Source organism: Aeromonas sp. 604443 (assembly GCF_049170315.1).
Classification (GTDB): domain Bacteria; phylum Pseudomonadota; class Gammaproteobacteria; order Enterobacterales; family Aeromonadaceae; genus Aeromonas; species Aeromonas veronii_A.
Genome location: NZ_JAAKMI010000010.1, coordinates 1 through 56,840, shown reverse-complemented (window position 1 = coordinate 56,840; position 56,840 = coordinate 1). Strand labels below are relative to the sequence as shown.

Annotated in this window: 53 protein-coding genes, 4 tRNA genes and 1 rRNA gene (1 of these 58 running past the window's edge); 35 read left to right on the top strand and 23 right to left on the bottom strand. The window is 58.6% G+C overall.

All coding sequences use genetic code 11. The annotated features are described in order from the left end of the window. The 6 genes from plsY to G5380_RS14185 form a co-directional block, all read left to right on the top strand. A protein-coding gene (gene plsY, locus G5380_RS14210) for a glycerol-3-phosphate 1-O-acyltransferase PlsY (protein ID WP_270905373.1) crosses the window boundary here: on the top strand, positions 1–421 show its 3' portion. It extends 242 nt beyond the left edge of the window; only the last 421 of its 663 coding nucleotides appear in the window; the start codon falls outside the window, past its left edge; it ends in the stop codon at positions 419–421. A 47-nt stretch (positions 422–468) separates the two neighbouring features. After that, a tRNA-Phe gene (locus tag G5380_RS14205) sits at positions 469–544 on the top strand. A 52-nt stretch (positions 545–596) separates the two neighbouring features. Further along, positions 597–672, top strand: a tRNA-Thr gene (locus G5380_RS14200). A 3-nt stretch (positions 673–675) separates the two neighbouring features. Continuing rightward, positions 676–751, top strand: a tRNA-Phe gene (locus G5380_RS14195). Between the two features lie 8 nt (positions 752–759). Then, positions 760–835, top strand: a tRNA-Asn gene (locus tag G5380_RS14190). Between the two features lie 106 nt (positions 836–941). Next, entirely contained in the window at positions 942–2,114 is a 1,173-nt protein-coding gene (locus tag G5380_RS14185) for a CD0519/CD1768 family membrane protein (protein WP_103252346.1), read from the top strand. A gap of 76 nt (positions 2,115–2,190) precedes the next feature. Here G5380_RS14185 and G5380_RS14180 read toward each other — a convergent pair whose 3' ends face one another. After that, positions 2,191–2,883 (bottom strand): B3/4 domain-containing protein, encoded by a 693-nt coding sequence (locus G5380_RS14180; RefSeq protein ID WP_158113363.1) that lies wholly within the window; start codon positions 2,881–2,883, stop codon positions 2,191–2,193. 442 nt (positions 2,884–3,325) lie between these two features. On the opposite strand from G5380_RS14180, the gene G5380_RS14175 reads away from it, so the two are divergent. Next, positions 3,326–3,781 carry a hypothetical protein gene (locus G5380_RS14175; RefSeq protein WP_421352843.1) on the top strand — a complete coding sequence of 152 codons (456 nt, stop codon included), beginning with the start codon at positions 3,326–3,328 and terminating at the stop codon, positions 3,779–3,781. A gap of 102 nt (positions 3,782–3,883) precedes the next feature. Here the strand turns inward: G5380_RS14175 and G5380_RS14170 are convergent, their stop codons facing one another. From G5380_RS14170 to argC, 6 genes are all read right to left on the bottom strand, one after another. Further along, complete coding sequence (locus G5380_RS14170; RefSeq protein ID WP_376897413.1) at positions 3,884–4,903, bottom strand: hypothetical protein; 1,020 nt, start codon at positions 4,901–4,903, stop codon at positions 3,884–3,886. A 305-nt stretch (positions 4,904–5,208) separates the two neighbouring features. Next, positions 5,209–6,594, bottom strand: coding sequence for an argininosuccinate lyase (gene argH / locus G5380_RS14165; protein WP_421352842.1), 1,386 nt, complete (start codon positions 6,592–6,594; stop codon positions 5,209–5,211). Between the two features lie 210 nt (positions 6,595–6,804). Next, entirely contained in the window at positions 6,805–8,040 is a 1,236-nt protein-coding gene (locus tag G5380_RS14160) for an argininosuccinate synthase (protein ID WP_042053571.1), read from the bottom strand. 68 nt (positions 8,041–8,108) lie between these two features. Beyond that, on the bottom strand, positions 8,109–9,020 hold the full coding sequence (locus G5380_RS14155) for an ornithine carbamoyltransferase (RefSeq protein ID WP_421352841.1): 912 nt from the start codon (positions 9,018–9,020) through the stop codon (positions 8,109–8,111). 25 nt (positions 9,021–9,045) lie between these two features. Next, a complete protein-coding gene (gene argB / locus G5380_RS14150; protein ID WP_005336097.1) occupies positions 9,046–9,825 on the bottom strand; it encodes an acetylglutamate kinase in 780 nt (259 codons plus the stop codon). 22 nt (positions 9,826–9,847) lie between these two features. After that, the gene (gene argC, locus G5380_RS14145) at positions 9,848–10,855 is read right to left on the bottom strand and encodes an N-acetyl-gamma-glutamyl-phosphate reductase (protein ID WP_106844180.1); all 1,008 of its coding nucleotides are present in this window, start codon (positions 10,853–10,855) and stop codon (positions 9,848–9,850) included. A 271-nt stretch (positions 10,856–11,126) separates the two neighbouring features. Between argC and argE the strand changes: the two genes are divergently transcribed. The 7 genes from argE to G5380_RS14110 all read left to right on the top strand — a co-directional run bounded on the left by argE (position 11,127) and on the right by G5380_RS14110 (position 18,849). Then, entirely contained in the window at positions 11,127–12,272 is a 1,146-nt protein-coding gene (gene argE, locus G5380_RS14140) for an acetylornithine deacetylase (RefSeq protein WP_021231252.1), read from the top strand. Between the two features lie 231 nt (positions 12,273–12,503). Continuing rightward, positions 12,504–15,137, top strand: coding sequence for a phosphoenolpyruvate carboxylase (gene ppc, locus G5380_RS14135; protein WP_069554237.1), 2,634 nt, complete (start codon positions 12,504–12,506; stop codon positions 15,135–15,137). Between the two features lie 351 nt (positions 15,138–15,488). After that, on the top strand, positions 15,489–15,953 hold the full coding sequence (gene ybaK, locus G5380_RS14130; RefSeq protein WP_139463594.1) for a Cys-tRNA(Pro) deacylase: 465 nt from the start codon (positions 15,489–15,491) through the stop codon (positions 15,951–15,953). Positions 15,954–16,100: 147 nt separating this feature from the next. Further along, positions 16,101–16,994: a hypothetical protein gene (locus G5380_RS14125; RefSeq protein WP_421209416.1), complete on the top strand. Its 894-nt coding sequence runs from the start codon at positions 16,101–16,103 to the stop codon at positions 16,992–16,994. Positions 16,995–17,061: 67 nt separating this feature from the next. Further along, a complete protein-coding gene (locus tag G5380_RS14120; protein ID WP_421352840.1) occupies positions 17,062–17,217 on the top strand; it encodes a hypothetical protein in 156 nt (51 codons plus the stop codon). Then, on the top strand, positions 17,202–17,852 hold the full coding sequence (locus G5380_RS14115; protein WP_421352839.1) for a substrate-binding periplasmic protein: 651 nt from the start codon (positions 17,202–17,204) through the stop codon (positions 17,850–17,852). The genes G5380_RS14120 and G5380_RS14115 overlap by 16 nt, the downstream gene beginning before the upstream one ends. A 112-nt stretch (positions 17,853–17,964) precedes the next feature. After that, positions 17,965–18,849: a hypothetical protein gene (locus tag G5380_RS14110; RefSeq protein ID WP_421209414.1), complete on the top strand. Its 885-nt coding sequence runs from the start codon at positions 17,965–17,967 to the stop codon at positions 18,847–18,849. Here the strand turns inward: G5380_RS14110 and G5380_RS14105 are convergent. Continuing rightward, a complete protein-coding gene (locus tag G5380_RS14105) occupies positions 18,843–19,727 on the bottom strand; it encodes a LysR family transcriptional regulator (RefSeq protein ID WP_216952181.1) in 885 nt (294 codons plus the stop codon). The two genes, G5380_RS14110 and G5380_RS14105, sit on opposite strands and share 7 nt — an antisense overlap. 134 nt (positions 19,728–19,861) lie before the next feature. Between G5380_RS14105 and G5380_RS14100 the strand changes: the two genes are divergently transcribed. From G5380_RS14100 to dhaR, 5 genes are all read left to right on the top strand, one after another. Further along, positions 19,862–20,263 (top strand): CidA/LrgA family protein, encoded by a 402-nt coding sequence (locus G5380_RS14100; protein WP_113740422.1) that lies wholly within the window; start codon positions 19,862–19,864, stop codon positions 20,261–20,263. Then, positions 20,256–20,945 (top strand): LrgB family protein, encoded by a 690-nt coding sequence (locus G5380_RS14095; RefSeq protein WP_042081343.1) that lies wholly within the window; start codon positions 20,256–20,258, stop codon positions 20,943–20,945. The genes G5380_RS14100 and G5380_RS14095 overlap by 8 nt, the downstream gene beginning before the upstream one ends. Positions 20,946–21,019: 74 nt before the next feature. Continuing rightward, positions 21,020–21,919, top strand: coding sequence for a hypothetical protein (locus G5380_RS14090; protein WP_421209412.1), 900 nt, complete (start codon positions 21,020–21,022; stop codon positions 21,917–21,919). Positions 21,920–22,196: 277 nt separating this feature from the next. After that, positions 22,197–23,057 carry a patatin-like phospholipase family protein gene (locus tag G5380_RS14085; protein WP_421209410.1) on the top strand — a complete coding sequence of 287 codons (861 nt, stop codon included), beginning with the start codon at positions 22,197–22,199 and terminating at the stop codon, positions 23,055–23,057. 110 nt (positions 23,058–23,167) lie between these two features. Continuing rightward, positions 23,168–25,069, top strand: a complete 1,902-nt coding sequence (gene dhaR / locus G5380_RS14080) for a dihydroxyacetone kinase operon transcriptional regulator DhaR (RefSeq protein WP_279464228.1) — start codon at positions 23,168–23,170, stop codon at positions 25,067–25,069. 90 nt (positions 25,070–25,159) lie between these two features. On the opposite strand, the gene G5380_RS14075 is transcribed toward dhaR, so the two are convergent. The 8 genes from G5380_RS14075 to G5380_RS14040 all read right to left on the bottom strand — a co-directional run bounded on the left by G5380_RS14075 (position 25,160) and on the right by G5380_RS14040 (position 32,839). Further along, complete coding sequence (locus G5380_RS14075) at positions 25,160–26,242, bottom strand: glycerol dehydrogenase (protein WP_421352838.1); 1,083 nt, start codon at positions 26,240–26,242, stop codon at positions 25,160–25,162. 125 nt (positions 26,243–26,367) lie between these two features. Next, positions 26,368–27,084 carry a dihydroxyacetone kinase phosphoryl donor subunit DhaM gene (gene dhaM / locus G5380_RS14070; protein ID WP_421352837.1) on the bottom strand — a complete coding sequence of 239 codons (717 nt, stop codon included), beginning with the start codon at positions 27,082–27,084 and terminating at the stop codon, positions 26,368–26,370. 1 nt (position 27,085) lies between these two features. Then, positions 27,086–27,715 (bottom strand): dihydroxyacetone kinase subunit DhaL, encoded by a 630-nt coding sequence (gene dhaL / locus G5380_RS14065; RefSeq protein WP_021231630.1) that lies wholly within the window; start codon positions 27,713–27,715, stop codon positions 27,086–27,088. 9 nt (positions 27,716–27,724) lie between these two features. Beyond that, entirely contained in the window at positions 27,725–28,795 is a 1,071-nt protein-coding gene (gene dhaK / locus G5380_RS14060; RefSeq protein ID WP_421352836.1) for a dihydroxyacetone kinase subunit DhaK, read from the bottom strand. A 238-nt stretch (positions 28,796–29,033) separates the two neighbouring features. Further along, positions 29,034–30,392, bottom strand: coding sequence for an NCS2 family permease (locus G5380_RS14055; protein WP_206829893.1), 1,359 nt, complete (start codon positions 30,390–30,392; stop codon positions 29,034–29,036). Positions 30,393–30,697: 305 nt separating this feature from the next. Beyond that, positions 30,698–30,910 carry a transcription antiterminator/RNA stability regulator CspE gene (cspE, locus tag G5380_RS14050; RefSeq protein ID WP_005316548.1) on the bottom strand — a complete coding sequence of 71 codons (213 nt, stop codon included), beginning with the start codon at positions 30,908–30,910 and terminating at the stop codon, positions 30,698–30,700. A 595-nt stretch (positions 30,911–31,505) separates the two neighbouring features. Beyond that, positions 31,506–31,790 (bottom strand): DUF3811 domain-containing protein, encoded by a 285-nt coding sequence (gene yjbD / locus G5380_RS14045; protein WP_005340165.1) that lies wholly within the window; start codon positions 31,788–31,790, stop codon positions 31,506–31,508. Positions 31,791–31,936: 146 nt separating this feature from the next. Further along, positions 31,937–32,839, bottom strand: coding sequence for a cation diffusion facilitator family transporter (locus tag G5380_RS14040; protein ID WP_421332965.1), 903 nt, complete (start codon positions 32,837–32,839; stop codon positions 31,937–31,939). Positions 32,840–33,303: 464 nt separating this feature from the next. Here G5380_RS14040 and G5380_RS14035 point away from each other — a divergent pair, with 464 nt between their 5' ends. Further along, positions 33,304–33,426 carry a hypothetical protein gene (locus tag G5380_RS14035; protein WP_005306071.1) on the top strand — a complete coding sequence of 41 codons (123 nt, stop codon included), beginning with the start codon at positions 33,304–33,306 and terminating at the stop codon, positions 33,424–33,426. 72 nt (positions 33,427–33,498) lie between these two features. Here G5380_RS14035 and G5380_RS14030 read toward each other — a convergent pair whose 3' ends face one another. Further along, positions 33,499–34,242 (bottom strand): substrate-binding periplasmic protein, encoded by a 744-nt coding sequence (locus G5380_RS14030; protein WP_421332975.1) that lies wholly within the window; start codon positions 34,240–34,242, stop codon positions 33,499–33,501. A 149-nt stretch (positions 34,243–34,391) separates the two neighbouring features. Continuing rightward, complete coding sequence (locus G5380_RS14025; protein ID WP_005340181.1) at positions 34,392–34,979, bottom strand: single-stranded DNA-binding protein; 588 nt, start codon at positions 34,977–34,979, stop codon at positions 34,392–34,394. 426 nt (positions 34,980–35,405) lie between these two features. On the opposite strand from G5380_RS14025, the gene G5380_RS14020 reads away from it, so the two are divergent. The 9 genes from G5380_RS14020 (at position 35,406) to G5380_RS13980 (ending at position 45,091) form a co-directional block, all read left to right on the top strand. Next, entirely contained in the window at positions 35,406–36,053 is a 648-nt protein-coding gene (locus tag G5380_RS14020) for a LuxR C-terminal-related transcriptional regulator (protein WP_158113813.1), read from the top strand. Next, positions 36,053–36,496 (top strand): curli production assembly/transport protein CsgE, encoded by a 444-nt coding sequence (locus G5380_RS14015; RefSeq protein WP_201952785.1) that lies wholly within the window; start codon positions 36,053–36,055, stop codon positions 36,494–36,496. Before G5380_RS14020 ends, G5380_RS14015 begins: the two co-directional genes overlap by 1 nt. Positions 36,497–36,507: 11 nt before the next feature. Continuing rightward, complete coding sequence (locus G5380_RS14010) at positions 36,508–36,909, top strand: curli assembly protein CsgF (RefSeq protein ID WP_270905357.1); 402 nt, start codon at positions 36,508–36,510, stop codon at positions 36,907–36,909. Between the two features lie 7 nt (positions 36,910–36,916). Continuing rightward, positions 36,917–37,756, top strand: a complete 840-nt coding sequence (locus tag G5380_RS14005; RefSeq protein ID WP_005355003.1) for a CsgG/HfaB family protein — start codon at positions 36,917–36,919, stop codon at positions 37,754–37,756. A gap of 186 nt (positions 37,757–37,942) precedes the next feature. Then, a complete protein-coding gene (locus tag G5380_RS14000; protein WP_201952781.1) occupies positions 37,943–38,464 on the top strand; it encodes a curlin in 522 nt (173 codons plus the stop codon). Between the two features lie 34 nt (positions 38,465–38,498). Next, positions 38,499–39,950, top strand: coding sequence for a curlin (locus tag G5380_RS13995; protein WP_421352835.1), 1,452 nt, complete (start codon positions 38,499–38,501; stop codon positions 39,948–39,950). Positions 39,951–40,060: 110 nt separating this feature from the next. Continuing rightward, positions 40,061–40,375, top strand: a complete 315-nt coding sequence (gene csgH, locus G5380_RS13990; RefSeq protein ID WP_407959568.1) for a curli-like amyloid fiber formation chaperone CsgH — start codon at positions 40,061–40,063, stop codon at positions 40,373–40,375. A gap of 89 nt (positions 40,376–40,464) precedes the next feature. Continuing rightward, the gene (gene uvrA, locus G5380_RS13985; protein ID WP_204384470.1) at positions 40,465–43,293 is read left to right on the top strand and encodes an excinuclease ABC subunit UvrA; all 2,829 of its coding nucleotides are present in this window, start codon (positions 40,465–40,467) and stop codon (positions 43,291–43,293) included. A 121-nt stretch (positions 43,294–43,414) separates the two neighbouring features. Further along, entirely contained in the window at positions 43,415–45,091 is a 1,677-nt protein-coding gene (locus tag G5380_RS13980) for a sensor domain-containing diguanylate cyclase (protein ID WP_421332968.1), read from the top strand. Here the strand turns inward: G5380_RS13980 and G5380_RS13975 are convergent. Then, positions 45,088–45,219 (bottom strand): hypothetical protein, encoded by a 132-nt coding sequence (locus G5380_RS13975; protein ID WP_421236032.1) that lies wholly within the window; start codon positions 45,217–45,219, stop codon positions 45,088–45,090. The genes G5380_RS13980 and G5380_RS13975 overlap by 4 nt on opposite strands. A 330-nt stretch (positions 45,220–45,549) precedes the next feature. On the opposite strand from G5380_RS13975, the gene G5380_RS13970 reads away from it, so the two are divergent. From G5380_RS13970 to G5380_RS13960, 3 genes are all read left to right on the top strand, one after another. Continuing rightward, positions 45,550–46,146: an OmpW family outer membrane protein gene (locus tag G5380_RS13970; protein ID WP_005340187.1), complete on the top strand. Its 597-nt coding sequence runs from the start codon at positions 45,550–45,552 to the stop codon at positions 46,144–46,146. A 222-nt stretch (positions 46,147–46,368) separates the two neighbouring features. Then, on the top strand, positions 46,369–48,348 hold the full coding sequence (locus tag G5380_RS13965) for a HAMP domain-containing methyl-accepting chemotaxis protein (protein ID WP_421352834.1): 1,980 nt from the start codon (positions 46,369–46,371) through the stop codon (positions 48,346–48,348). An 8-nt stretch (positions 48,349–48,356) separates the two neighbouring features. Continuing rightward, complete coding sequence (locus tag G5380_RS13960; protein WP_421352833.1) at positions 48,357–49,844, top strand: ABC transporter substrate-binding protein; 1,488 nt, start codon at positions 48,357–48,359, stop codon at positions 49,842–49,844. 73 nt (positions 49,845–49,917) lie between these two features. Here G5380_RS13960 and G5380_RS13955 read toward each other — a convergent pair whose 3' ends face one another. After that, on the bottom strand, positions 49,918–50,718 hold the full coding sequence (locus G5380_RS13955; protein ID WP_421209389.1) for a GNAT family N-acetyltransferase: 801 nt from the start codon (positions 50,716–50,718) through the stop codon (positions 49,918–49,920). A gap of 329 nt (positions 50,719–51,047) precedes the next feature. Here G5380_RS13955 and metF point away from each other — a divergent pair, with 329 nt between their 5' ends. Then, positions 51,048–51,938 carry a methylenetetrahydrofolate reductase gene (metF, locus tag G5380_RS13950; RefSeq protein ID WP_421352832.1) on the top strand — a complete coding sequence of 297 codons (891 nt, stop codon included), beginning with the start codon at positions 51,048–51,050 and terminating at the stop codon, positions 51,936–51,938. Positions 51,939–52,007: 69 nt separating this feature from the next. Here the strand turns inward: metF and G5380_RS13945 are convergent, their stop codons facing one another. Both G5380_RS13945 and G5380_RS13940 read right to left on the bottom strand, forming a co-directional pair. Next, positions 52,008–53,072, bottom strand: coding sequence for a DUF3103 family protein (locus tag G5380_RS13945; RefSeq protein ID WP_219295629.1), 1,065 nt, complete (start codon positions 53,070–53,072; stop codon positions 52,008–52,010). A 122-nt stretch (positions 53,073–53,194) separates the two neighbouring features. Continuing rightward, positions 53,195–54,370, bottom strand: coding sequence for a benzoate/H(+) symporter BenE family transporter (locus G5380_RS13940; protein WP_421209385.1), 1,176 nt, complete (start codon positions 54,368–54,370; stop codon positions 53,195–53,197). A 119-nt stretch (positions 54,371–54,489) separates the two neighbouring features. On the opposite strand from G5380_RS13940, the gene G5380_RS13935 reads away from it, so the two are divergent. Beyond that, positions 54,490–55,059, top strand: a complete 570-nt coding sequence (locus G5380_RS13935; protein WP_043822550.1) for a helix-turn-helix domain-containing protein — start codon at positions 54,490–54,492, stop codon at positions 55,057–55,059. A 16-nt stretch (positions 55,060–55,075) separates the two neighbouring features. Here G5380_RS13935 and G5380_RS13930 read toward each other — a convergent pair whose 3' ends face one another. After that, positions 55,076–56,272 (bottom strand): NnrS family protein, encoded by a 1,197-nt coding sequence (locus G5380_RS13930; protein ID WP_421352831.1) that lies wholly within the window; start codon positions 56,270–56,272, stop codon positions 55,076–55,078. Between the two features lie 503 nt (positions 56,273–56,775). On the opposite strand from G5380_RS13930, the gene G5380_RS13925 reads away from it, so the two are divergent. After that, positions 56,776–56,840 (top strand): 16S ribosomal RNA (locus G5380_RS13925); the annotation flags it as partial.

The window sequence follows — 56,840 nt, the reverse complement described above, 5'->3', positions numbered from 1 at the left end:
CTACCTCGGCTTTATCGGGGTCGCCGCCTGTCTCGGCCATATGTACCCCCTCTTCTTTCATTTTCGTGGTGGCAAGGGGGTAGCGACGGCGCTCGGTACCATGCTGCCCATCGGCTTCACCATGGGGGGCGCCGTGATTGGCACCTGGCTGCTGGTGCTGCTGGTGAGCGGCTACTCCTCGCTGGCCTCCATCATTACCGTGCTGCTGACGCCGCTCTTTACCTACCTGCTCAAACCCGAATATACCCTGCCAGTCTCGCTGCTCTCCTGCCTTATCCTGCTCCGCCATCACGAGAACATCTCCCGCCTGCTCAAGGGGGAAGAACCCAGAGTCTGGGGGCGAAAACGCGCGGCCTGTGCCGAGGAAGTGGCAGAAATGGACGATGTTGCGCAAAAAAGAGACGAACGAGACAAAAAGTGAAATTTCCCGTTGACCATCCGCCTTAAAATCCGTTTAATAGCGCCCACGCCCAGATAGCTCAGTCGGTAGAGCAGGGGATTGAAAATCCCCGTGTCGGCGGTTCGATTCCGTCTCTGGGCACCAAAATTTGGTGCCATGAAATAAAAATTTGTTCATGCACAATGGTTTAAAGTGTGCCGGCTTAGCTCAGTAGGTAGAGCAACTGACTTGTAATCAGTAGGTCACCAGTTCGATTCCGGTAGCCGGCACCATTTGCCCAGATAGCTCAGTCGGTAGAGCAGGGGATTGAAAATCCCCGTGTCGGCGGTTCGATTCCGTCTCTGGGCACCACGAATAATTCCTCCTTAGCTCAGTCGGTAGAGCGACGGACTGTTAATCCGCAGGTCGCTGGTTCGAGCCCAGCAGGAGGAGCCAAACCGAAAAGCCCTTGTCGCAAGACAAGGGCTTTTTTTCATTGGTTCAACACCGCTCTTTTACCATAACAACAATCACACACGCACAGAATGACGGCAGGATAGATATGGAAAATCAAGTAGTTATAGACTCAAAGGGGCGACTGGCCACCATCCGCGAGTGGCTTGAGCCCGTGCTGGTGCTGCTGATCCTGGGCAGCCTGTTTGGCTACCTCGGCAGCCAGATGGGCCTCTCCGCCATGGTCAACACCCTGTTCAATACCGCCCACCAGCTGCTGCTCAATACCGTGCTCTTTATCATGGGGATCACCGTACTTTCCGGCGCCCTCAGCCAGCTGCTGAGCGAATTCGGGGTGATCCGACTGCTGGAGGTGCTGCTGGCACCCCTGATGAAACCGGTGTTTCGTCTGCCCGGTCGCACCGCATTGGCGGCGCTGATGACCTTCTTCTCCGACAACCCGGCGGTGATCAGCCTCGCCAAGGACAGCCGCTTTCGCAAGGGCTTCACCCCCTGGCAGCTAGTGTCGCTCACCAACTTCGGCACAGCCTTTGGCATGGGGCTGATCGTGGTGACCTTTATGGCCACCTTGCAGCTGCCGGGCGGTGAATCCACTGCAAGCGCGGCGCTCATCGGGCTGCTCGGCGCTCTGGTAGGCTCGGTGGTCTCTACCCGATTGATGCAACGGATGATCCGCCCGCTGGTGGGCGAGGTGCTGGACGATGAGCCGACTGTTGCCAAGGGGCACAAGGTCGGGGTGACCAAAGAGGCGGCTCCCGGCTGGCTGCGGATCCTCAACTCTCTGCTCGATGGCGGCAAATCCGGTGTGGAGCTGGGGATGGCGGTGATCCCGGGTGTGCTCATCATCAGTACCTTCGTCATGCTGCTCACCTTCGGCCCCGGCGACAAGGGCTATACCGGCGAAGCCTTCCAGGGGGTAGCCCTGCTGCCGGTGCTGGCTGCCAAGGCTGGCTGGCTGTTTGACCTGCTGTTTGGCTTCCAGCAGCCGGAGCTGGTCGCTTTCCCCGCCACCTCGCTCGGTGCGGTCGGTGCCGCCATGTCGCTGGTGCCCCCCTTTATCGCCAAAGGGTGGATCACCGGTAACGAGGTCGCGGTGTTTACCGCCATGGGGATGTGCTGGAGTGGCTTCCTGAGCACCCACACCGCCATGCTGGATGCTCTCGGTTATCGCCACCTCACCTCCCGCGCCATCGTCGCCCACACCATCGGCGGCCTGTGCGCCGGGGTAGCCGCTCACCAGCTTTATATGCTGCTGGGCTGAGCAGGGTGAAAAGAGAGAGGGGCGCTGTGGCGCCCCTCTCTGTATCTATCGGTGACGAGTTGGCTCGTCCTTCGGTTTACTCAACATAGCCGAGCAGGCTCTGTGCGATCACCGCTTCCGGCATCATCTCCCGCAGCCCGGCGATCAGTTTTTCCCCCGCCTCATGCAGCGCAGCCAGCGGCATCTCGGTCAGGCTCTCCAGAATGAACCACATCTGGCCCGAATCGACACTGAGTCGAGTACGCACACCCTGCCGCCAGTTCCAGCGCCGACAGGTGACCCCCTTGTCATCCCGCCAGACCACCTCGCCGGGTTCCGGAGATTCGTGTGCGGGTTCGCCCCCCTTCATGGTATCGAACTGCTCGCTGCCATCGGCTACCACCAGTCGCGGTAGTCCCTCATAGGTGAGCAGGTTTTCGCCCCCCACCGGAATGGCGTAGCGGATACTGATGGCGTTGTAGAGATCGACTACGGGATCGATGGCGGGCAGGTTGCCATCGCGGGCGACCCGCTTTCTCAGAGCCTCGGCGGAACAGGGAGTCCGCTGCGGCTTGGCGCCAAATTTTCTGAACAGCTCGCCCCAGGCGGCGAGATGCGCCTCTGCCCAGGGCACATCGGCGGTCAGCATGGCGGTGCAGGCTTCATCAAGGGCGCGCGCCCCCACGTTCGGGTCGACCACGGCGGCGGCCTGCACCGTGATGCTCAAAGCGCGAAAGCCGGGAGCCAGCTGGTTGACTTCGGGGGAGATATAGGGGGTGATCAGGGACATAGCGACTCCATAAACGAAAGAGGCTGGGAGAAGGCGGCTGCCGGCCAGCATAGCGGCAACGGCAAATCCGGTTTGAGAGCCATCATGCGCGAACATGTTAGATAAGAAAATTTACATGATCTTAATGCCCATAAGTTTAATGAATGAAAAATGACGTGATCAAGGGGATGGCGGGCATGTAGCGGTATATAGCGAAGAGGAGCCCTGCCGTCTCCGGTTTGCTGCGGTAATGCCCCTTTGCCGCCTGGAACTGCAGCGGCAGCCGCTGGCCGCCCGGCTCTCTTGTGATGACCTCAGTTGCAATGCCCAAGCACGAGGCGGTCACCCAAATTGCTAGGTTGTTCAATGAGTTGGCTATGGTTGGCGTTTTTTCATCGTTCTGGCCCCGCTTATGCATTCCTCTTGGCAACACCATCAAGGGTCGTTGTCGCGGAGAGATATCATGATCAGCAACCAGCTTCCCCTTGCCTCGATCGCCCTCAAGCTGGGCAGTCAGCTGCTTGTCAGCAGTAGCAAACCCCAGCCCGTGCAGCCTGCCGAACAGGAGGCTCGCCTTGCCCCGACCATCCAGAGTCTGTTCCAGCGACTCGGTATCAAGGATGCCGACAACGAGCAGAACCGCTCGGCCATCAACCACTTTATGGGTGAGCTGATGCAGACTCTGGGGCTGGAGAATGGCGGCCAATCCCTCCCTACCGCCATCGATAGCGCCCGTAGCCAGTTGGCCAATGGTACCCAGAGCACCCGCCTCGATGCGCTGCAAAGCGAGCTCGATACCCTCAAGGATTCCCTCGGTGCCAGCAATCTCAACCTCGACCAGCTGCTCGGTGCCTTTAAACAGACCCTGCCCAATGGCAAGGGGGAGGGAGTGGGCAAACTGCTCAATGCCAGCGCGTGAACGGCGGTGAGCAATAAAAAACGGCAACCGAGGTTGCCGTTTTTTATTGCAATTAGTTACTCATAATAATTGATTACAGTTCAATTTTTACGACGAAAATATTTATGAGACAATAAAATAACATAGGGTTATTAGCAATAGTGTATATAGTGATATAATATATGCTCGATAGTCTTTAAATATATTTCTTGGTGGGAAGTTATATAATGAAAAGGCTGTCACTAATAAAAAGGTGAAAATACCAGTTGATAAAACCACTATAGGCGCCGTTTTCGAATCTGTATTAAATGCAGACATAGCTATTGTTATAATGAAAGTGATAACAGCACAAAAGAAGCTGAGATGTTCAATGTTTTTCTTTGACTGTATTTCTAACTCTGCCTTTATAGTTTCTCTTATTTCTCTCTCAAGTTGTTTTGTTTTCGCTTCGGTGAATTTTCGATCTTTTAATCGCTCTCTATACATAACAGAGATATTGTTAAACTCGGGAGTGTTTTTATATGGTTGGAAACTAATTATATAGTCAAGCTGTTTTTCAGCGTTTAAATAATCGGAGCTTTCTAGTGTCTCTCTGAACTTAGATATCTCAAGATTATAAGTGCCTTTTTTCAACTCTCTGAAATCATTTCCCCATGCTTCTATACATTTTCTGTAAAAATGAATACCTTCAAAAAAAGTTTTGTTATCTCTAATGAAAATATGTGCTGCGGTATGAAGAAACTCTATGTTAAAAGGATACTTTTTGGTATATGCAGTTGCAATCCATTCAAGGTTGTCAGATTCGTCTGTAATACCCCATAGTAGTTCTATCCTGACAAATTCCAATGGCTCTACTTGTGATGGAGAGCAGTCGGGTATTTTGTCATCGATTAGAGAAATGAAATGGGATGCTTGTTCATACTTGCTGATTTTAGAGAAAAAATCCCACCATTTTCTAGTTTGCTTTATTGGCCATGTAACTCTATTGTAAGACCCTATTAAAATAATCTTATCAAGTAGTTTTTTGAACAGATTCTCAATGTCAGCGTGTTTGTTTTCTGATAATGCCTCTAATATGTCATTTTGACACTCTAATATGTCACTGTGTAGTTCAGATACTTCTTCTTTTGAAGTTAGAGTCATAAATATATTTCCGTAAAGTTTCTCTGTGGTGTAGAAATATTCTTAATGTTCTTTTTGGTTATTATATCAAGGAGGTGTTTCTGTTAATAGTGGCGGGGTTTGACAACGTGCACAAGTTCAGAAATAAAATTGCAAATTGGTTGATGTTTTGACTAAAGCTAGTGAGTGGGCTGTTAATGGTTATGGGTGAATAATGTCGCCTTAGTGTTGCGGGTCAAGTTCGAGCCGTTTTTATTTTCACGAAAATAAAAACGGCAACCGAGGTTGCCGTTTTTATTTCTATTTCGGATGACTATTACCGTGGCTTAACCCACCCGTTTGGCCAGCCACAGCTCTGCGGCAGTGAGGGCTGCCTCAACCTGCTCGCGGGCGACGCCGCCTTTGGCGACCCGCTTGGCCAGGGTCGCTTCCAGTTCCAGATTGGGGTAGACGTCGAACTCGATCACCGGGCTGAAACGCTGGAATTCACCGATGGAGAGCTCCTCCAGCGGTTTGCCCACGCTGATGGCAAAGACCACGGTTTCGCCGACGATATGGTGCGCTTCACGGAACGGAATCCCCTTGGCAACCAGATAGTCCGCCAGCTCGGTGGCGTTGGCGTAGCCGCCTTGCGCCGCCGCCATGGTGCGTTCGCCGTTGACCTTCAGATCGATCAGCACCAGCGCCGCCATATCGAGGCAGTCGTGCCAGGTGTCGAGGGCATCGAACAGCCCCTCCTTGTCTTCCTGCATGTCCTTGTTGTAGGCCAGCGGCAGCGCCTTGAGGCTCATCAGCATGCCCATCTGGGCGCCGACCACCCGGCCGGTCTTGCCACGGATCAGCTCCAGCGCATCCGGGTTCTTCTTCTGCGGCATCAGCGACGAGCCGGAAGTGACCGCATCGGAGAGCTCGACAAAGCCCGCCTCGCCGGTGTTGTAGAAGATAAGGTCTTCGGCAAAGCGCGACAGGTGGGTCATGGAGAGGGACGCCACGTGCATCAGCTCCACTACGTGATCCCGATCGGAGACCGAATCCAGACTGTTGCGGGTGGCGCCACCAAAGCCCATGTCGAGCGCCAGCGCTTCGCGGTCGATGGCATAGGCAGTGCCCGCCAGCGCGCCGCAGCCGAGCGGGCTGGTGTCGAGCCGCTTGAGGGCATCCTGTAGCCGGGAGTAGTCCCGCTCCAGCATCTCCACATAGGCCAGCGCCCAGTGAGCGAAGGTGACCGGTTGGGCCCGCTGCAGGTGGGTGTAACCGGGCAGCACCGCGGCCTGATTGGCACGGGCGGAGGCGACCAGTCCCTGCTGCAGGGCGGTGATGGAGCCGAGCAGCAGCTCACCCTGCGCCTTGCACCAGAGTTTCAGGTCGGTGGCGACCTGATCGTTGCGCGAGCGGCCGGTGTGCAGCTTCTTGCCAAGATCGCCGACGGCGGCAATCAGCTGGCTCTCGACCCAGGAGTGGATATCTTCGGCATCCGAATTGAGGATCTGCTGGGGATCCTGCTGCACCGAGGCGAGCAGTACCTCCATCGCCTGCTGCAGTTTGCCCTGCTCGTCACTGGTCAATACGCCCACCTTGACCAGCGCTTTGGCCCAGGCCATGGAGCCCTGAATATCCTGCTCCGCCAGCCGGTAATCGAACCGCAGCGAATCGTTGAACTGCTTGAACCGGCTATCGGCTCCCTGACTGAAGCGTCCACCCCAAAGTGCCATACTGCTCTCCTTGAATGCGTTGTCGACGGCGCCCTGGCCGCCGAGCTTGAAATCGTGCCCTGTTTTTCTGCGAGCCTGTTATCTCACAGAAGCGGCCGGGGCGCTGCCGCTCTTGTCACACCCGCCGATGATGGGTCAGGGGTTATGCCCTCTGCCTATAGAAGAGGGGGCCATGCCCCCTCAACGGAATCAACGGGTTATCGCGCTTGCTTAGCCGTGGGTGTGATCGCCACCGATAGCCTGATGTTGCTCCTTCATGGCGCGGATCCGGCTGGCCAGGGTGTAGAGACGGATAAAGCCTTCGGCATGGCTCTGGTCATACACTTCATCGGCGCCGAAGGTGGCGAAATCTTCGGAGTAGAGGCTGTTCGGCGACTTCTTCTGCACCGCGGTGACCTGACCCTTGTACATCTTCAGCACCACTTCACCGTCCAGATCTTCGGCGATGGCGTTGGCCGAGGCGAGGATCGCCTTGCACAGCGGGGTGAACCAGCGACCGTCATAGACCAGATGGGAGAACTCGGCACCCAGCTTCTCCCGCCAGGCGCGGGTCGGGCGATCCAGTACCAGCTCTTCCACCGCGCGCAGCGCGGCGACCATCACGGTACCGCCCGGGGTTTCGTAGCAGCCGCGGGACTTCATCCCCACCATCCGGTTTTCGGTGATGTCGATGCGGCCCACGCCGTGCTTGCCGGCACGCTCGTTCAGGGTCATCAGGATCTGGTGCGGGCTGAGCGGCTGGTCGTCAACGGCCACCACTTCACCCTGCGCCACGGTCAGCTTGACGTACTCCGGCTGGTCCGGTGCCTGCTCGGCCGGTACGGTCCACTGCCAGACCGCTTCGGAGGGCTCGTTCCAGGTGCTCTCCAGCTCGCCACCCTCGGTGGAGATGTGCCAGGCGTTGGCATCGCGGCTGTAGATCTTCTTCAGGGTCGCCTTGCAGGGGATGTTGCGGGTCTCCAGATAGGAGAGCAGATCTTCCCGGGAGCGCATGTCCCAGATCCGCCACGGGGCGATCACTTTCAGCTGGGGCGCCAGCGCGGCAACCGCACCTTCGAAACGCACCTGATCGTTACCCTTGCCGGTGCAGCCGTGGGAGATGGCATCGGCCCCTTCCGCCAGCGCCGCCTCGACCATCGCCTTGGCGATCACCGGACGGGCCATGGAGGTGCCCAGCAGATAGGTGCCCTCATAGACGGCGCCGGTCTTCAGGGTCGGATAGACGTACTCTTTGACGAACTCTTCCCGCAGATCCTTGATGATGCACTTGGTGGCACCGGAGGTGATGGCCTTCTGCTCGATCCCTTCCAGATCGTCGCGCTCCTGGCCCACGTCGGCCACGAAGGCGATGATTTCGGCGTCATAGTGCTCTTTGAGCCAGGGGATGATGGCCGAGGTATCCAGTCCACCCGAGTAAGCCAGTACGATCTTGTTGATTCCGCTCATGTTACTTCTCTCCGTGATGATTCGATGATGATTCAATAAAAGGGTCGTGATTCAGGTTGAGTGCCGCGTTACTTGCCGCCGAGAAGGGTCAGCAACACGGCGTTCTGGATATGCATCCGGTTTTCGGCCTCGTCCATGATGAGGGAGGCGGGGCCATCCATCACCTGCGAGGTGATCTCCAGCTCCCGGTGCGCCGGTTGGCAGTGCAGCACATGCTGGATGCCGGTGCGGTCGAGCAGGGCCTGATTGATCTGGTAAGGCATAAAGAGGTCTTTGACCTGCTCCATCGGGGTGTTGTCGCCCATGGAAACCCAGGTGTCGGTGTAGGCCACGTCGAACCCTTCGATATCTGCCACGTCATCGCTGATGTGGATGGTCGCCCCCGACTTGGCCGACAGAGCCTGCGCCTGCAGGAAGATCTGGGTATCCGGGCCGTGGCCTTTCGGGCAGATCAGGGTGACGTCGGTGCCCAGGGTCGCCCCCAGCAGCAGCAGAGAGTGGCTGACGTTGTTGCCATCACCGAGGTAGGCAAGCTTCACCTTCGACAGGTCGTCGTAGTGCTCGGCAATGGTCATAAAGTCGGCCAGCCCCTGACAGGGGTGGTAGAGGTTGCACAGGCTGTTCACTACTGGCACTGTGCCGTGCTCCGCCAGCTCGACCAGGGTCTGGTGATCGAACACCCGAGCGACGATGGCATCACACCAGCGGGACAGGTTGGCGGCGAAATCCTTCACCGACTCCCGCTTGCCCAGCGCGCCGTTCTGCTGATCCAGATAGACGCTGTGGCCGCCCAGTTTGGCGATGCCGATGTCGAAGGTGACCCGGGTGCGCAGGGAGGGTTTCTCGAACAGGGTGACCACGCTCTTGCCGGCCAGCGCCTGGCTGTACTGCTTTGGGTCGGCCTTGACCGCTTGGCCCAGCGCAATCAGCGCTTCAATCTGGGCTTTGTTCAGATCACTGTCTTTCAGAAGATGTTGCATCGGATGTTCCTTGTTCCGGTGGAGATCAAATAGCTACCTGGGTGCCGACCGCGCCGCCAGCCAGCAGCTTGAGCAGCTGATCCGGGTAGCGCCAGCTGGCGACACAGACCGGCTTGCCGAGGGTCTCGGCGGCGTGCAGGGCCGCTTCTACCTTGACCGCCATACCATCGCGGATCACCCCTTTCTCCATCAGATCCAGCGCGGTCAGCTTGTCGAGCTGGGGCACCAGCTTGCCCTTGCCATCGAGGATGCCGCTCACATCGGAGAGCATCACCAGATCGGCACCGAGCGCCTCGGCAATGGCGGTGGCCGCCTGATCCGCGTTGACGTTCATCAGCTGCCCCTCGGCAGTGATACCGATGGAGCTCACTACCGGCAAGAAGCCCTGACCGAGGATGCCCGCCACCAGTGCCGGGTTGCCCGGCTTGCACTCGCCGACCGCGCCGAGATCCGGGTCAAGCTGGGTCACCTGACACAGGCCGCCATCTGCCAGACAGAGCCCCACCGCCGGAATGCCGGTGGCGATCGCCTTGGCCATCATCTGCTTGTTGGCGGTCCCTGCCAGCGCACCGGCAATAAAGGGGATCTGCTCGAACGGGGTTACCCGCAGGCCATTCTTCTTGGTGGAGGTGAGACCCAGCCCCTTGAGCAGGTCATCCACCAGACAGCCACCGCCGTGCACCAGCACCAGCGGACGGTGCTGATCGTCGAGAAAAGTTTTGAGGGTGGCGAACAGGGCGGTCAGCGCCTCGTCGTTCTCGATAAGGGCACCGCCCAGCTTGATTACCAACGTCTGTTTGTCCATGTTCGAGATCCTTCCTAAGTCCTTAAATCAGGCCGGTGGCCGGTTCAAAACCAAATTTGATATTTATGCACTGCATGGCTTGCGAGGCGGCGCCCTTGAGCAGGTTGTCGATGGCCGAGACCACCACCAGCATGTTGCCCTGCTGTTGCCAGGCGATGTCGCAGTAAGGGGTGCCCGCTACGCCACGGATGGAGGGCATCTGGCCGGTGAGGCGCACCAGCGGCTTGCTTTCGTAAGCCTTGAGGAAGGCCTGATCCACCTGGGTGGGAGTCACGCCGTCCGCCAGCTGCACATAGATGGTGGCCAGGATGCCGCGCACATAGTTGCCGAGGTGGGGCTGGAACAGCACCTCCTTGCCGAGGTGGTGGCTGATCTCCGGCTGGTGTCTGTGATTGAAGGTGCCGTAGGGATTGAGGCTCACTTCGCAGAAGCTGGTGTTGATGGCTGCCTTGCGCCCGGCGCCGGAAACCCCGGAGACAGCGTTGATGATGGGCTGCCACCCCTTGGCAATCAGGCCATCTTGCTGCAGCGGCTTGAGGGCGCACAGCGATGCGGTCGGGTAGCAACCCGGCACCGCAATCAGCTGGGCGGTGGCGATGGCATCGGCATTCCACTCCGCCAGGCCATAGACGGCCTGATCCAGCCACTGCTCGCTGTCGTGGGTGAAGCCGTAGAAGCTGTCGTAAAAGCCCTGATCCTTGACCCGGAAGGCGCCGGAGAGATCGAACACCGGCAGCCCCTTGGCGAGAAACTTGGGGGCGAGCTCGGCGCTCACCTCGTGGGCGGTGGCCAACAGCACCAGATCGGCCTGGGTCAGGATCCGGGTCATGCCGTCGTCGTCCAGCGGCAGCAGCGGCTGATCGAGGGCACCGACCCACTGGGGATGCAGGGAAGAGAAGCGCTTGTGGGCATCCTGACTGCCGGCGGAGACATAGAGGCCGAACAGTTTGAGTTGTGGATGGTTCTGTACCAGTGCGGCCAGTTCGGCTCCCGCGTAGCCACTGGCACCGACGATAACGGTGTTAAGCATGTTGAATATTCCAAGTCAGAGTTCGAGATTCACAGCATGACGCTGCAGTGCACAAGGGTGTTCGATCGCCCCTTTGCACAAGTGCGGAGGGGCAATTCAGGCGGGTGTGTGTCGTCGGTTATAGATCAGGTGACAGAACATTAACTTTCCCTTACAACTAGAAGCCTTTGTTGATGAGCCAGATATTCAGGTAAAATTACAGAATATTCATGCACTCACTTTGCATTTGTATTTTCTAACAGAAACATTCCGGGGACGCAAGGAGGAGCTGATGGCCAATCTGGATTTTTTTTCACTTTATAAGAATATTATTGCGATTCCCTCTATCAGCAGCACGGATCCCAAGTGGGATCAGAGCAATGAGGCGGTGATCCGGCTGCTGGCCGACTGGTTCGGTCAGCTCGGTTTTCAGTGCGAGGTAACGGCGCTCCCCGACCTGCCGGGCAAGTTCAATCTGGTGGCGACGATCGGTCAGGGGGAGGGCGGTCTGCTGCTGGCGGGTCACACAGATACGGTGCCGTTCGATGAGGGGGGGTGGAGCAAGGATCCCTTCAAGGTGACGGAAGAGGGCAACCGCCTCTATGGTCTCGGTACCATCGATATGAAGGGCTTCTTCGCCTTTATCGTCGAGGCGCTCAAAGAGATCGACCTCACCAAGCTGACCAAGCCGCTGCGCATTCTCGCTACCGCCGATGAAGAGACCACCATGGCGGGGGCCCGCGCCATCGCAGCGGCAGCCGAACTCAAACCAGACTACGCGGTGATTGGCGAGCCGACCGGGCTGGTGCCGGTGGTGGCCCACAAGGGGCATATGTCGGAGGCGATCCGCATTACCGGCAAGAGCGGTCACAGCTCGGATCCCGCCAACGGTGTCAACGCCATGGAGATCATGCACAAGGCGATGGGGCAGGTGCTGCGCTTGCAGCAGGATCTGAAAGATCGCTACGCCGACCACCGCTTTGCCGTGCCGCAGCCAACCCTGAACCTGGGTTACATTCAGGGGGGTGACAGCCCGAACCGCATCTGCGGCTGCTGCGAGCTGCATATCGACCTGCGACCCACCCCGCAGGTGGGGCCGGATGAGCTGATGGGGATGCTCAAAGAGGCACTGTCGCCCATCGAGATCCACCAGCCGGGCTGCCTGCATCTGCAACATCTGCATGAACCCATTCCCGCCTACGCCTGCGCCGACGACGCTGTGCTGGTGCGCGAAGCGGAGAAGGCGAGCGGTCGCGCCGCCGAGTCAGTCAATTACTGCACCGAGGCGCCGTTTATCCAGCAGCTTGGCTGCGAGACCATAGTGATGGGGCCCGGCCATATCACCCAGGCGCACCAGCCGGATGAGTATCTCGACCTCTCCTTCGTCAAGCCGACCACCGCAGTGTTGCAACACCTGATCAGACGTTTTTGCCTGTAGCGGCGGCGGTGAAAGGGGCGTAAAAACTGTAAGTAAGTTACATAACAAGCCGGTTGTGGAGTGGTGATGGAAATACATGTTCTGAATCGGCCTGTTATTTGACCTTGCGCAGACAATCTGGGTAGATTGTCACCCTAAGATGACGGAGCATATGTTGTAATCGCACAACAATAAGTGAGGTCGTCTAGCACCCCGGATGGGTGTCAGGCACCAACAAGATAAGGATGTGGAATGAACGAAAAGTACGCCGCACTACGCGCCAACGTAGGTATGCTGGGTCAGCTGCTGGGTAAATCCATCAAGGATCATCAGGGTCAGGCCTTTCTCGACAAGATCGAAACCATTCGCCAATTGGCCAAGTCCTCCCGCAAGGGCAATGAATCAGACCGGGAACGTCTGCTCGATACCCTGCGCACCCTGAGCGATGACGAACTGCTGCCGGTGGCTCGCGCCTTCAGCCAGTTCCTCAATCTGGCCAACGTGGCGGAACAGTTCCACACCATCTCCCGTCGCTGCGAAGAGCAGGTCTGCACCCCGGATCCGCTGGAGCAGATGTTCGACAAGCTGAAAGCATCCAACCTGTCGCAGGAAGCCATCATCCAGGCCGTGCGCGAGCTGGATATCGATCTGGTGCTGACCGCTCACCCCACCGAGGTGACCCGTCGCACCCTGATCCACAAGCACGTACAGCTCAACGACTGCCTCGAGGCGCTGGAGCTCTCCGACCTGCTGCCCCGCGAGCGGGACAAGATCCTCAATCGCATCGAGCAGCTCATCAATCAGGCGTGGCACACCAACGAGATCCGCGAACAGCGCCCGACACCGGTCGACGAGGCCAAGTGGGGCTTCGCCGTGGTGGAGAACAGCCTGTGGCCCGCCATTCCCGAATTCATGCGCAATCTGGACGAGCGTCTGCAACACCATCTGGGTGTGCGGCTGCCGCTGGATGCCGCGCCGGTCAAGTTCACCTCCTGGATGGGCGGTGACCGTGACGGCAACCCCTTCGTCACCGCCAAGGTGACTGCCGAAGTGCTGGAGCTGGGCCGCTGGATGGCGGTGAGCCTGTTCTACAAAGACATCAAGGAGCTCACCTCCGAGCTCTCCATGTCTGACTGTACCGACGCCGTGCGCGCTCGCGTTGGCGATCACCCCGAGCCCTACCGTGCGCTGGTGCGCGAGCTGCGTGAAGCGCTGCGCGAGACCAAGGAGCACCTCACCGCCAAGGTGCAGGGCCAGGCGAGCGAGAGCCAGGATCTGGTCAAGACCACCGCCCAGCTGCGCGAGCCGCTGGAGCTCTGCTACCACTCATTGCACGCCTGCGGCATGGGCAACATCGCCGATGGCATGCTGCTGGATGTGCTGCGCAAGGTCGCCTGTTTCGGCATCCATCTGGTCAAGCTCGATATCCGTCAGGATGGCGAGCGTCACGGGCTGGTCTTCTCCGAGCTGACCCGCTATCTGGGTCTGGGGGATTACGCCGAGTGGAGCGAAGATGACAAGCAGGCCTTCCTGCTCAACGAACTGAACTCCCGCCGCCCGCTCATTCCCCACGACTGGGAACCGAGCGCCGAGGTGCGCGAGACGCTGGATACCTGTCAGGTTATCGCCGAGCACGACCCCGATGCGTTCGGTATCTACATCATCTCCATGGCCGGTGCGCCGTCCGACGTGCTGTCGGTGCAACTGCTGCTCAAAGAGGCGGGCTGCAAGTTCCGCATGCCGGTCGCCCCGCTGTTTGAAACCCAGGATGACCTGATGGCAGGCACCGCCGTGATGGAGCGTCTGCTCTCGGTGGACTGGTATCGCGGCTACATTCAGGGCCGTCAGTACGTGATGATCGGCTACTCCGACTCTGCCAAGGATGCGGGCATGATGGCCGCCGGCTGGGCCCAGTACGCCGCCATGGAATCCCTTGTGGGTCTGGCCGAAGCCAACAATATCCGCCTCACCCTGTTCCATGGCCGTGGCGGTACCGTCGGTCGTGGTGGTGCCCCTGCCCATCAGGCCATCCTCTCCCAGCCGCCGGGATCCCTGCGCGGCGGTCTGCGTACCACCGAACAGGGGGAGATGATCCGCTTCAAGTTCGGTCTGCCGAAAGTGGCGATCAAGAGTCTGGAGCTCTACACCAGCGCCGTGCTGGAAGGGAACCTGCTGCCGCCGCCCAAGCCGAAAGAGTGCTGGCGCGAGGTGATGGAACAGCTGGCCGCCGACTCCTGCGAGCACTACCGCAGTATCGTGCGCGGTCATCCGGACTTCGTCCCTTACTTCCGTGCCGCCACCCCGGAGATGGAGCTCGGCAAGCTGCCGCTCGGCTCCCGTCCTTCCAAGCGCAAGCCCAACGGCGGCGTCGAGAGCCTGCGCGCCATTCCGTGGATCTTCGCCTGGACCCAGAACCGCCTGATGCTGCCGGCTTGGCTCGGTGCCCACAAGGCGCTGCAGCAGGCCATCGACGGCGGCAAGCTGGCGGTGTTGGAAGAGATGAGCGCCCAGTGGCCCTTCTTCCGCACTCGCCTCGAGATGCTGGAGATGGTGTTCCTCAAGGCGGACGTCTGGCTTGCCGAGTACTACGACACCCGTCTGGTGCCGCAGGAGCTGTGGGGCCTTGGCAAACAGCTGCGTCAGGAGCTCGCCGAATCCATCGAGGTGGTGCTGAAACTGAGCCCGCGCGGGGATCTGCTGGAGGATCAGCCCTGGATCAAGGAGTCCATCAAGCTGCGCAACCCCTACACAGACCCGCTCAACGTGCTGCAAGCCGAGCTGCTCAACCGCTCCCGCAACCACCCGGAGACCCTGCACCCCGAGCTGGACAAGGCGCTGATGGTCACCATCGCCGGTATTGCCGCAGGTATGCGCAACACCGGTTGATCGCCAGCCCAAGCCAGCAGGCTTCAGCAATATCCATCAAGCCAAAGGGCGCCGACACGGCGCCCTTTGTTTTTTGTTGCCCAGCAGAATTCGGCTCGATGGGAACCCCACCCATGTTTTGGACTGTATTTTGTAGGGTGCAGCAAGCGCAGCGCATTGTACGGCTCGGAAATGATTTTATCCCTGACTCGTCCTGTGTTTAATTCGGCAAGCAGCACAATTCACCTTGTTCATTGCTCTCTACTCATTACCGGTGATGGGTACAGATTTCCCCTCCGGCTTGCATCCCTCGCCATGCAGGCGCAGACTGTTTGGCCTTGTTTTTATGCGATTCGATTCAAGGCAACCATCATGACTCCTGCCATCAACCTGCTGAAGAAGCTCAAGATTCCCCACAAGCTCTACCCCTACGAGTGCGACGCCCACGACGATTTCGGCAAGCATGCCGCGACCCAGCTCGGGTTGCCGGAGGCGCAGGTGTTCAAGACTCTGGTTGCCCATCACGACAAGCAGGCGGTGGTGGCCATCGTTCCCTCATCCGGCATGTGCAGTCTGAAACAGCTGGCCAAGGCGACCGGTCTCAAGAAGGTGGAGATGATGAAACCGGCGGAAGCGGAGAAGCTGACCGGCTACAAGGTGGGTGGCATCAGCCCGCTGGCCCAGAAGAAATTGTTGCCCACTGTGCTCGACGAGTCGGCGCTGCAGTTTGACGAGATCCTGGTGAGCGGCGGCAAGCGCGGCCTCTCGGTCGGCGTGGCGCCGCAGGATATGCTGACGCTGATGAAGTGGATCGCCGCACCTATCGGCGAAGAGTAGTGCCGGGCAAGGTGTGAACCCGCTATCCGGGCCTGTGGTGGCCCGGATTGTCCTACCTGTGATCGGACGCGCAAGCCGTGATTGCCCCGTGCTCAACGGGGAGTGTGCCAGTCTATACTGGGTGAACCCCGTTGTATGAGTTCAGCCATGATGTACCGACTTCTGTTGCTTTGTCTCTGTTTATCCTTCCCCTCTGCCTTGCTGGCTGCCACCCGTTTTACCCTGCTCAGTCCTGAAAACAGTCAGGACATGCGGATGCGTTATTACCGTGAGGTGATGCAGCTGGCGCTAGAGAAAACTCGCTCCGAATATGGTGACTACGAGTTGCTGGACTCCCTGCCGATGAACAAGGCGCGGATGCGGATCGAGGTGCAGGAGCAGGGCAAAAACGCCCTCTTTATTCTCGACAGCTGGCCTTATCAGGGGGAGGCGGTGGCGGATCAGGTGGCATTGATCCCGTTCCCGATCGATATGGGGATCCTCGGCTATCGGGTCTGTTTTGTCGGCTCGGATCGTGCTGCCGAGCTGGCGCGGGTGAACACCCTGGATCAGTTGCGCCACTTCACTCAAGGGGTGGGCACCGGCTGGCAGGATGCGGTGATCCTGCGCAACGGCGGGCTGACGGTACATGAGGTGGATAACTACGAGTCGCTGTTTCGTATGGTGGCACGAGGGCGCATCGATCTCTTCTGTCGTGGGGCCAACGAGATCCTGCCGGAGTGGCAATCTCATCAGGGCAAGGTGGCCGGTTTGACGGTCGATCGCCATCTGGCCCTTTTCTATCCGCTGATCCACGTGTTCTACAGCAATGCCCGCTACGTTCAGGAGCGCGAGCGCCTTGAGCGCGGTCTGCAACTGGCCTGGCAGGATGGTTCGCTCAAACGGCTCTGGCGCCATCACTTCCAACCCTCGCTGGTGTTTGCCAATCTGGGGGCTCGCCAGATTGTCCGGCTCGGCAATCCGCAGTTACCCAAGGACGGTTTTGACTATCGCCCCTACCTTTACAACCCGCTGACGGATGATTTCGGTTCACAACCCTGAGCCGGGTTATCAGGTGCGCAGCTCTGATTGAGTAAGGGAGAGATCATTGCCGCAAAGGAGATGGCCCATGCACGCATCTGCCCTCTCCTTGCTCTTCATCGCGTTGCTGCTGCCTGCCACCGGCGGTGCAGCCCCGGTCTTTACGCTGCGTACCTGCCTCGAAAACAGTGACTCCTACCCCTGGCTGCTGCAATCGGGGGAGGGGTTGTGCAGTATCACCTAAAGGCGGTTGCTACCGCCCTCAATGCCGAGATCGTGCTGACGCCGCTGCCGTGGAAGCGCTGCCTCTCTCGGGTGAGCAGTGGCCAGATGGATGCGGTCATCAAGATGAGCTATAGCGTCGAGCGGGCGACCAGGGTGGGGGTCTATCCCATGCGTGAGGGTAAACCTGACCCCGCCAAGCGGCTGCTGACCGAGAGTTACAGTCTCTACCAGCTCAAGGGTGGCAAAAGCCAGTGGGATGGCTCCACCCTCAGGGTCAAGGGCGTAGTGGCGGCCCAGTCCGGATTTTCCATCGTCGACTTGTTGCAGGCTGCGGGAGCCGAGGTGGATGACTCCAGCCGTGACCCGCTGATCATGTTGAAAAAGCTGGTGATGGATCGGGCGCAGGCGACCGCCATCCAGACCGAGGTGGCCGACAGTATTCTGGTGGCTCATCCCGAGTTGCAGGCCCGCATCGAGCGGCTGTCGCCGGTGCTGGTGGAGAAGCCCTACTATCTGGTCTTCTCTAACCGCTTCTATCAGGCCCATCCCCGACAAAGCCGGCAGGTGTGGGATGCTATCGAGCAGGTGCGCGACTCTGCTGCCTATCAGCGTTATGCAACATCGCTCAGAAGCACACCTCCGGTGGGGGAGTAGGCTGATGGATGCGACTGGCCGAAAAGGGGAGGAGAGCGCGGGGTGGTGGCAGGGCCGAGCAGCCACGCTCAGGGGCTACACTGAAAGAACCCCTTCAGCCAAGGCGCGGTTTATGTCACCCCTGCATCTGCTGGCTGCCGCTCTGCTCTGCGTGTTGTCGCTGACCGGACAGGCGGCCACCCGGTTTACCCATATCAGCCCAGAGAGCGAGCGGGATCCGCGTACCACTTATGATCGGGAGCTGCTGCGGCTCGCCCTCGACAAGACCCGCGACCAGTTTGGCGACTATTTGCTGGAGCCTGCGCCGCCCATGACCAAGGCGCGCGAGCGGCTCAGCATGCAGCTCGACAACTATCCCAACCTCTTTGTAATGGACAGCTACAGCAGCACCCGCGAGGATCTGGGGCTCGCCTATGTCCGTTTTCCCATCCATCTGGGCATCGTCAGCTACCGCATCTGTTTTGTCAGCCCGCAGCAAAAGGCGGCGGTGAGCAAAGTGACCGACCTCAAGGGGCTGCGCCAGTTCACCTTCGGTCAGGGCAAGGGGTGGCTGGATGTGGATATCCTGCGCTACGCCGGGATGGAGGTGGTGGAGGTGGAGGGGTACGAAAAGCTGTTCAAAATGGTGGCGCGGGGCCGCTTCGATCTCTTCTGCCGCGGGGTGAGCGAGCTGCGCAGCGAGCAGCTGACCCACAAGGAGATGACGGATCTGTTGGTGGACGATGCGCTGTTGATCTACTACCCGCTGCCTCGGGTCTTCTACACCAATCCCAACAATCGCGAGGCGCTGCAGCGGGTCGAACGGGGGTTGCAGCTGGCGTGGCAGGATGGCTCGCTACAGGCGCTGTGGCGCAAGAGCTTTGGCCCGGCCATCGCCTTTGCCAAGTTCTCCCAGCGCCGAATGTTGCGACTGGATAATCCCTTCCTCGACGGGATCAGCTTCGATTACCGCCCCTACTTCTACAATCCGCAGACCGATCGCTTCGGCGATTACTGAGGTGCCTGCCGCTGGCGGCAGAGGGCCAACCAAGCCTCGGCGGTGCGCGACAGATAGCGCTCGCTCGGCCAGATCACCCCGAGTCGCCAGCTCAATTCGGGCTCCAGCGGCCGCAGCACCAGACCATCCGGGGTCAGCCGGTGGCAGACCGGCTCCGGCAAGAAGGCGACCCCCATGCCGCTGCGTACCATGGCGGTGAGAAAATCCCACTGGCTGCTGCGCGCCGCCACCTGCGGCACAAAGCCCGCCTCCTGACATGCCTGCTCCAACCGCTCGCTCAGGGTAAACGCCTGGGTATAGAGCAGGAAGGGCTCCTCCTGCAGGGACTCCAGCCGCAGCGGCGTCTCGCCATGCCAGCGGGGTTGATCAGGCAGCACTACCCGGATCGGGTATTGATCCAGCTCCAGCGCGCTGAGGGCGCCCCCCTCTTTGGTCGGCAGCATGGTGATGGCGAGATCCAGCTCCCCCTCCAGCACCGCCTGTTCGATGCGACGGCCGCCGTACTCCACCAGGGTCAGCTCCACCTTGGGATAGCGGGTGCGGTAGGCGCGGATCAGATCCGCATAGACGTGACCCACCATGGGGGGAATGCCGAGGGTGAGGCGACCATGTTGCAGGCTCTGCAGATCCGCCAGTTCGGCCTCCAGCTGCTGCATCTCAGCCAAGATGGTCTGGGCACGGTTGAACAGCACCTGGCCGCTGTCGGTCAGGGTGAAGCGGCGCCCTTCCCGATTGAGCAGGGGTTGGCCCAGCTCCTCCTCGATATTGCGGATCATCTTGCTGATGGTGGGCTGGGTGACGAACAGCTTTTCAGAGGCGCGGGTGAAGCTTTTTTCCCGTACCAGTTCGACAAAATAGCGCAGGGCGCGAATATCCATGGACTCTCTCGACTCGTGTTGGCGGTTACGGGATTAAGTATGCCTATGTGGCATGAATTCGATAATTTTAATTCATTTCTGGCAGGTTTTGCTCAACTCTATACTGTGAGCCGGTTCACAGAAAGACGATGATCATGAAAGCCCTCTGCTTGCGCTGGTTACAGACTCCCTTCCAGATTGTGTTGCTGGCAGCCATCTGGCTGCTGGCCGATACCGCGGTGCGTACCCTCCATCTGCCGCTGCCTGCCAACCTCACCGGCATGCTGTTGCTGCTGGTCTGCATCCTGCTCGGGGTGGTCAAGGCCGAGTGGTTCAGCGCGGGGGCTCGCTGGCTGCTGGCCGAGATGCTGCTCTTCTTCGTGCCCGCCGTGGTGGCGGTGGTCAACTATCAGGATCTGCTGCTGCAAGAGGGGTGGCGCATCATGGTGGTGCTGCTGGTGAGCACCACGCTAGTGCTCGGCACCACGGCGCTGGTGGTGGACCGGGTCTACCGCCTCGAACTGAAACTGGCCCGCCGGAGTCGCCGTCATGTCTGATACCCTGCTCGGGCTGATCTGCTTCGCTCTTACCCTGCTCTTCTACTACGCCAGCAAATGGCTCTACGGCAAAAAGCGCATCCTGCCGCTGATGCCGCTGCTGCTGGCGCCGACCCTGCTGGTGGCCGTGGTGCTGCTGTTCCACATCCCCTATCAGGATTACATGGCGGAATCCCACTGGCTGCTCTGGCTGCTGGGCCCAGCCACCGTTGCCTTCGCCGTGCCGGTCTACGAGAACCGCCAGCTCATTCGCCGCCACTGGCTATCGCTGTCGGTGGGGGTGGTCGCCTCGGTCATCATGGCGGTGGGGAGTACCGTGCTGCTGGCCCGCTGGCTGGATCTCTCTGACATGTTGCAACGCAGTCTGGCGATGCGTTCCATCACCACGCCATTTGCGGTGGAGGCGACCCGCGCCATCGGCGGTCAGAGCGATCTCACCGCGCTGTTTGTGGTGCTGACCGGGGTGATTGGTATGGCGGTGGGGGAGAGCGTGCTGACCGTGCTGGCCATTCGCAGTCGCCTCGGCAAGGGGGCGGGTTTTGGCGCCTCGGCCCACGGTGCCGGTACTGCCAGGGCTTATCAGATGGGTAATGAGGAGGGAGTGGTCTCCAGTATGGTGATGATGATCGCCGGCATGGTGACCGTGCTGCTGGCGCCCCTGCTGGGCCAGCTGTTCTGGTAGGCCGGACTTCCCTTTAGAAGGCGGCTCGTCCCGGCGCTACACTCTAGTGAGCCTGTATTTCCGGGATGAGCAGTATGACCTTTCATCGCCTCGCTTCCTGCTTGCTGCTGTGCAGTCTTTCCCTCCTTGCCAGTCCCCTAAGGGCGAGCGACGTCATCACTCATATCAGCCCCGAGAGCGATCGGGACTTGCGTACCCTCTATTTTCGCGATCTGTTGCAGCTGGCGCTGGAGAAGACCCGCGACAGCTTCGGTGGCTACGAGCTGCGGACCGCGCCGCCGATGAACCGTATCCGGATGCGACAGATTGTGCAGACTCAGCAATACCCCAATCTGTTTGTGGCCGACAGTCTGCGCCCGGCCGCAGAGAGCGGAGCGCTGGATTACGTTCGTTTTCCGGTGGAGCTGGGCATCCTCGGTTATCGCATCTGCTTTGTCAGTCCGCAGCAGGCCGATGCGGTGGCAAGGGTCAATACCCTGGCCGAGCTGCAGCAATTTCTACACGGGCAGGGGCGTGGCTGGCAGGATGCGGAGATCCTGCGTCAGGCCGGTTTCAAGGTACAGGAGATCGATGGTTACGAGCGGCTGTTCAAGCTGGTGGCTCGCGGTCGCATCGACCTCTTCTGCCGCGGTGCCAACGAGCTCTTTATCGAGCAGGAGCAGCACAGTGATCTGCCCGGTCTCACCGTGGATCGGCGAGTGGCGCTGCACTATCCCTTCCTCCACCTCTTCTACACCCACAAGGATAATCAGGCCGCCATCCGCCGCCTCTCGGTCGGGCTCAAGCTGGCGTGGCGGGATGGCTCGTTGCAACAGCTCTGGCTGCGCCACTTCAAACCTTCCCTCGATCAGGCGCAGCTCCCCAGACGCCTGTTGTTCGAGTTGGCCAATCCGCGCCTTGATAAGGTGGACTTTGATTATCGGGCCTACCACTACAACCCCGTCGACGGGACGTTCGGGCCCGGGCTGCCTTGATCCTGATGGTGCTGTTACCGGATAAAGGGCCGTCTCTGCTGATGTGTTAAATCATGCCAAAAAGGCATGTTTTTTATTATTTAAATTCATTTTTTGAAGGTTGGTGCGCTGCATATACTGGGGGTCGCTTCACGGTTCAGGTTTGCTCCTGCCCGCTTCTGGTTTGTGCGAGTGAGTCTGAATCGTCCTGCTGCGGCGTCTTGATGTTCTGCATGAAGGCGTCCATCACTGGGCCGGGATCGATCCCGGCAGGTATTACAGCTGACGGAGCCTTGTTATGTTTAATCCCCACCCTTGCGCCCTGATTGTCGAAGGGGGCGCGATGCGCGGCATCTTTGCCAGCGGCGTGCTCGATGCGTTTGTCGAAAGTCACCACTATCCGTTCGATTTCGTCATGGGCGTCTCGGCCGGTGCCACCAATCTGGTCTCCTACCTGAGCGAGCAGCCGCGCCGCAGTCACCACATCATCACCGAGCTGGCTTGCAGCTCCCGGTTTCTCGATCCCCTGCGTTTCGTCAAAGGGGGCGATCTGGTGGATATCGGCTGGCTGTGGCAGGCCAGTCGCCATCGCTTCCCGCTGGATCTCGACACCTTCTGTGCCCGCGACATTCCCTTCTATGCGGTGGCGACCGATGTGGCGAGCGGCAAGGCCATCTATCTGCCGGTGCGTCCCGACAATATGGATGAGGTGCTGACCGCCACCTGCGCCCTGCCGGTGGTGCAGCACGATACCCCCTGTGTCGATGGTCGCCCGATGGCCGATGGCGGCATCAGCGACTCCATTCCGGTGATCGAGGCCTATCGGCGCGGTGCACGTCGGATGACGGTGGTGCTGTCGGAACCCTGGGGCTATCGCAAGAAGCCGGCCCGTTTCTGCTGGATGGTCAAAGCCTTGCTGAAAACCCAGCCTGCACTGGCGCAAGCCATGCTGGAGCGGGATCGCGCCTACAACCGGGCGCTCGATTTCATCGCCAATCCCCCTGCCGATTGCGACATCGAGGTGATCGCGCCACCGACCGATTTCATGGTCTCCCGTTTTACCCAGGATCCGGTCAAGCTGGAGTCTGGCTATCTGCAGGGTTACTGGCAGGGGCGCCAGAGCCTGCTGCGGGCAGTCAGGACTGTACGTGCCGCTTAGCGGCAACCTAGTGTCTTTAAACGTTGCCACCCTCTGAGGCAGGTCACTGAATCGGGGGCGCTGGCGTGGTTAAATGGTCGGCTCACATCTTGCCGGATATTGCTGTGACCATGCCATCTGACCTTCAGCCGCTGCTCGCTTGGCCTGACTATCTGCAGGCATCCTGGCTGCGCTGCGCCCACCAGACCAGCGCCACCCTCTGGCATCCGCCCCACAGCGCCAAGGGGCAGACCTTGCAGAGCCTGCGCCAACGCAAGCGCGACTTGCTCACCACCGGCGAGATGGCCCTCGAGGATCTCTACGAATTTATGGAGGGGCGCCCTTGCGCCCTGCTGCTCACCGACGAGAGTGGCTGCCTGCTGGCCCAGACCGGCCACCCCGACACCCTGCGCGAGCTGGCGGCGCTAGGGTTTGGCCCCGGTGCCTTCTTCAGCGAGGGGCGCATCGGCACCAATGCCATCAATCTGGCGGCGCTGGAGGGAGTGCCGCTCTGCGTCAGCGGCCCCCAGCACTTCAACCAGACCCTGCACCCGTGGCACAGCTGCGCCAGCCCGGTCTACAACAGCAATGGCCGTCAGGTCGCCATCATCGCTCTGATCTGCAAGGTGGAGGAGGCGAGCGCCGGCGATCTGGCGCTCACCGTCAGCGCCGGGCGCGAGCTGGCCCATCTGCTGCAGATGGAGACCCTGATGCAGGAGTCCCAGCACCACCTGAGCGAGCTTTACGCCCTGCTCGACGGCATGGATGACGGTGTGCTGGCCTGGGATCCGCAGGGTCGGCTGCGCTACCTCAACGCGCTGGCGGCCCACCGGCTGCGGCTCGATCCGGCGCTCTGTCTCGGCCAGCCGCTGGAGCAGCACCTGTTGTTGCCCCAGCGGTTGCAGTTGGCCATCAAGGGGCAGACGCCACTCAGCCATGTGGAGGTGACGCTGGAGCGGCTTGGCGCTCAGGAGGGGGAGTTTATCAATGCGCTGGTAAGCCTCAAGCCGCTGCCGGGGCCGGAGGGGGTCAGCTTTATCGCCCTGCTGCACCCGGTCGATCGGCTGCGGGCCATTCATCAGCTGCGCCAGACGGTGCCCGAGCTGTCGGCGCTGGTGGGGGAATCGAGCGCCATGCGCAAGCTGCTGCGCTACGCCCGGCAGGCGGCCCAGAGTCAGGGGCCGATCCTGCTGCGCGGCGAGGAGGAGGTGGGCAAGGCCCAGCTGGCGGAGGCGATCCACTTTGGCAGCGAACGGGCCGCCGGGCCGCTTATTACCCTCAACTGCAAGGCGCTGCCGAGCGAGCGGATGGCGCTGGAGCTGATGGGTTCCGACGAGGCGGGGCAGGAGCGGGCAGGCAAGTTCGAGCTGGCCCACGGTGGCACGCTCGTGCTGGAGCAGGTGGAGTGCCTCTCTGCCCCCATGCAGGCGGCGCTGCTGCAACTGCTCAAGACCGGCCGCATCCAGCGCTTCGATTCGGCCCGCATCTTGCCGCTCAAGGTGCGGATCATCGCCACCAGCAGCGCCCCGCTGGAGCAGCTGGTGCAGGAGGGGCTGTTTGGCCGCCAGCTGCTCTATGCCTTGCAGGCGTGCGAGCTGTGGCTGCCGGGATTGCGGGAGCGTGCGGCCGATCTGCCGGGCCTGATCAGCCAGCAGCTAGGGGCGCAGGGGCGGGAACCGGTGCGCCAGTTCAGCCCCGCAGCCCTCGACTGCCTGCTCGCCTATCCCTGGCCCGGCAATCTGGGGGAGCTGCGCAGCGCCGTTGAGCATGCCCTGCTTCACGCCGGTCAGGGGCCGATCCCGCCCGAGGCACTGCCCGCCGCCATTCGCCACGGCTATCAGCGGGTGGCAGACGAGGTGGTGGGGCAACCGCTGCTCACCCTGGCGGAGCTGGAGCGGCAAGCTATCCTGCGCTGCGCTCACGCCTGCAAGGGGCAGGTTAGCCAGATGGCCCAACATCTGGGTATCAGCCGCACTACCCTGTGGCGGCGGCTCAAGCTGCTCGAAATTGATCCCGCTGACTATCACGGCTGACGGCGAGCCGTCGCCAACCGGCCCGCAGAAAACGAAACGGCCCCGCAGATGCGGGGCCGTTTTTATATAGCAATGTCAGTCGTGGCGCTGCTACAGCCCCAACTGGTGGGCGGTGACGATGGCCGCCAGCACATCCTCGGCAGTGACCTTGAATGGCATGTTGTGGATGGTCTCGCCCTCGGCGGTGGAGGCTTTGGCCACCTCCATCAGGCGCGCCATATCCAGCTCCTTGACCCCCATCATATGCAGGTTGGTGGGCAGGCCCACCGAGCGGCAGAAGCCCAGCACGGTTTCGATCTCCGCCATCGGCGCGTTCTCCAGCACCAGCTGCACCAGGGTACCGAACGCCACTTTTTCACCGTGATAGAGGTGGTGACACTCGGCGAGCTGGGTCAGGCCGTTATGGATGGCGTGGGCGGCGGCCAGCCCGCTGCTCTCGAAGCCGATACCGCTCAGATAGGTGTTGGCCTCGATGATGTTCTCCACCGCCTTGGTGCAGAGCCCCTGTTCCACCGCCAGCTTGGCCTTGTAACCATCGGCCAGCAGAGTCTTGTAGCAGAGCTCGGCGATGGCCTGCGCCGCCAGCGTGGAGGCGCCACCGGCCATGGTCTGGCAACCGGAAACCTTGTTGGCGCGCGCCTCGAAGTAGGTGGAGAGCGCATCCCCCATGCCGGAGACCAGCAGCCGCACCGGAGCGCGGGAGACCACGCCGGTATCCATGATGACCATGTTGGGGTTGGTCGGGATCATCAGGTATTCGCTGAATTGCCCTTCCGGGGTGTAGATGACCGCCAGCGCGCTGGTGGGGGCATCTGTGGAGGCGATGGTCGGCACTATGACCACCGGCACCTTCTGGTAGAAGGCGACCGACTTGGCTGTATCCAGCGTTTTGCCGCCGCCGATGCCGATGATGACGTCAAACGGGGTCTGCTGGCAGCGGGCTAGCAGGCGGTCGATCTCGGGGCGGGAGCATTCGCCGTTGAAGCAGTCGAACTCGGGCTTGATCTCCGCGCCGTGGAAGCTGGTGGCCACGGTATCGCCTACCAGCTTGGTGACGAAGGCGTCGGCCAGGATCAGCGGCTTGCTACCGAGCGCTTTGACGTAGTTGCCGATATTGGCGAGGGCTCCGTTGCCTTGCACGTATTTGCTGGGGCTGATGATAATGCGGTCCATATTCTATCCCTCTCTCTTTACTAATTAAGAATCGGGGCGAAGGGGCGGCTGTGCCGGGGACTCCTTCGTCTTGAATGGTGCTGCACTGGCTCAGCGAGCGAGTGCAGCCCCTTGAAACAGTGGCGTCAGTCGCCAAAGCGCTCGTCGGCCAGCTGCTGGAAGCAGGTCAGTGCGGCGGTGGCATCCTCCCCGCGCGCCAGCAGGGTGAGCGTGTCGCCCTGACGCACGTTGAGCATGGCGAGCCGGGTCAGGCTGCGGGGATTGGCCTCTTTATCCCCCTTTTGCAGCTTGAGTTCAGCGGCAAAGGGCTTGAGGGCGGCCACCAGTCGGGCGGCGGGGCGCACATGCAGGCCGTGGGGGTTATCCACCACCACCTCGCAGCGCAGCCAGCCGTCGTCGGAAACAGGGGCTGTCTCGGTGGCGGCCTGCGCTGCACTGGCAGGCAGCATCGCCTGTTTCGGGCCAAGGGCACCGAGCGCTTCGGCGGCTACCTCATCCAGCGTCAGGCCGGAACCGGCCGCCACCACGGCGGCGAGAGTACCCTCGACCAGCGGGGCGGGGCAGAGCCGAACCCTTGCGCTTAACTCGGGGGGCAGCAGTTCGAGGGCGGTTTCGGCGCTCAGTAGAGCGCTGCCCAAGTCCATCAGTACCAGCACGCCGCTACCGTCGTCCGCTTCTTCAATCGCACTCATCACTGCGATGGCATCGGTGCCGATGGGGTGGTCTGGGTCATCGACCCCGGCCGCCAGCAGCAATCTGGCCGGGCTGCCGAGCTGGTCGGCCAGCGCTTTCAATCCGGCTGCCAGCATGGCGCTGTGAGAGACAACTACGATTCCGATCATGTCACAACCTCGCTCTGTCACGCAGGGCGGTCAGCAGCAACAGGGTCGAGGTGGCCCCGGCATCCTGATGGCCGATGCTGCGCTCGCCAAGATAGCTGGCGCGCCCCTTGCGGGCCTGCATCTGGATGGTGGCCTCGGTACCGGCTGCGGCAGCTGCCACCGCCTTGTCCAGCGCCTCGTTGAGCGGCAGCTCTTGCTGCTGCGCCTGTTGCAGGGCGGCCAGCGCTGGCCACCAGGCATCGCACATGGTCTTGTCGCCCGGCTCGGCACGGCCACGAGAGACGATCCCCTCGACTCCGTCACTCAGCATTTTGCACAGCTGGCTGAGGCTCAGGCTCTGACAGGCGTCACTGCTGGCCGCCGCCCGGATAAAGAAGGTGCCGTAGAGCGGGCCGCTGGCGCCACCGACCGAGGAGAGCAGGGTCATGCCGGTGGTTTTCAGCACCTGACCGATATCCTTGTCCGCCACCGCAGGCAGCTTCTCGGCCACCTTGGCAAAGCCGCGCTGCATGTTGAGGCCGTGGTCGCCGTCGCCGATGTCGGTATCCAGTGCGGTGAGGTAGTCACGCTGCTCGGTAAAGATGTGTTCGCAGTCGAGCAGCCAGTTGACGATGTGATGCTTGCTTAACATGGGTTCTCCTTAGCAGCCGCGACGCAGGGCGGGGGTGTGAACGGGGGCATCCCACAGGGTCATCAGTTCATCATCCACCTTGAGCAGGGTGATGGAGATGCCGGTCATGTCGAGGGAGGTGCAGTAGGGGCCAATCAGGTTGCGCACCAGATGGATGCCCGCCTCTTCGCACAGGGTGGCGAGGCGACCATAGACGCCATAGAGCTCTGAAATCGGGGTGCCGCCGAGACTGTTGATCAGCGCGATAACCCGATCACCCGCATTCAGCGGCTCGATGAAGGTGTGCTCTTCCTGCCAGCTGCCGCTGGTGCGATCCCAGTGGCGCAGGGTACGGCCGTAGGGAGTGTTGTCCGCCAGCTCGCTGAACATGTCGTCCACCAGGGTATTGAGGTCGGTGAAGGGGCGACGTTCGATGCCCGGCTCGCCGTGGATACCGACGCCGAACTCCAGCTCGTTGTCCGCCAGAGTGAAGGAGGGCTTGCCAGCGGCCGGCACGGTGCAGGCATGCATGGCCACGCCTATGGTGCGGCTCTGGTTGTTGATGCGGCGGGCCAGCGCCTCGCAACGTGCCAGATCGTAGCCCGCTTCGGCGGCGGCACCGACCAGCTTCTCGCACAGCACGGTCGTGGCAACCCCACGGCGGCCGGCGGTATAGAGGCTGTCTTTGACTGCTACGTCGTCATCGATCAGGGCGAAGCCCACCTTGACCCCGTCACCGTGCAGCAGCTCGACTGCGGTCTCGAAGTTGAGCACGTCGCCGGTGTAGTTTTTCACCAGAAACAGCACGCCCGCGCCGCCATCAACGGCTTGTCCGCACTCGTACATCTGATCCGGGGTCGGGGAGGTAAAAATCTCGCCGGGGCAGGCGCCATCCAGCATCCCTTTGCCCACCAGACCGCCGTGCATCGGCTCGTGGCCGCTGCCACCGCCGGAGACCAGCGCCACCTTGCCCATCACGGGGGAGTCGGCGCGAGTGATGTAGTGGGGTTCGATACGTACCTTGAGCTCGGGGTGGGCGGCTGCCATCCCCATCAGTTGTTCACGGACCACGGCATCGACGGCATTGATCAGTTTCTTCATGGCTCACTCCTTGGCTTGCCACCGCACGGGTGGGCAAATGGTTGATGGAGCCAGTCTAACGACAGAAAAAGGGATAAAAATGACGGGCGATTTGGTTCGGATTTGAAACAGCTGAAGGGAGGTTGGCGTTTCAATTTGAAACGACGTGGGGCAAACGGGCGGGAAACTGTTAGCTGACTCACAGCCATGAAAAAGGGCCCCGCAGGGCCCTTGGCTATAACCGGAATATGCGGACGGGTTAGATGGCCCAGCCACCGGCGTAGAAGATCACCAGCGCCAGGGCGATGATGACGGTGCCGACGTTCAGCTTCTTCCACTCGGCAGCGAAGATGCGGCCAACGACCAGCGCCACGAAGCCCAGCATGATGCCGGTCACGATGTTGCAGGTCAGCACGATAAAGACGGCGCACAGCATGCCGGAGAGCGCATCGACCGAGTCGCTGAAGTCCAGCTTGGTGACGTTGCCCAGCATCAGCAGACCGACGTACATCAGAGCCGGTGCGGTGGCGTAAGCCGGTACCAGATAGCTGAGCGGGGAGAGGAAGATCATCAGCAGGAACAGTACGCCGACCAGCGTGGCGGTCAGACCGGTCTTGCCGCCTGCTGCGGTGCCTGCGGCAGATTCGATGTAGACGGCAGCCGGAGCACCACCGACGGCGCCCGCCACCATGCTGCTGACGGAGTCGGCAGTCAGGGCCTTGCCGCCGCTGATGATGTGGCCACGTTCGTTGATAAGGCCTGCCTGACCGGCCACGGCACGGATGGTACCGGTGGCGTCAAACACGGCTGTCATCACCAGCGCCAGTACGGTCGGAATGACTACCGGATTGAGGGCGCCCAGCAGATCCATGCTGCCTACCAGCGAGCCTTTCTCACCGGTCAGGCTCGGCATGGCGAAGAAGCCCTGCCAGGTCACTTTCGGGTCGAAGATAAGACCGAGGATGGAGATGGCGATAATCACCATCAGGATGCCGCCCGGCACCTTGCGACGCTCCAGACCGAAGATGGCAGCCAGACCCAGCACCGTCATGATGACCGGGAAGGCGGTCACTTCACCGAGCTGTACCGGCAGACCGGCCCCTTCGTTCTTGATCACCATGCCAACGCCGTTGGTGGCGATCAGCAGCAGGAACAGACCGATACCGATGCCGGTACCGTGGGCGATGCCGGAGGGGAGGTTGTCCAGGATCCACTGGCGCACGCCGGTGACGCTGATCAGGGTGAACAGCACACCCATCAGGAAGATCGCGCCCAGCGCGACCGGAATACTCAGTCCCTGACCCAGTACCAGACTGAATGCGGTAAAGGCGGTGAGGGAGATGGCGCAACCGATAGCCATTGGCAGCTTGGCCCACAGCCCCATCAGCAGGGAGCCGAAGGCGGCGATCAAACAGGTGGCCACAAACACCGGGCCCTGCTCAAAGCCGGCGGCACCCAGCATGTTCGGCACCACTATGATGCTGTAGACCATCGCCAGGAAGGTGGTCAGCCCCGCGACCAGCTCCTGACGCACGCTGCTGCCGCGCGCAGAAATGGAAAAATAAGAGTCCAGAAAGCCGCCTGTCCCTGTTTGGGCGGCCATATCTTGCTTTGCCATAACTAATCCTGAAAGTGTGAAGGAAATCGTTTGCGTTGGTGGCGCGCAAAATAGCAAGAATTCGCGGCAAATACAGCGGATAACCTGACTTTTTCGTCACTATTTTACATTTTGAGTCCATTCGGAGCTCATTCTAAGGCTCAAGCGGTGAGAGTGTGTAAGGGAGGGATCAAGTGGTCGGGGGAGGGGAGATCAGTGAGGAAAAAGCGGGGACAAACAAAAAACCCGCCGAAGCGGGTTTTTTTAAATTCTTGCAGAGCTGTCAGCAGTTGGCATGAGCCATCAGCAGCATGCTCCGGCTTGAATTACAGACCAACTACGTTGGCAGCAGCCGGGCCTTTCTGGCCTTGCTCGATGGTGAACTCAACGCGCTGACCTTCGTCCAGGGTTTTGAAGCTGGTGGACTGGATAGCGGAGAAGTGTACGAACACGTCTTTGCTGCCGTCAGCCGGGGAGATGAAACCAAAACCTTTCTCAGCGTTGAAGAACTTAACGGTACCAGTCATTTTGTTAGACATAATAATTTCCTTAAATAGTGTTGAATGCCACCTAAATGGCAATTTTTGATTTTTCGTCAGCAATACGTATGGGGAGCACTAAAGAAGGAGAATTATTTGATAAGAATTATCCGAGGATAACGCTTATGCTAATCACTGCTTTACTAAAATGACTGCCTAACATAATCAGGTCTGAACTGCCGAACCATCGAGAAAGATTAAAACACGCTCTCATTTTTAAAGCAAACTTTATCTCGATATTAATGTTTTGTAACAACCAAAAATATCATTTTTTATAGTAAACATGATGCATTTCAACGGCATAGAAAAATCCGTGCAGACTCATATCACCCTGTTGCAAGCCGGATTCGGCTTTTTTGTCCTGACTATGTAGCCAGTTCTGGCAAAAAATATGAGAAAAAATGAAAAGGTGGCGATAGATGGGGATTGTCAGTTGTCGTTCTCTCTAACCCACAATGTAAATCACTTCTTTGCTGCTGCGATTAGCTTCTGAGCGGCAAATCAATGGCAGCGCCAAATCTGGCGCATCGAGCATCGCCCAGACATGCAAACGCCCGCTGGCACCAAGTGCCAGCGGGCGTTTTGCAAGAAGGGATCAGCGCTTGCTGCGAAACTTGTTGCTGACCGAATCAATCCAGCTGAAGGTTTCCGGCAGTACCTGGTTCTTGGCACGCTCTTTGGCTTTCTCGCGAGCCAGCTTGGAAGCAGCCTTGGCTGCTTCGGCGCGGTCGGCCACAATTTTCAGGCGACCCTCTTCACGGATCTTGTTCCGCTCTCCGTTGGTCAGCTGGTGGTCTGCATTGGCTTGTGCCTTTTGCAATAACAAGGCTATCTCGGCTTTTTCGGCCTCGGTCAGATCTTTCATTTCCAGCTTTTTCACGGCGCGCTCCTGCGGCAGGGTGGTTAGACACCCTAACACAGTTGTGCCGATCACTTCTTATGCAATCGGCTTTCCGGCAGTAAAAATGCGGGTTTGTGCCAACTTTCTGTTATTTCGCGGCCACTTTCCCGCCTGTTTGCCACATTTCAATTTATGGCGAGCGGCGAGGGCAGCTCTTGCTCCTCCGGTTCGACGTGGATCAGCACGATGGCGTGGGGCAGCTGTGCCATGATGGCGTGTTCGATGCGATCACAGATATCGTGGGCTTCACCGATGCTCATCTCCGGGGGCAGGGTGAGGTGGAAGTCGATATGGCGACGACGACCGGCACGACGGCTGCGCAGATCGTGAAAACCGCTGGCGGCAGGGCAGCATTCGGTGATGATGCGGCTGGTCATCGCCAGCTCTTCCGGGCTCATGCTCTGGTCGATCAGCGGCTGGAAGGCCTCGTTGAGCATGCTGATCGCCTCTCTGACAATAAAGATGGCGACCGCAATGGCGACCAGCGGGTCGAGGATGGCGAGGGAGTAGCCGAACAGACCGGCCAGCCAGATCCCGCCAAGACCGACGGCGACCCCGGCTGAAGTGAGCACATCCGCCTTGAGATGGAGCGCATCGGCCGCCAATGCAATTGACTCTTCTTCCCGGGCCACCTTGTAGAGGTAGGCCGAGACGCCGCTGTTGACCAGCGCCGAGATCACCATCACCAGCACGCCCCAGCCAATGCTTTCAATCGGGCTGGGGGTGATCAGCTTGTCGACGGCTTCGAAGATGATCCAGCCCGCGGCCAGCAAGATAAGCAGTGCTTCGATGACGCCGGAGACATTTTCAATCTTGTCGTGACCATAGGGGTGCCGTTCATCGGGCGGGAGATCGGACTTTTTCACCGCGAACAGGGCGATCAGGGCCGCCACCAGATCCATGGCGGAGTGGATCGCCTCCGAGATGATACTGACCGAGCCGCTGGCGAACCCGGCCACCATTTTCATGATGATCAGACTGATATTGGAGCAGACCGACACCATGGCGGCTCTGGTTTTTCTGTTCATGTTACAGCTTCCTGAATAAAAACGGATATTTCGGTGCGGCGCGCATTATATCCGGCTGACCGGAAATAACCTATTCGGTGTTGTAACCTGATGTTTCCGGTGATATTGCGAATGCTTATTAAAATGGTGGCCTCTTGCGCGGCAATCAATAATGAGAGGGATTTATATTTATCCGTGAAAATATCCAGGTAACGGTGGCTTAATATAAGCGTGACAACATTTAATAATGCGAATTACTCTTTTTTGGTCTTTCCTGTCGAGGTCGTTTGGCCTCCCAGCTCAAGGGGCTGCGCGCGACATCTTTTGGACGAGAATGAGGCTGGATCCGGATGCCGCTGGAGGGTATGCTGGGTCTGGTGATGGTCTTGCACCATCCCACCAAGCGTACTGAAGTTGATGATTCGGATGGCATGCTGGCTCCCATGAGGAACCAACTGTCTGGGTAACATTTTTGGAGTTTGATGATGAGTAACAAAGAACATCACAACGGCAAAGATGCCAAGAAAAAACCGCAGATGTCACTGAAAGAGAAACGCGAAGCCAAACGTCAGAAAGCAGAACTGAAAAACGGCAGCGCAATGAAGTAACGCTCCCCTACTGCTGTTCCTTCGGAGCCAGTACAAAGCCAGCCCTTACCGGCTGGCTTTTATGTTTGTGGCTCACGGCGTGGCGCCGTAAGCCGCGAAAATCTGGTGATAACGACCATCCTGACGCATCGCCTCAAGGCGCTTATCAAACAGATTGCGGGCATCGGCCGTTCGGAAGGCAAAGTGATAGACGGTGGGCGGGAAGAGGTCTGCTTGCCTGACCTGATTGCGCTCGTAGTGCTCGCCTGCCTGGGCGGTGGCAATCAGCTGGTCGAGGTAGTAGTAGAACACCCGCTCTTCCAGTACCACTGCATCCACTCTGCCGCGCATTAGCTGATGTACCTGCACCTGCTGCTTGGCTACCTCCTCATAGTGGGGATTCTGGTTGGCCATGGTGGCGAACGCGCCCCCCAGAATGATCCTTGCCCGTTGAAAGGCGGTAACCCGTTTTGAATGCAGGTCGTCCAGAGTATTGATGTGGGTGCTGCGCAGGGTGAAGATCCGGTTATGGAAGGTGATAACGGGCTGGGTCAGAACGTGAGGATCCACCATACCGGGTCTGACGTTGATGATTGCATCCAGCTTTCCTGAATCGAACAGGCGGAAGGTACGCTCCAGTGGCAGAAATTCAAAGCTGGGCTCATAGCCGCTGCCAGCGAACGCCTCTTTCAGCAGATCCAGCTCGATGCCACTCCGATTACTTTCGATGACATAAGGGGGGATGGCAAAGCTGACCCCTACCTTGAGTGGCGTTGCCTGCAACTGGCAGGACAGCATGCTGGTCAGCAGGAACAATAAAGAGGTGAGCAGTTTCATTGCACTTTGCACAAAGCGCTCCTGTGGAGGATATCCATCACTGTAGGGGAGGCAACCATAAAGCGTTATATCCCTTTCGGGCTGAGAGGTTCAGCCTGAGTGCATAAAAAAAGACCCTGAGTTATCAGGGCCTTTTCAATATTCTGTTCTTAGAACGGGATATCGTCGTCGAAATCCATCGGCGGCTCGTTATATACCGGCGGCGCAGATTGCGGCTGCTGGGCAGGACGGCCATAACCGCCTTGCGGCTGCATGTTCTGCTGCGGAGCCGGTGCCGGGCGCTGCTGATTCATCGGCTGCTGGGCAGGCATGCTCTGCTGTGGTTGACCCCAGTTACCCTGGGATTGGCCACCCATGTTCTGGCCCATACCCTGACCGCCTTGCGGACGGCCACCCAGCATCTGCATCACGCCAGTGAAGCTGTCGACCAGCACTTCAGTGGTGTAGCGCTCCTGGCCGCTCTGATCTTGCCATTTGCGGGTCTGCAGTTTGCCTTCCACATAGACCTGGGAGCCCTTCTTCAGGTACTCGCCAGCCACTTCGGCCAGCTTGCCCATGAAGACGACACGATGCCATTCGGTACGCTCTTTCTGCTCACCGGTCTGCTTGTCGCGCCAGGTTTCGGAGGTAGCCAGAGTAATGTTGGTCACAGCACCGCCACTCGGCATGTAGCGTACTTCCGGGTCTTGCCCGAGGTTACCGATCAGAATGACTTTATTGATGCCTCGACTGGCCATAATCTCTCTTCCACCTTATTTACCGGCCAGGTCGAAACCTGGTCCAACACGACTAGATACCTGATTAGTTGCTGTGTGCGGGGCGCAATGTCCCGCAGACGCATGTGACGGTCATAGTAACAGTTGCGAAGCGGATTGGCAGCATCCTTAACCGGCTTGATGTGCCAAAGGTAACTGTTGGCTCCTGCCGCAGTGATGGTCGGGTTACAGCTGTTTCCGGCGCATCCGGCATCACATTTCTGCCATATATTCCTGTTATGCTGGCCGATTGGCGAATTGGAATCGGTTTTTAAATCGACTAAAAACATATGGTTACGATATTTATGAGATCCATTCTCATACTTTTTTAATATTGTGCTCCCATACCTCCTTGGTAGACTCAGTCGGCCAGATTAGGTGGTTTACAGGTTCAAGGAAGAGCACACAATGAAAGCCGCATGCCCGATCGCACTGGTCACTGAAAATAATGTGCAGGCCAGCACATTTGCTGCATACCTCATCTCTCATTTGAGCCGTCCCGTCCAGCTAATCCACGAGATTAATCAGCTAGATAACCAGTGTGACGGCACGCTGTTTCTCATCGATCTCGACTATATCCGCTCTGGCCAGTCACTGGGCTGGAACCGGGCGATCTCCGAACGCTTTGGCATGGCGGCCACCGTGCTGCTCAATGCTCCCACTGCGACGGATCGCGACCTGCTGCTGATGTGGCCGCAGATTTGCGGTCTGTTTTTCCGTCAGGATCCGCTCGACCGACTGGTTGCCGGGTTGCAGAAAATCCTGTTGGGCGAGTACTGGATGCCGCGCCACCTGCTGTGCGAGCTGGTCGAATACTATCGCCAGGGCAATAGCTACCTGCTGCGTAACGACACCCTGCTGACAGCCAGAGAGCAGGAGATCATCCGTTATCTGATGACGGGCGCCTCCAATGTCGAGATCGCCGACAGCCTGTTTGTCAGCGAGCACACCGTCAAATCCCACCTCTATAACGTCTTTAAAAAGCTGAACGTGAAGAACCGGATCCAGGCGGTGAGCTGGGCCAAAGAGTATCTCGATGCTCCGGACTCCCACTGATGAAAGCGTTCTCTCTGGCGTGTTGCCTTGTGCTGCTCTGGGGCTTCACGACCGTTGTGGCGGCCGAGGCCGATGCTCCGCTGGAGTCGGTACAGCCGGAGCAGGAGAGTGATCGGCTGGATGTGGATGGTTTGGTGCTGGACCGCACTTTTACCCGCTTCGGTCAGGGCTTTTACAACGAATTTACCCGGTTGCGCAGTGATGAAGACCCGAATGCCAGAGAAAATCTGACGATTCATGAGCGCCCGACTGCTCGCTGGGGCAGCCTGATCTGGATCACCCATAACCGGAAGGTGATTTTTAAAACCGCGCTCTCTCCCGGCCGCAATCAGCAGGAGCAGAGCGCCAAACTGGCTTGGTCACAGGTCAGGCAGACCCTCGAACAGCAGAAGATCGCGACCCTGTTCATGGATACCTTCGATTTGGAACATGATGAACTATAAGGATATTTCTCATGCGTGCCCGGTTATTGCTAGTTGCAGCACTGATAGCGCCAGCGCTCCATGCGTCGGAGCTTGTCTATCGCCCCGTCAACCCCAGCTTTGGGGGTAACCCTCTCAACAGCAGTCATCTGCTTGGCACCGCCAATGCGCAGAATGATTACAAGGATCCCGCCAGTGGCAGCGGTAGCAGCGGTACCTCGGCGCTGGATCGCCTGACCTCCAACCTGCAATCCCGCTTGATCAGCCAGCTGCTGGCCGATATCGGCAAGGATGGCAGCCAGAGTGGCAGTCTGGTGACCGATGATTTTGCCATCAATGTGGTGGATGAAGATGGCACTCTGGTGGTTTCGATCACCGACCGGGTGACCAACCAGACCACCATGATCGAAGTGAATGGCCTGATTGCCGACTGAGGGCGCGATGAAACGACAACTGTTATTGATAGTGCCCCTGCTTGCGCTGGCTGGCTGTGCGACCCATATCGGCTCGCCCGTTGCCGATGAGAAGGCAACCCTGATGCCGCGATCCGTCTCTTACAAGGAGCTGATCAGTCTGCCCAAGCCAAAAGGGAAAATTGTCGCGGCCGTCTACGATTTTCGCGATCAGACCGGTCAGTATCTGCCAGCCCCGGCATCCAACTTCTCCACGGCGGTCACCCAGGGCGGGGTCGCCATGCTGAGCACGGCTTTGTGGGATTCCCAATGGTTTGTGCCGCTGGAGCGGGAGGGGCTGCAGAACCTGCTGACCGAACGCAAGATTGTGCGGGCGGCCCAGAACAAGCCCAACGTTCCCGGCAACAATGCCAATCAACTGCCCTCGCTGGTCGCCGCCAACATCCTGATCGAGGGGGGGATCGTCGCCTATGACAGCAATGTGCGCACCGGCGGGGCGGGGGCCAAGTATTTTGGCATCGGTGCCAGCGGGGAGTACCGGGTCGATCAGGTGACGGTCAATCTGCGAGCCGTCGATATCCGTTCAGGCCGGATCCTGAACAGTGTCACCACCTCCAAGACAGTGCTGTCGCAACAGGTGCAGGCAGGGGTATTCCGCTTCGTCGAGTACAAGCGCCTGCTGGAGGCCGAGGCCGGTTTCAGCACCAATGAGCCGGTACAGATGTGTGTCATGTCGGCTATCGAGTCCGGGGTGATCCGGCTGATTGCCAATGGCGTGCGGGACAATCTGTGGCAACTGGCCGACCAGCGGGATATCGACAATCCGATCCTGCAGGAGTACCTGCAAGACAACGCCCCGCTGCTTTGAGTTTTCCCGCTCTCGCAATGCCCTCCCTGGTGGAGGGCATTTTTTTGGCCTCTATCGAATACGACTTAAGACTTTCTGCTCAACGACAGGGCGGTGTTTTTCATCCTCGAATCAGCGGAGTGCCTGATAGGCCGCCTCTTGTCTGACAGGGATACTGTGGGCGTTTTCCAACAAGGCGATGGCGCGATGAAACATCTGTTGAGTGCTCTCTTTTTTCTGCTGATATCGGGCGCCCCGCAACTCGCCGCAGAGCCTGCCGTCTTTGATGAGCTGGCGATGGCAAGCGAGCTGGATTCCGGTTTGCAGAACGACGGGAATCAGGCGCTGTTGTGGCAACTCGGTAGCGAGCAGCAACTGCACCTCACCCAGCAAGGGGAGCTGAATCAGGCGCGCCTGCTGCAACAGGGTTGGGCCAATGAGTTGGCGCTCTCCCAGGTAGGAGATGAGAACTGGGTCAATGGTGCGCAACTGGGTGAGGGCAATAGCGCCGAACTCTATCAGGCGGGCATCAATAACCGGATTTGGCTGCTGCAACAAGGCAGCGGCAATGAAGCCTGGATCAGTCAGCAAGGGGCAGACAATCAGGCCCGGGCGATCCAGCTGGGTGATGGCAATCAGGCCAGCATCGAGCAGAACGGAATCGGATTAACGGCCACCGTCATCCAGATGGGGGCCAATCAGCAAGTAAATGTCGTTCAAACCAACTGAGCCTAGGCTCAACCATTAGCACGAGAGGGAAATCATGTTTAAACGTACCATCATTGCCTCGGCAGTTCTTCTGGCGACCAGCACCGCTTGGGCGGCATCTACTGGCAACCAGGCTACGGTGAACCAGGCCCAGAGCGGCAATATCGCCACCATTAACCAGGTGGTGGGAAGCGTCGATAACAAGGCTAACATCGATCAAGCTGGTAACAACAACACAGCTGTTACCACTCAAAAGAATACCGGCCAGTCAGATGCCGATACTCGGCAGGTAGGTGACAGTAACGAGGGTTACATCTTGCAACAAGGTGACACTAACCTCTCCAAAGCCTCCATCGATACAAAGGGGAACGACAACTTTGCTGATGTGATTCAGCAATTTGAGAATGGCGGTGCGGTTGCCGGGGTTGTGCAGGATGGGGATCGCAACGACGCCAAGATCAAGCAAGATAATGGTGACTTAGCTGACTCCAGGATCACTCAAATCTCGGATGGTAATCGGGCTGTCATTAATAACCAGATATCCGATTTCGCTCGGGCGAGTGTACAGCAGCTAGAAGGGGGGGCTCACCAGGCTGACGTGACCCAGACAGCGGCTGATGGAGCCAACGCCGAAGTGGTACAACGTGGAGAGAGCAATATCACCAAGGTGCTGCAGGCAACCGGTAACTATGACTATGCACCGGCGGAAGGAACATCTGCAGTGGTGACTCAGAGTGGTTCTTTGAACAATGCAGATGTCACTCAATACGATAGTGCCAACGTAGCGACTGTTGAACAAAGTGGAACCGGCGGTAAGGTGGTGACCCTGCAACAAGGATCTGATGCTGGGGAGGGCAACCACCTGCTGGCAAAACAGAGTGGTAGCAGCGAGTTTGCTGAGTTGAAACAAGATGGTAATCGCAACCGTATTGAGACCGACCAGCAAGGTACTGGCAATGATGCCTTGATCAACCAGACAGGTGATGACAACAAGGCCGTGGTCAATCAGTTAGCCAGCAGTACCGATGGTGCGGTCACCATTGATCAGGTAGGCAATGACAACTATGCCAATGCAGTGCAACAAGCAGGCAGCGGCAATACCATCGATATCGACCAGAACGGAACTGGCAACCAGGTTGCATCTGCTCGTGATGGTGAAGGCAAAGGCGCATGGACCTGGGGCTCGGACAACCAGCTGGTCGTTGCTCAGAAAGGTACTGACAACTGGGCTTATGCCGATGCGTCTCACTCTGAGTCTGTGGTCAAAGTGAGCCAGGATGGTGAGCTGAACAATGCCAAGGTTGAGTCCTACTTGGGTAGCGAGAACAAACTCACCGTGACCCAGAACGGCGCTGAGCACGAGGCTAATGTCTACGTCAATGCTGGGGTTGGTGGGGGGCGCAACACCGTTGATGTGGTGCAAAACGAAAGCTTTAATACTGCCAATGTGACCGTATTGGGCAGCGATAACCATGCCTATGTCTATCAAGGGGCTGGTAGCAACTGATGGTCATCTCCGGATTCAGGGGCCTGCGGGCCCCTCTTTTATTGGTGCTGCTCTGTGGGTTGATGCTGGTTCATCGCGTCGCTTCCCCAGCAAGCGCCAGGGGAAACGAGATGGAGCCCGATCCGTCGATCCGCTTGTCCCTCAATATGGCGCAGAACGAGCAGGGGCTGTCACTTGCGCCAACGCTGCTCAGCAAGCGCGACTTGATGGTGAGTGTCAGGTTGCTGGTGCGCAGCGAAGGGGCGGCCGGGAGCACGACTCAGCGCCAGAGCCGTAATCTGTCGCTGCAGGCAGGAGTGGTCATGGCGGTTGGCAAAATAGGGCTGGGTTTGCGTTGTCCCTATCGGGTCGAGGTCACCGCTCTGATATGGCAAAACGAGCGGCTGCTGGTGGAGAAAAAAGAGCAGATGGCGTGCGCCGGATGATGCGCATTTCATCTCATGACTGTCTATTCATCCAGTAGTCTCTATGCCATACTGACTCGCTCAGGTTTCTGTATCGAGCGTGCAACAAGATGGAAAAGATCGTGGTCCGGGGTGCTCGCACCCACAACCTCAAGAACATCAATCTGACCCTGCCCCGCGACAAGCTGATCGTGGTCACCGGCCTCTCCGGCTCGGGCAAATCCTCTCTGGCGTTCGATACCCTCTATGCAGAGGGGCAGCGCCGCTATGTGGAGTCCCTCTCCGCCTATGCTCGCCAGTTCCTCTCCCTGATGGAGAAGCCGGACGTCGACCATATCGAGGGGCTTTCGCCCGCCATTTCCATCGAACAGAAGTCCACTTCCCACAACCCGCGCTCGACCGTCGGTACCATCACCGAGATCTACGACTACCTGCGTCTGCTGTTTGCCCGGGTCGGTGAGCCGCGCTGCCCGACTCACGCCATTCCGCTCGCCGCCCAGACCATCAGCCAGATGGTGGATCAGGTGCTGGCTCAACCGGAGGGGAGCAAGCTGATGCTGCTGGCCCCGGTGGTGCGCGATCGCAAGGGGGAGCACACCAAGCTGCTGGAGAATCTGGCGGCCCAGGGCTACATCCGTGCCCGTATCGACGGCGAGGTGTGCGATCTCTCCGATCCTCCTACGTTGGAGCTGCACAAGAAGCACACCATCGAGGTGGTGGTGGATCGCTTCAAGGTGCGCGAGGACCTTGCCTTGCGTTTGGCCGAGTCGTTCGAGACGGCGCTGACCCTCTCTGGCGGCATCGTACTGGTGGTACCGATGGACGGTGAAGAGGGGGTTGCCCCCATGACCTTCTCCGCCAACTTCGCTTGCCCGGAGTGCGGCTACTCCATGTCGGAGCTGGAGCCGCGCATCTTCTCCTTCAACAACCCTGCAGGTGCTTGCCCGACTTGTGACGGCCTCGGGGTGCAGCAATATTTCGATCCGGCCAAGGTGATCGGCGATCCGGCCATCAGTCTGGCCAACGGCGCTATCCGTGGTTGGGACAAGCGCAGCTTCTACTACTTCCAGATGCTCAAATCCCTCTCCGAGCACTACAAGTTCGATCTGGAGACGCCGTGGGAAGATCTGCCGGTCAAGACCCAGGAGGTGATCCTGCGCGGCTCAGGTCGTACCGAGATCGAGTTCCGCTACATGAACGACCGCGGCGACGTGGTGGTGCGCAAGCACCCGTTCGAGGGGATCCTGCACAACATGGAGCGGCGCTACCGGGAGACCGAATCCAACTCGGTGCGCGAAGAGCTCTCCAAGTACATTGCCAACAAATCCTGTACCAGCTGCGGTGGCAGCCGGCTGCGGGAAGAGGCGCGTCACGTCTTCGTCGACAACCGCAACCTGCCGGCCATCGCCGAGCAGTCCATCGGTGATGCGCTCGCCTTCTTCGAAGGGTTGAACCTCACCGGCCAGCGCGCCCAGATTGCCGAGAAGATATTGAAAGAGATCGTCGAGCGGCTCGGCTTCCTGGTGAATGTTGGTCTCAACTACCTGAGCCTGTCCCGCAGTGCCGAGACTCTCTCAGGCGGCGAAGCGCAGCGCATTAGACTGGCCAGCCAGATCGGTGCCGGGCTGGTGGGCGTCATGTATGTACTCGATGAGCCTTCCATCGGTCTGCATCAGCGCGACAACGAGCGGTTGCTCAAGACCCTCACCCATCTGCGCGATCTGGGCAACACTGTGATCGTGGTGGAGCACGACGAGGATGCCATCCGCCTCGCCGACCATGTGCTGGATATCGGCCCGGGGGCTGGCGTGCACGGTGGCGAGATTGTTGCGCAGGGCACCCCCCAGCAGATCATCGACAATCCGGAATCGCTGACCGGTGACTACCTCTCCGGCCGCAAGCAGATCGCCATTCCGGCCGAGCGCACGCCGCTCACCGGCAAGTGGCTGAAACTCAAGGGGGCAAGCGGCAACAACCTGCGCAACGTCAACCTGGATCTGCCCATCGGGGTGATGACCTGCGTCACCGGCGTCTCCGGCTCCGGCAAGTCGACCCTGATCAACGACACCCTGTTCCGCATCGCTCATCGCGAGCTCAACAAGGCGACCGAGTCCACCCCGGCACCCTATCGCAGCGTCGAGGGGCTGGAGCATCTGGACAAGGTGGTGGATATCGACCAGAGCCCCATCGGTCGTACCCCGCGCTCCAACCCGGCCACCTACACCGGCCTGTTTACCCCGATCCGCGAGCTGCTCTCCGGCACCCAGGAGGCGCGTTCACGCGGCTACCAGCCGGGCCGTTTCTCTTTCAACGTGAAGGGGGGCCGCTGCGAGGCGTGCCAGGGGGATGGCGTCATCAAGGTGGAGATGCACTTCCTGCCGGACGTCTACGTGCCGTGCGATGTCTGCAAGGGCAAGCGATATAACCGCGAGACCCTGGAGGTGAAATACAAGGGCAAGAACATCCACGAAATCCTCGAGATGACGGTGGAAGATGCCCGCGAGTTCTTCGATCCGGTGCCGGCGGTGGCGCGCAAGCTGCAGACCCTGATGGACGTGGGCCTCTCCTATATCCGCCTCGGCCAGTCGGCCACAACCTTGTCTGGCGGTGAGGCACAGCGGGTCAAGCTGGCGCGGGAGCTCTCCAAGCGGGATACCGGTCAGACTCTCTACATTCTGGACGAGCCGACCACCGGGCTGCACTTCCACGATATCCAGCAACTGCTCAAGGTGCTGCACCAGCTGCGGGATCGTGGCAACACCATCGTCATCATCGAGCACAATCTGGATGTCATCAAAACTGCCGACTGGATCGTCGATCTGGGTCCGGAGGGGGGCGCCGGTGGTGGCCGCATTCTGGTGACGGGGACGCCGGAAGAGATTTGCACCAATAAAGAGTCTCATACAGCTCGTTTTTTGCGGCCACTATTGGCGCGATAAGCCGTTATAATCGAGGGGCCTTTGGCCCCTTTTTGTTATAAAAATCGGGAGCATAGGGGGAAGCTCGTCAAGTGTGGGCAGGCTTGGCATCTCAGCATCATGGTAATGGATATATCGGGTTATGGCTCAGGCTCCGCGTACGATTGATCATCAGTTGGCTTACTCCATGCTCCCTATCTGGCTGGGGGCTATCCTGCTATTGCTGGTCCTGCTGGCGTGGGCCCAGATCCCGGCAGCCAGCCGGATTGAAGAGCAGCGAATGAAGGAACATCTGCTGCGCGTGACCAAGGCGGTGCAGGCGGATGTGGCCGCTCTGGACGCATTCAGTCGTGATTGGGGCATCTGGGATGACAGTCACCGCTTTATGGGCAACAAAAGCAGGACATATATCGAATCCAATCTGCTTAGTGATATGCCAATGCAGGACTTTCGCCTTAATCTGATGAGTTTCATTGACCTCACTGGTTACGAGGTCTGGACGCGCACTCTGCTGCCTGATGCGCCGGGGATCAACCCTGATCAGTTTCCCTATTTCCTTGATGAGCTGAAAAAGCAGTTGAGAGCCCGGTCAGTGGCGCAAGGAGGTATCAACCTGCACGGCATCAGAGCCTCCCAATGGGGGCCGCTGATGTATTCGTGGCAGCCGATCAGAGACAGCGATGACACCGCTCCCTTCAATGGCTTTTTGCTGGTTGTGCGCTGGCTTGATGAAGAGTATCTCAAGCAGGTATCTGAGCGTACTGCATTGCCTCTTGCTATCGAACACACCAGCCTGCATGTCATTACCCCCTTCAAACCGCTGAAACCACAAATGACCTATCGTCTGATCGACCTTGGCCTGACCCGGCTCAGGGGGGAGGTTCGTTTGCTTAACAGTGATAACCAGCCCGTATTGACGTTGGTAATTGAGGAAGAGCGGCAACTGTTGGGCAGTGTAATGGAAGGGGCGATCTGGACCTTTATCGGCATGCTGCTGATTAGTTTTGTCTGCGTCATGATCGCCATGTACCGGCTCAACGGCATTGTGCTTACCCCCTTGCAGCAGCTGGTGTCGGCACTGCAGCGCTTTGGGGATCGACCCGAGGCGGATTTGATCCCCTATATCGATAGCAGTGTCGAGATGGCGACCCTGAGCGGCAAGTTCAGGGAGATGGCCTGCAAGGTCACTCGGCAGCATGATGATTTGTTGGAGCGATCCAGCCAGATGGAGATGGCGGCATTTACTGATCCCCTGACCCGTTGCTTCAACCGTCGCTATCTGGATAGCTGGTTGCAAGACAATTGGGCCCGCCCTTGTCAGCTGTTACTGCTCGATCTCGATCATTTCAAACGGATCAACGACCGATTTGGTCATGATATGGGTGATCTGGTGTTGCAGCAGCTGGCAGAACTGCTGCACAAGCTGGTGGTGAGTGACGCCGAGCCCGTTATCCGGTTGGGAGGGGAGGAGTTTTTACTCCTGTTGCAGGTGGATAATGAGCAAGAGTTGGTACAGCGTGCCGATTATCTGAGGCTTCGTGTTGTTCAGCACCGTTTCGGTTCGGAGGAGAGGCCGCTATGGTTAACGGTTTCATCGGGATATTGTCGGTATCCTCTGCATCCGGCGTGCCCCGATACCTTCTGGAGCCACAGTTTCAAGCTGGCCGACCTGGCGCTCTATCAGGCAAAACTGAGGGGCCGTAATCGATGCTGTGGCTATTCGGGCACTCTGTCTGTTCGGGAGGTGATGGAACAGACCCCGGAGCAACTTGTCGAAGGGAATAGTCTTGCGTTGCAACATACTGTCAGCCCGGATTAGCCCTGCCGGACCAATACCAGATAGGCCAGGGCGACAATAAAACCGAGCAGGATAAAGAGAAAGGATCCGATTCCCCACACGGCCGCGAGAAAGGCCCCCATCTTTTGCCATTTCGACTCATTTTTCATAAATAAACCATTACTTCCCAGTAACTTGCATGGCGCAAAAAATACGCTGATTTGCCCACATTAACAACAATTAATAGCCACTCTGCCGCGCAATAAGATGTGGTTTGTTTGCTCCTTTTGGCGCTGGATACGGGTAGTTACAACCTGTCGAAACAGGTATTTCAGCTTGTTGTCTGGGGGCTCAACGAGATTGAGATGGCGTGCAAAGATGTCACACCAATCGATTTATTTCTGTGCAACCTTTGCTCCAAGTCAATAACTTTGCATTTACAATGGCATATAGTCAGCGGGCTTACAGCATCAAATGAAAACAAAAAAAGGGATTACGTGATGAAAAAATTACTTCCTCTGATGATTGCCGCAGCAGTGACCTCTCCTTTCGCCATGGCCCATCAGGCTGGCGACATTCTGGTTCGTGGTGGTTTGGCATTTGTATCGCCGCAGGAAAGCAGCACGCCTGTAGAGCTGGAAATTAATGACAACATGCAATTGGGATTGACTCTCTCTTACATGATTACTGATAACTGGGGTGTCGAATTGCTGGCTGCAACCCCCTTCTCTCATTCAGTCAAACTGGGTGGCGCTGAAGTTGCCAAGATCAAGCATCTGCCGCCGACTCTGATGGGTCAGTACTATTTTGGCGATGCTCAAAGCAAGGTTCGCCCGTATGTCGGTATTGGCGTGAACTACACCACCTTCTTTGATGAAGAGGGTCGTGGTGCACTGTCAGGAACCGATGTCAAAGTCGATGACTCCTGGGGTGTTGCCGGACAAGTTGGTATCGATATGGCGATCACTGACCGCTGGTTTGTCAACGGTTCAGCCTGGATCATGGATATCGATACCGATGTGCATACAGCGATTGGCACCATTAATACCAAGGTCGACCCGATGGCCTTTATGGTGGGTGTTGGCTACCGCTTCTAATGATTCTGGCTGCGGTTCTGAACGGACCGCGGAAGATAGCAAAGTACGTCTCTTTCAGCCCGGCTTGTGCCGGGCTTTTTTCGTATGGCTGATTTTGTCTGTACTGTGATCCAACCCGATACAAATCAATTAAATACCTACCGCTTTATTTCAGTTATTCGCCACCCCTGCCGATAGTGACTATGTTCACTTTACCTTCCCCCAATGAGTGAGGATGTCTCCATGGGTTTATCTATCGTGCAGCGGATCATCGCCGGATTCGTGTTGATGCTGCTGTTGCTGATCCTGCTTGGTGTGATCAGTACCTTTAAAATCAAGGGTATAAATGACGGCCTCTCTGCCGTATCTGACCGGGCAACCCCGCTGGTGGTGGCTGTCGCAGGTCTCAAGGGGGCACTGCAGGATAGTAACCGCTGGGTGCTGGTCTATCGCACCAGTGAAGATGCGGCCCAGTTGCCGCAGCTGGCCAATCAGTTCAAGGAGCAGCAGAACCGCTTCGCCCAGCTGAGTCAGGAGATGGGTAAATTTACCGACGTAGCGGATGCTCGTGCCCGCTTCCAGCAGGTCGAGAGTGCTACCACCCAATTTTATGGCTTGGCGGATCAGGTGTTGGCCCAGCATCGGCAGTGGGTCAGTGCACTGGAGCGGCGCCACAAGCTGGAGATGGAATTTATCCGCCTTGAGGATACTTACCAGTGGGCGGCGGATCTGCTGCTGCAACAGACCGCCAGCAAACGCTCCATGCGCAACAAGGCGGAGCTTATTACCTCGGGTATCGCCCGCGACCTGAAGAATATCCGCCGTGCCGATGCCAAAACCGACCTGAACGAGCTGGAAAAGGTACTCAGCAAGGATATCGAGATGGCCCGCAAGCGGTTGGAGCGGGTGCTGGTGCCCGATGATGTGAAAGCGCGCTTTGTCTCCAATCTGGATCGGATGCAGGAGTTGGCGCTCGGCGCTCAGGGCTTGCTGGCAACCATGCGTCAGGCTCAGCAACTGGCGCTGTCGCTGGCCACGCAAAATCAGCAGCTGGATGCCAGTCTGGTCAACAGCCTCAATTTGCTCGATGAGATGGGCAAGTCCGCCGGTGCCATCGCCAGCGACAGCCGGATCAACGCCGATGCGGCGGTCAGCAGTGCCAGCTTCTGGATCCTGGTGGTTGCCGCGATGTCGGCCGCTGCGGCGCTGGTGATCGGCTATACCACTGCGCGCAGCATTCAGCGCCCGTTGCAGATGATCAACAAGGAGCTCGATTACATGGCGGCCGGTGACATGACCCGCCGCATCAACTACCGCAGCAGTTGTGAATTTGGCAGCCTTTCCCGCTCTATCGATACGCTGGCGGGCAAGACCGGTGAACTACTCTCTCAAATCAATGCGGGCTCCCGCCATCTGGTGGATGAGGCGAGCCGGGCCGCCGAGATCAGCGAACGGGCCATGTCCCGGGTACAAGAGCAGAAGAGCCAGACCGATCAGGTGGCCGCCGCCATTACCGAGCTGGAAGTGAGCGCCACCGAGGTGGCCCGCTCTACCGATGGCACCAAGCGGGAAGTGGATCTGGCCGATGAAGAGGCGCGTAATGGTCGCCAGAAAGTGGCCACCACTCGCCGGATCACCGAGCAGCTGGCTGGCGCCATGGAAGAGGCGGTCGGGATCACCTACAAACTTGGGGAATTCAGCAACAACATCGGCAGCATTCTCGATGTGATCCGCAGCATTGCCGAGCAGACCAACCTGCTGGCGTTGAACGCTGCCATCGAAGCGGCTCGTGCTGGCGATGCCGGTCGCGGTTTTGCGGTGGTGGCCGATGAGGTACGGGCGCTGGCCAATCGCACCCAGACCTCGACCGAAGAGATCCAGGGGATGATTGAGAACCTGCAGAGCTCCAGCAAGCATGTGGTTGAAGTGATGGGGCGTAGCCAGGAGCAGACCCAGAGCTGTGTCGAGCAGACTCGCGAGATGGATGTGGCGCTGCAATCCATTGCCGATCGGATGGGGGCCATCAAGTCGATGGCGGATCAGGTGGCCCATGCCGCTCAGGAGCAGATCTCCGTCAGTCAGGGGGTCGCTCGTCATATCGCCGGTATTGCCGATGTGGCATACGAGACTGAGCGCGAGGCGCGCGAATCCGCCAGTAGCAGCGAAGTGCTGGCCGACCTGGTCGCCAAACAGCAGCAATTGATCGCACATTTCAAGGTCTAGGAGGGCTTATGTCTAAAAAGTGGATTGGAGCCCTGAGTCTCCTGTTGTGTGGCCAGCTGATGGCCAGCGAGCTGGTGATTGAAAGCTGGCGAACCGATGACAAGGCGTTGTGGGAGCAGAAGATTATCCCGGCGTTTGAAGCGGCGCATCCCGGCATCAAGGTGAGTTTTCATCCGGTGCAGAACGTCAACTACATGCCCACCCTGTGGGAGAGCCTGAAAGGCGGTAAGGCGGGGGATCTCATTACCTGTCGTCCGTTTGATGACTCGCTCGCCCTGTTCAAGGCGGGCCATCTGGCCGAGCTTACCGAAATGGCAGGGATGGAGAACTTCCCGAGTTTTGCCCAGTCACCCTGGCAGACTGACTCCGGTGCCCAGACCTTCTGCGTACCCATGGCCTCGGTGATTCATGGCTTCTTCTATAACAAGAAGATCTTCAGTGAGTTGGGGCTCACCTTGCCGCAAACCCGCGATCAGTTCTTTGCCGTGCTGGACAAGATCAAGGCCGACGGTCGCTATGTGCCGCTGGCCATGAGCGGTTCCGAGAGTTGGGTTGCCTCCGAGCTGGGGTTCCAGAACATTGGTCCCAACTACTGGAAGGGAGAGGACGGCCGTCTGGCACTGATCGGCGGGCAGGAGCGGTTGGACAACCCGCAATATGTGAAGGTGTTCGATGAGCTGGCGCGCTGGCGCTCCTACCTCGGTGAAGGTGGCGAGAGCCGCGATTATGCGACCAGTAACGAGCTGTTCACCTCGGGCAAGGCCGGCTTCTACGTGGCGGGCTCCTGGGAGATTGCCCCCTTCACCGGCAAGGTCGATTTTGGCGTCATGCGTCCGCCGGTGGCCAAACAGGGTGATGGCTGTTTCTTTACCGACCACACCGATATCGGTATGGGGATGAACCCGGCCAGCAAGAACAAAGAGGGGGCAATGGCCTTCCTGCAGTGGCTGACGACGCCGCAATTTGCCGAGCTCTATACCAACTCGCTGCCGGGATTCTTCTCCCTCTCCAACCACTTCTTCGATGTCACCAATCCGGCGGCCAAAGAGATGATGGAGTGGCGCGATCAGTGTGACTCCACCATTCGGGTGGCGACCCAGATCCTCTCCCGTGGTACGCCCAAGTTGGGGGATGAACTGGCAGAGGTGAGTCAGGCTGTGCTGCTTGGCAAGATGGAGCCCAAAGCTGCCGCGGATCGACTGGAAAGTGGTTTGAAGGGGTGGTATGCCCCTCATCAGGGCAATAAGGCCAAGAGCGCGGATTGTCAGTGTGATACGGTTGCCCCTGCCTCGGTTTCAACACCGACAGCTGAGGTGTCAGCAGCCCCCGCGACCAGTGAAACACCGGCCGTGGTGGCACCAGCTGTGACTCCCGCAGAACCCGCATCAGCGGCCGCTGCCCCATTACCGGCGCCGTCGGATGAGGTGGAGCAGGCGCTCTCCAACGAGCTGGAGGCGCCACAGCAGCCACAGCAGCCACAGCAGCCACAGCAATAGGTCATCTGCATCAATAAAAACGGGAGGCATCAGCCTCCCGTTTTTTTATGGCTCGCGGCCAGCATGTATCGCTTTATTGTGCTTCGTGGGGCCAGCGGCAGAGGCTGCCGATGCGGGCAACCGGGGCAAACCCCAGAGAGCGGTAAATGCGCTGGGCATGGTAATGCTCGTCAGCCACTATGATCAGCTGTTTGGCACGGGATAATCCTGCGCGAGCCACTTGACTCAGCAGCTGGCGGCATAACCCCTGATTGCGCCACGCATGGTGCGTGCGTACCAACTGGAAGCGCCCAAGTGTGCCGCAAAAGAAGAGGCCACAGCTGGCGACCAGTTGTTCCTCTTTCCAGATCCCCCACCAGTCCCCGAGACCATCGGCAATCATGGCCTGATAGAGCGCCTGGCGGGATCGCAGATAGGGGAGATAGCTCTGTTCCGAGTGTCCCTCATCCCGTTCATTGAGTTCGAAGTCGAGCCACTCAGGCCAATCAGCAGTAGTGAAGGTGCGTGCCTCAACCTTGTTCATGTCGTCGTGAGGAGGTGGGCAGCTCTGTTCATCCAGCGCCAGTACCACGCACTCCATATATTGGTATCCCGTTGCGACAAAACCGGCGATCCGGCTGTTTTGCCCGGCGGCCAGCGGCCATTGGAAGGTGCGGTGGCGCACTCGAGGATCCTGGCCGATCAGCTGATCAAATGTGGCTTCCAGCCAGCCTTTGTCACGGTCGCTGGGTGGGTTGGGGAGTAGCAGGTAGTTGTCGAAGTAGTAGTCGGGAGCATCCGGCGTGCGAACCGCCCAGAACTGATCGTGCTGAACAACCTCGCCCTGATAGCGATCGAACAGCAAGTCGGTGGCAAAGCCGGGGTGGGTATCCATGATGGTGCTCCTGCAAAGACTCATTCTGTTATCGGCAGGAGTGGGAAATAGATGAAAAGGGGCCGGAGAAACCTCCGGCCAAACAATCACACGCAGATTCAGAACGTCCAGGACGATCTGACCCCATCATAACTCGACTGGGGCAATTTTGGGATGGGCACTTTTCGGTTACGTACCGTTAATTTTGTAATTATGAAGTTCGTCAGATCGGATGTGAGGTAAATCCCTGTTGACTTTGTGTCGTTTTACTCATAAATATAAAGACGTTTAGACGTCCAAACATCCGTTTTGACGTAGGCAGATGGATTGCAGGACAGGGAGAAGAACATATGGGATTTCACAGTGCACGTCAGGTTGAGGCGCTCAACCAGAGCTTGGCAGATTTGAATGGCGATATATCGGTCAGTTTCGAGTTTTTTCCGCCCAATAGTGAAGCGATGGAGAATACCCTCTGGCAGTCCATCGAACGGCTGAAAGTGCTGGAACCCAAGTTCGTCTCCGTCACCTATGGTGCCAACTCCGGCACCCGTGATCGCACCCACAAGGTGATCAAGGACATCAAGGAGCGAACCGGCCTGATTGCCGCGCCGCACCTGACCTGTATCGATGCCAGTCGCGACGAGCTGCGCACCATCGCCCGCGACTACTGGAACAGCGGTATTCGTCACATCGTGGCTTTGCGCGGTGATTTGCCGCAGGGGCTGGAGAAGCCGGATATGTATGCCACCGATCTGGTTGCTCTGCTCAAGTCAGAGGCGGACTTCGATATCTCGGTTGCCGCCTATCCGGAAGGGCACCCGGAGGCCAAGAGTGCGCAATCCGACCTGCTCAACCTCAAGCGCAAGATTGATGCCGGTGCCAACCGCGCCATCACTCAGTTCTTCTTCGATGTGGAAACGTATTTGCGCTTTCGGGATCGCTGCGCCGCCATCGGTATTGATGCTGAAATCGTGCCGGGGATCCTGCCGGTCTCCAACTATCAGACCCTGGCCAAGTTTGCCGGTTTTACCAACGTGAAGATCCCGCGTTGGATGCATCAGCGTTTCGAGGGGTTGGATAACGATCAGATGACTCGCAATCTGGTGGGGGCTAGCATCGCCATCGATCAGGTGCGCGTGCTGAGTCAGGAAGGGGTGAAGGATTTCCACTTCTATACCCTGAACCGCTCCGAGCTGACTTATGCCATCTGCCATACTCTGGGGGTTCGTCCCAAGGGTTGACCGGTGGTCACCGCGATAAAAGCAAAAAGCCAATGAGTTGCTCATTGGCTTTTTCGTTATGGCCGATTATCAAGGTCTGGTCGGGGCGATCTCTTTTGGCTCAAGATCGATAACCGCATTACCGGCAGCCCCCGGATACTGGCGATAGACCTGATCCTGCTCCAGTGTGTAGAAGGTATCCAGATAGTCGTCGTTGTTGGTCATCCAGGAGTCGGGCAGTGCCTTGACGATGCGACCGCCGAGATCGAGGAAGGGCAGGGCTTCCGGCACGCCACCCGCAGTAAAGCCGAGTTTGAGAGCTTCAATCAGCAGGGCGCTCAGCTCCTTATAGTTGACGTTGTCATCCTGCTCCATCATCACCACATCGACGGCACCCCAGCGATAGCGATCCCAGTAAACCAGGATCTGGTTGGGGGTGTAGTCTGTGTTGTCATAGTCGAGGTAGGGCATGTCGACAATATCGACCACTGGTTCATCCCGGCTGGGATTAACCCCTGCGACCACAGCATACACTTCGGCTGCGCCGAGCAGCCAGGGCTCCTGATCATCCTTCAGCCTGATCTTTTTCAGGATACTGGTCTTGAGTGGCACTGTGCTGGCCGTTACTCGCGGGGCGCTTTGCAGGTCCGCATCGGCCAGCGCCTTGCGCATCACCTTCAAGCCTGCGTTTTTGGCTTTGACGGGATCGGCTTCGACTACCAGAACCGGCCGGGCCGGAGCCTTGTCCACATCCAGATAGACGGGATTGCCAGCACTATCGAACGCTTCAATGGCGCTCCAGCTCTTCTCATCCCCACTTGGAACATAGGCGACCAGCGGTTCGACGCCCTGCTGCAGTGCTGTGGCCTGATCGGTGTTGGCCAGCCTCAACTGCATCAGTTGCTTGACCTCGCCATCCAGTCCTTGCCGGCTGATGGCTGCCTGGTTGGCATCGCTCGCCTGCCGTTTAAGGCGCGGGCTGGCCTTCTGCAGCAGGTTGGGAAGCGGGCTCTGGTATTGCTGATTGCTCAGCAGGGGCAGCAGGTTTTTCTGCTGAAGTGCGAGCTGGCGAGCCAGCTCTCGATCCGTATCGGCAGCCTGGACGCTCGTAGCACCCAGTATGGCCAGTAGTAACAAGACAGCCTGATTTTTCATTTTTATACTCCGTTGCATGGAACCTGACAGGGCACCATGTCCGGGAAGATTGGTGCCCTGACGCCACTAGAAGGAAATTAGTTTCACTTGTGAATCATTTTATCTGGATAGTGTGCAGAGGTTCACGGTTTGAGGTTCAATTGATTCCTTTGTCGATATAATTGGAACTGATAGATAGCCAGACCAATCAGCAGACCCCAGCAGGCTGCCGCGATGCCGAGCAGGCTGATCCCGGACGCGGTAATGATAAAGGTGAGCAGCGCAGCTTCTCGCGCTTCATCCTCTTGCAAGGCCGAGTGCAGGCTGCTGCCGATGGTGCCGAGCAGGGCTAGCCCTGCAACACAGGTCACCAGTATCGCCGGGAAGGCCGTGAACAGCGCCGCCACCGTGGCCCCGAAACAGCCGGTCAGCAGATAGAAGCAGCCAGCCCACACTGCCGCGGGCCAGCGCCGGTTGGCATCCGGATCCACCTCTTTCCCCATGCAGATGGCCGCAGTGATGGCCGCCAGGTTGAAGGCGTAACCGCCGAATGGAGCCAGCAGCAGACCGGTGAGGCCAGTCCAGCTGATCAGCGAGGAGGTGGAAGGCTGATAGCCGTGGGCCCGCAAGATGGCAATTCCCGGCATGTTTTGCGATGTCATGGTGACAATGAACAGCGGCAGCGCGATACCAAACAGAGCATCAAGGGAGAAGGCTGGCCATGTCCAGACCGGGCTGGCGAGTTGCCAGTGAAGGGTGCCCATTTGCAAATCCCCCCGCACGCTGCAGATCAGCATCCCCACTCCCAGTACCAGCACCATGGTATAGCGGGGCCAGAGATGACGACCCAGCAGGAAGGCCAGCAGCAGGGTGCCAAGCAGCAAGGGATCTTGCGGGGCGACCTTGAACAGATCCAGCCCGAATTTGAGCAGCACGCCAGCCAGCATGGCGGCGGCCAGTGGAGCCGGGATATGTTTCATCAAACGGTCGAACCAGCCGCTGATGCCACACAGAGTGATCAGCAGGGACGAGATCACAAAGGCGCCGATGGCTTCCGCCAGAGTGAAGTTGCCCAGCGTGGTGATCAGCAGTGCCGCACCCGGTGTGGACCAGGCGGTTAGTATGGGTATGCGGTAATAGAGAGAGAGGCCGATGCAGCTCACCCCCATGCCGATCCCCAGCGTCCAGAGCCAGGAGGCGACTTGAGCTGTATCTGCACCCGCCGCTGTGGCGGCCTGGATGATCAGGATGACGGAGCTGGTGTAGCCGACCATCACGGCGATAAATCCTGCGACCAGATGGGGGATGGCGAAGGGCATGACTCTTCCTCTTGGCGTTGTGACGCGCTGTGCGTTATTACGTACAATACAGCTTTGACTATATCGCCGTGCGCTATAGCGTACAAGGCGCATCGTGCAAGAGTAATAAAGAGGCAGTTATGCAAGAGATGAGTCAGCATCTGGCTGCTCGACTGAAGGGGCTGCGCAGCGAGCGCGGCTGGAGCCTGGATGCCGCCGCGCGCGAAACGGGTGTCAGCAAGGCGATGCTGGGGCAGATTGAGCGGGGAGAGTCCAGCCCGACAGTGGCGACGCTGTGGAAGATCGCCACCGGTTTTCGAGTCTCATTTTCCAGTTTCATCGAGCCCACACCCGCCACGCCGGAAGAGGTGCTCTATCGCACCGCCGATGCTATTCGCCAGCAGCCTGCGGGTGAGGGCATGCAAGTGGCACCGCTCTTCCCTTATGAAAACCGGTTTGGTTTCGAGTTGCTTGAGCTGACCCTGTTACCGGGTTACCAGCGTGAATCCGAGCCCCATGAGCCGGGAGTGACCGAGCATGTCATCGTCATCAGCGGCATGATGGAGGTGCTGGTGGAAGGGGAGTGGCGCTCATTTGAGCAAGGGGAGGCGGTGCGTTTTGCTGCCGACCGTCCCCACGGTTATCGCAATCTCGGCATAGCCCCGGCTATTTTTCACAACTTGATCCACTATCCGGTGGCAACACCCTGAACATGTTACGCAGTCATCAACCCGGACGACCATCTGCTCTGGGGCGGATCAGTATCGGGGTATAGACCCAGACAAACAGACCATAGGCAGCGATCCAGGCAAGCGCGCTGAGGTTCCAGCCATGCAGGGTAAAAGTGGGCCAGAACAGGGGAATCGCCACCCGCATTGTGGCGGCAGCGATAACCAGGGCGAATGCGCCAGTGATCCTGCGTCCTACCTGCAAGGCTCGACCGCTATGGCCGAGGGAGACTCGCGCAATCATGCCCAGGATCATGGTCCCCATGCAGCCTGCGCTGAGCAGGTGGCTGGCCATCGACAACGTGATGGGCAGATCCGCGCTATGTGCCGCAAGGGCGAACAGGCCAAGAGGGATAAACAGATAAGCGAGATGGAGTGACCACAGCAGGGGATGCGTAAGGGTCGATGGCAGATGCCAACGCAGTTGTCGCCACAGATGCAAACTCGCCGCCACTATATAGAGAGGCACTATATATATGCTGGTGACCCATTGGGTGGGGAGCAGCAGCCAGCAGAGCAAGATAAGCCACTGTGTCGCGAGCGCAGTCCGTTCCAGCCAGAGTAGAGGTGCAGCTTTCTCCTGACCGGTTGCTCGGGCGGTGAAGAACGGAATCACCCTTCCACCCATCACGGCGATCAGGGTGGTAAACAACAGCACAGTGGTGATCAATAGGTGCTCAACGGTGGTCCAATCGGCCTGCCATAACCAGCTGGCGCCATTGAGCAGGGTCAGTATCAGCAACAGGGGCACGAAGAAGAGGTTGCGCCATTGCCGGGTTATCAAGATAGGCTTGGCAAGGAACCAGGCGCACAGCGGCAGCCAGAGCAGGTCTGCTACCATCAGGAGCGTATTCTCTTCACCCAGCCAGGGTAACAAGGTCCTTGGCAACATCCACAACCCCACCACCATTGCCAATGGCCAGCTCCGAACCCCGGGATGGGCCGTCCAGTTCTGCACCGCGGTGAGCAGAAAACCCGCGACGATGGCAGCCCCGAAACCAAACAGCATCTCATGACCATGCCACCAGGTCGGGTTGGCAATCCCTGGCAAGGTAAGCCAACCGTTGAGCTGCCCCAACCAGAGCAACATGCCGACGGCAGCAAACAGAGAACCGAACAAGAAGAAGGGTCGGAACCCCAGGCGGAACAGCGGGACGATTTGCTCTTCCTTATGGCTATCGAGGATTTGATGCATGAGGGTATTCCAATTAAACATTTGAGATGGCAATTATAAATTGGCTTTTCAAATGTTCAATTTAAATCCGGCAATAGCCAGGATTGATGTCATTTTGAGCAAAAAAAGAGGGGGTTGCTTGATATCTGAGCGAACTAACTTTTTTGCTGAAAAAGCCCTTGCCATCCAGGCGCGGCTCCCTATAATGCGCCCCTACCAGCACGGCGGAACACGCCGAACTGATGAGCCAGCTTCCTTGTGAAGCCGGCGCCGAAAGAAAAGCGAAAACAATCGCTTGACTTTCGAGGTGAGAAGCGTAATATGCGCCTCCTCAACGCGACAAGCGTGACGCTCTTTAACAATTTGAATCAAGCAATCTGTGTGGGCACTCACAGCATCGAACATCAAAAACAATTTTTGATTTTCAATGTCTGGTGAAGTGACCAAGACGATTTCTTAGCAATAAGAAGTCGAACAGTTTATTTCAGCAATTCATTGAGCCGCTTTTCGAAGCAACCAAACTTAAATTGAAGAGTTTGATCATGGCTCAGATTGAACGCTGGCGGCAGGCCTAACACATGCAAGTCGA

Bases quoted from the DNA above. Each gene is read 5' to 3' on its own strand.
- G5380_RS14185 (WP_103252346.1), top strand. From the start codon at position 942: ATGGAAAATCAAGTAGTTATAGACTCAAAGGGGCGACTGGCCACCATC.
- G5380_RS14180 (WP_158113363.1), bottom strand. From the start codon at position 2,883: ATGTCCCTGATCACCCCCTATATCTCCCCCGAAGTCAACCAGCTGGCT.
- G5380_RS14175 (WP_421352843.1), top strand. From the start codon at position 3,326: ATGATCAGCAACCAGCTTCCCCTTGCCTCGATCGCCCTCAAGCTGGGC.
- G5380_RS14170 (WP_376897413.1), bottom strand. From the start codon at position 4,903: ATGACTCTAACTTCAAAAGAAGAAGTATCTGAACTACACAGTGACATA.
- argH (WP_421352842.1), bottom strand. From the start codon at position 6,594: ATGGCACTTTGGGGTGGACGCTTCAGTCAGGGAGCCGATAGCCGGTTC.
- G5380_RS14160 (WP_042053571.1), bottom strand. From the start codon at position 8,040: ATGAGCGGAATCAACAAGATCGTACTGGCTTACTCGGGTGGACTGGAT.
- G5380_RS14155 (WP_421352841.1), bottom strand. From the start codon at position 9,020: ATGCAACATCTTCTGAAAGACAGTGATCTGAACAAAGCCCAGATTGAA.
- argB (WP_005336097.1), bottom strand. From the start codon at position 9,825: ATGGACAAACAGACGTTGGTAATCAAGCTGGGCGGTGCCCTTATCGAG.
- argC (WP_106844180.1), bottom strand. From the start codon at position 10,855: ATGCTTAACACCGTTATCGTCGGTGCCAGTGGCTACGCGGGAGCCGAA.
- argE (WP_021231252.1), top strand. From the start codon at position 11,127: ATGGCCAATCTGGATTTTTTTTCACTTTATAAGAATATTATTGCGATT.
- ppc (WP_069554237.1), top strand. From the start codon at position 12,504: ATGAACGAAAAGTACGCCGCACTACGCGCCAACGTAGGTATGCTGGGT.
- ybaK (WP_139463594.1), top strand. From the start codon at position 15,489: ATGACTCCTGCCATCAACCTGCTGAAGAAGCTCAAGATTCCCCACAAG.
- G5380_RS14125 (WP_421209416.1), top strand. From the start codon at position 16,101: ATGATGTACCGACTTCTGTTGCTTTGTCTCTGTTTATCCTTCCCCTCT.
- G5380_RS14120 (WP_421352840.1), top strand. From the start codon at position 17,062: ATGCACGCATCTGCCCTCTCCTTGCTCTTCATCGCGTTGCTGCTGCCT.
- G5380_RS14110 (WP_421209414.1), top strand. From the start codon at position 17,965: ATGTCACCCCTGCATCTGCTGGCTGCCGCTCTGCTCTGCGTGTTGTCG.
- G5380_RS14105 (WP_216952181.1), bottom strand. From the start codon at position 19,727: ATGGATATTCGCGCCCTGCGCTATTTTGTCGAACTGGTACGGGAAAAA.
- G5380_RS14100 (WP_113740422.1), top strand. From the start codon at position 19,862: ATGAAAGCCCTCTGCTTGCGCTGGTTACAGACTCCCTTCCAGATTGTG.
- G5380_RS14095 (WP_042081343.1), top strand. From the start codon at position 20,256: ATGTCTGATACCCTGCTCGGGCTGATCTGCTTCGCTCTTACCCTGCTC.
- G5380_RS14090 (WP_421209412.1), top strand. From the start codon at position 21,020: ATGACCTTTCATCGCCTCGCTTCCTGCTTGCTGCTGTGCAGTCTTTCC.
- G5380_RS14085 (WP_421209410.1), top strand. From the start codon at position 22,197: ATGTTTAATCCCCACCCTTGCGCCCTGATTGTCGAAGGGGGCGCGATG.
- dhaR (WP_279464228.1), top strand. From the start codon at position 23,168: ATGCCATCTGACCTTCAGCCGCTGCTCGCTTGGCCTGACTATCTGCAG.
- G5380_RS14075 (WP_421352838.1), bottom strand. From the start codon at position 26,242: ATGGACCGCATTATCATCAGCCCCAGCAAATACGTGCAAGGCAACGGA.
- dhaM (WP_421352837.1), bottom strand. From the start codon at position 27,084: ATGATCGGAATCGTAGTTGTCTCTCACAGCGCCATGCTGGCAGCCGGA.
- dhaL (WP_021231630.1), bottom strand. From the start codon at position 27,715: ATGTTAAGCAAGCATCACATCGTCAACTGGCTGCTCGACTGCGAACAC.
- dhaK (WP_421352836.1), bottom strand. From the start codon at position 28,795: ATGAAGAAACTGATCAATGCCGTCGATGCCGTGGTCCGTGAACAACTG.
- G5380_RS14055 (WP_206829893.1), bottom strand. From the start codon at position 30,392: ATGGCAAAGCAAGATATGGCCGCCCAAACAGGGACAGGCGGCTTTCTG.
- cspE (WP_005316548.1), bottom strand. From the start codon at position 30,910: ATGTCTAACAAAATGACTGGTACCGTTAAGTTCTTCAACGCTGAGAAA.
- G5380_RS14040 (WP_421332965.1), bottom strand. From the start codon at position 32,839: ATGAACAGAAAAACCAGAGCCGCCATGGTGTCGGTCTGCTCCAATATC.
- G5380_RS14035 (WP_005306071.1), top strand. From the start codon at position 33,304: ATGAGTAACAAAGAACATCACAACGGCAAAGATGCCAAGAAAAAACCG.
- G5380_RS14030 (WP_421332975.1), bottom strand. From the start codon at position 34,242: ATGAAACTGCTCACCTCTTTATTGTTCCTGCTGACCAGCATGCTGTCC.
- G5380_RS14025 (WP_005340181.1), bottom strand. From the start codon at position 34,979: ATGGCCAGTCGAGGCATCAATAAAGTCATTCTGATCGGTAACCTCGGG.
- G5380_RS14020 (WP_158113813.1), top strand. From the start codon at position 35,406: ATGAAAGCCGCATGCCCGATCGCACTGGTCACTGAAAATAATGTGCAG.
- G5380_RS14015 (WP_201952785.1), top strand. From the start codon at position 36,053: ATGAAAGCGTTCTCTCTGGCGTGTTGCCTTGTGCTGCTCTGGGGCTTC.
- G5380_RS14010 (WP_270905357.1), top strand. From the start codon at position 36,508: ATGCGTGCCCGGTTATTGCTAGTTGCAGCACTGATAGCGCCAGCGCTC.
- G5380_RS14005 (WP_005355003.1), top strand. From the start codon at position 36,917: ATGAAACGACAACTGTTATTGATAGTGCCCCTGCTTGCGCTGGCTGGC.
- G5380_RS14000 (WP_201952781.1), top strand. From the start codon at position 37,943: ATGAAACATCTGTTGAGTGCTCTCTTTTTTCTGCTGATATCGGGCGCC.
- G5380_RS13995 (WP_421352835.1), top strand. From the start codon at position 38,499: ATGTTTAAACGTACCATCATTGCCTCGGCAGTTCTTCTGGCGACCAGC.
- csgH (WP_407959568.1), top strand. From the start codon at position 40,061: ATGGAGCCCGATCCGTCGATCCGCTTGTCCCTCAATATGGCGCAGAAC.
- uvrA (WP_204384470.1), top strand. From the start codon at position 40,465: ATGGAAAAGATCGTGGTCCGGGGTGCTCGCACCCACAACCTCAAGAAC.
- G5380_RS13980 (WP_421332968.1), top strand. From the start codon at position 43,415: ATGGCTCAGGCTCCGCGTACGATTGATCATCAGTTGGCTTACTCCATG.
- G5380_RS13975 (WP_421236032.1), bottom strand. From the start codon at position 45,219: ATGAAAAATGAGTCGAAATGGCAAAAGATGGGGGCCTTTCTCGCGGCC.
- G5380_RS13970 (WP_005340187.1), top strand. From the start codon at position 45,550: ATGAAAAAATTACTTCCTCTGATGATTGCCGCAGCAGTGACCTCTCCT.
- G5380_RS13965 (WP_421352834.1), top strand. From the start codon at position 46,369: ATGGGTTTATCTATCGTGCAGCGGATCATCGCCGGATTCGTGTTGATG.
- G5380_RS13960 (WP_421352833.1), top strand. From the start codon at position 48,357: ATGTCTAAAAAGTGGATTGGAGCCCTGAGTCTCCTGTTGTGTGGCCAG.
- G5380_RS13955 (WP_421209389.1), bottom strand. From the start codon at position 50,718: ATGGATACCCACCCCGGCTTTGCCACCGACTTGCTGTTCGATCGCTAT.
- metF (WP_421352832.1), top strand. From the start codon at position 51,048: ATGGGATTTCACAGTGCACGTCAGGTTGAGGCGCTCAACCAGAGCTTG.
- G5380_RS13945 (WP_219295629.1), bottom strand. From the start codon at position 53,072: ATGAAAAATCAGGCTGTCTTGTTACTACTGGCCATACTGGGTGCTACG.
- G5380_RS13940 (WP_421209385.1), bottom strand. From the start codon at position 54,370: ATGCCCTTCGCCATCCCCCATCTGGTCGCAGGATTTATCGCCGTGATG.
- G5380_RS13935 (WP_043822550.1), top strand. From the start codon at position 54,490: ATGCAAGAGATGAGTCAGCATCTGGCTGCTCGACTGAAGGGGCTGCGC.
- G5380_RS13930 (WP_421352831.1), bottom strand. From the start codon at position 56,272: ATGCATCAAATCCTCGATAGCCATAAGGAAGAGCAAATCGTCCCGCTG.